54 protein-coding genes and 3 pseudogenes (1 of these 57 only partly in view) are annotated in these 54,609 nt (G+C 66.4%); 32 read left to right on the forward strand and 25 right to left on the reverse strand.

The genetic code is table 11. From position 1 onward, the window contains the following. A pseudogene (gene prpB / locus BG61_RS45045) lies at nucleotides 1-89 on the reverse strand (methylisocitrate lyase); the annotation flags it as partial. Nucleotides 90-280: 191 nt separating this feature from the next. Here prpB and prpR point away from each other — a divergent pair. Next, on the forward strand, nucleotides 281-2,179 hold the full coding sequence (gene prpR / locus BG61_RS24335; RefSeq protein ID WP_035940013.1) for a propionate catabolism operon regulatory protein PrpR: 1,899 nt from the start codon (nucleotides 281-283) through the stop codon (nucleotides 2,177-2,179). Between the two features lie 46 nt (nucleotides 2,180-2,225). Further along, nucleotides 2,226-3,335 carry a potassium channel family protein gene (locus tag BG61_RS24340; RefSeq protein WP_035940016.1) on the forward strand — a complete coding sequence of 370 codons (1,110 nt, stop codon included), beginning with the start codon at nucleotides 2,226-2,228 and terminating at the stop codon, nucleotides 3,333-3,335. Between the two features lie 8 nt (nucleotides 3,336-3,343). On the opposite strand, the gene BG61_RS24345 is transcribed toward BG61_RS24340, so the two are convergent. From BG61_RS24345 to pcaH, 3 genes are all read right to left on the reverse strand, one after another. After that, complete coding sequence (locus tag BG61_RS24345) at nucleotides 3,344-3,661, reverse strand: DUF2288 domain-containing protein (RefSeq protein ID WP_035940017.1); 318 nt, start codon at nucleotides 3,659-3,661, stop codon at nucleotides 3,344-3,346. Nucleotides 3,662-3,731: 70 nt separating this feature from the next. Further along, nucleotides 3,732-4,322 carry a protocatechuate 3,4-dioxygenase subunit alpha gene (gene pcaG / locus BG61_RS24350; protein ID WP_035940018.1) on the reverse strand — a complete coding sequence of 197 codons (591 nt, stop codon included), beginning with the start codon at nucleotides 4,320-4,322 and terminating at the stop codon, nucleotides 3,732-3,734. Nucleotides 4,323-4,324: 2 nt separating this feature from the next. Continuing rightward, complete coding sequence (gene pcaH / locus BG61_RS24355) at nucleotides 4,325-5,029, reverse strand: protocatechuate 3,4-dioxygenase subunit beta (RefSeq protein ID WP_035940020.1); 705 nt, start codon at nucleotides 5,027-5,029, stop codon at nucleotides 4,325-4,327. A gap of 113 nt (nucleotides 5,030-5,142) precedes the next feature. Here pcaH and pcaQ point away from each other — a divergent pair, with 113 nt between their 5' ends. Further along, nucleotides 5,143-6,081, forward strand: a complete 939-nt coding sequence (gene pcaQ, locus BG61_RS24360) for a pca operon transcription factor PcaQ (protein WP_035940021.1) — start codon at nucleotides 5,143-5,145, stop codon at nucleotides 6,079-6,081. A 170-nt stretch (nucleotides 6,082-6,251) separates the two neighbouring features. Continuing rightward, nucleotides 6,252-6,620, forward strand: coding sequence for a response regulator (locus BG61_RS24365; RefSeq protein ID WP_035940023.1), 369 nt, complete (start codon nucleotides 6,252-6,254; stop codon nucleotides 6,618-6,620). Between the two features lie 9 nt (nucleotides 6,621-6,629). On the opposite strand, the gene BG61_RS24370 is transcribed toward BG61_RS24365, so the two are convergent. Beyond that, complete coding sequence (locus BG61_RS24370; RefSeq protein ID WP_035940025.1) at nucleotides 6,630-7,343, reverse strand: lysophospholipid acyltransferase family protein; 714 nt, start codon at nucleotides 7,341-7,343, stop codon at nucleotides 6,630-6,632. 216 nt (nucleotides 7,344-7,559) lie between these two features. On the opposite strand from BG61_RS24370, the gene BG61_RS24375 reads away from it, so the two are divergent. Next, nucleotides 7,560-8,564: an alpha/beta fold hydrolase gene (locus BG61_RS24375; RefSeq protein ID WP_035940027.1), complete on the forward strand. Its 1,005-nt coding sequence runs from the start codon at nucleotides 7,560-7,562 to the stop codon at nucleotides 8,562-8,564. A 22-nt stretch (nucleotides 8,565-8,586) separates the two neighbouring features. Here BG61_RS24375 and BG61_RS24380 read toward each other — a convergent pair whose 3' ends face one another. Beyond that, on the reverse strand, nucleotides 8,587-9,837 hold the full coding sequence (locus BG61_RS24380) for an EAL domain-containing protein (protein WP_232256442.1): 1,251 nt from the start codon (nucleotides 9,835-9,837) through the stop codon (nucleotides 8,587-8,589). Between the two features lie 393 nt (nucleotides 9,838-10,230). On the opposite strand from BG61_RS24380, the gene BG61_RS24385 reads away from it, so the two are divergent. The 3 genes from BG61_RS24385 to BG61_RS24395 all read left to right on the forward strand — a co-directional run bounded on the left by BG61_RS24385 (nucleotide 10,231) and on the right by BG61_RS24395 (nucleotide 15,077). After that, nucleotides 10,231-10,653: a hypothetical protein gene (locus tag BG61_RS24385; RefSeq protein WP_035940031.1), complete on the forward strand. Its 423-nt coding sequence runs from the start codon at nucleotides 10,231-10,233 to the stop codon at nucleotides 10,651-10,653. A 623-nt stretch (nucleotides 10,654-11,276) separates the two neighbouring features. Beyond that, nucleotides 11,277-11,993, forward strand: a complete 717-nt coding sequence (locus BG61_RS24390) for an N-acyl amino acid synthase FeeM domain-containing protein (RefSeq protein ID WP_370818106.1) — start codon at nucleotides 11,277-11,279, stop codon at nucleotides 11,991-11,993. A gap of 117 nt (nucleotides 11,994-12,110) precedes the next feature. Further along, on the forward strand, nucleotides 12,111-15,077 hold the full coding sequence (locus BG61_RS24395) for an EAL domain-containing protein (protein ID WP_035940035.1): 2,967 nt from the start codon (nucleotides 12,111-12,113) through the stop codon (nucleotides 15,075-15,077). Nucleotides 15,078-15,134: 57 nt separating this feature from the next. Here BG61_RS24395 and BG61_RS24400 read toward each other — a convergent pair whose 3' ends face one another. Next, nucleotides 15,135-15,344, reverse strand: a complete 210-nt coding sequence (locus BG61_RS24400) for a hypothetical protein (RefSeq protein ID WP_035940037.1) — start codon at nucleotides 15,342-15,344, stop codon at nucleotides 15,135-15,137. Between the two features lie 201 nt (nucleotides 15,345-15,545). On the opposite strand from BG61_RS24400, the gene BG61_RS24405 reads away from it, so the two are divergent. After that, nucleotides 15,546-16,718, forward strand: a complete 1,173-nt coding sequence (locus tag BG61_RS24405) for an acyltransferase family protein (RefSeq protein ID WP_035940039.1) — start codon at nucleotides 15,546-15,548, stop codon at nucleotides 16,716-16,718. Between the two features lie 158 nt (nucleotides 16,719-16,876). On the opposite strand, the gene BG61_RS24410 is transcribed toward BG61_RS24405, so the two are convergent. Continuing rightward, nucleotides 16,877-17,074 carry a hypothetical protein gene (locus BG61_RS24410; RefSeq protein WP_035940041.1) on the reverse strand — a complete coding sequence of 66 codons (198 nt, stop codon included), beginning with the start codon at nucleotides 17,072-17,074 and terminating at the stop codon, nucleotides 16,877-16,879. 444 nt (nucleotides 17,075-17,518) lie between these two features. Between BG61_RS24410 and BG61_RS24415 the strand changes: the two genes are divergently transcribed. Next, nucleotides 17,519-18,133: an NAD(P)-dependent oxidoreductase gene (locus tag BG61_RS24415; protein WP_035940152.1), complete on the forward strand. Its 615-nt coding sequence runs from the start codon at nucleotides 17,519-17,521 to the stop codon at nucleotides 18,131-18,133. Nucleotides 18,134-18,234: 101 nt separating this feature from the next. On the opposite strand, the gene BG61_RS24420 is transcribed toward BG61_RS24415, so the two are convergent. From BG61_RS24420 to BG61_RS24440, 5 genes are all read right to left on the reverse strand, one after another. Continuing rightward, nucleotides 18,235-18,699: a DUF3331 domain-containing protein gene (locus BG61_RS24420; protein ID WP_035940043.1), complete on the reverse strand. Its 465-nt coding sequence runs from the start codon at nucleotides 18,697-18,699 to the stop codon at nucleotides 18,235-18,237. A gap of 140 nt (nucleotides 18,700-18,839) precedes the next feature. Then, entirely contained in the window at nucleotides 18,840-19,679 is an 840-nt protein-coding gene (locus BG61_RS24425) for an ABC transporter permease (protein WP_035940045.1), read from the reverse strand. A 7-nt stretch (nucleotides 19,680-19,686) separates the two neighbouring features. After that, on the reverse strand, nucleotides 19,687-20,958 hold the full coding sequence (locus BG61_RS24430; protein WP_035940047.1) for an ABC transporter permease: 1,272 nt from the start codon (nucleotides 20,956-20,958) through the stop codon (nucleotides 19,687-19,689). Between the two features lie 63 nt (nucleotides 20,959-21,021). Continuing rightward, nucleotides 21,022-22,059 carry an ABC transporter substrate-binding protein gene (locus BG61_RS24435; RefSeq protein ID WP_035940049.1) on the reverse strand — a complete coding sequence of 346 codons (1,038 nt, stop codon included), beginning with the start codon at nucleotides 22,057-22,059 and terminating at the stop codon, nucleotides 21,022-21,024. Nucleotides 22,060-22,117: 58 nt separating this feature from the next. After that, nucleotides 22,118-23,209, reverse strand: coding sequence for an ABC transporter ATP-binding protein (locus BG61_RS24440; protein WP_035940051.1), 1,092 nt, complete (start codon nucleotides 23,207-23,209; stop codon nucleotides 22,118-22,120). A 171-nt stretch (nucleotides 23,210-23,380) separates the two neighbouring features. On the opposite strand from BG61_RS24440, the pseudogene pdxR reads away from it, so the two are divergent. Next, nucleotides 23,381-24,868: pseudogene (gene pdxR / locus BG61_RS24445) on the forward strand (MocR-like pyridoxine biosynthesis transcription factor PdxR). A gap of 164 nt (nucleotides 24,869-25,032) precedes the next feature. Then, entirely contained in the window at nucleotides 25,033-25,461 is a 429-nt protein-coding gene (locus BG61_RS24450) for an RcnB family protein (protein WP_035940053.1), read from the forward strand. Nucleotides 25,462-25,639: 178 nt separating this feature from the next. On the opposite strand, the gene BG61_RS24455 is transcribed toward BG61_RS24450, so the two are convergent. Further along, a complete protein-coding gene (locus BG61_RS24455; protein WP_035940054.1) occupies nucleotides 25,640-26,209 on the reverse strand; it encodes a TetR/AcrR family transcriptional regulator in 570 nt (189 codons plus the stop codon). 122 nt (nucleotides 26,210-26,331) lie between these two features. On the opposite strand from BG61_RS24455, the gene BG61_RS24460 reads away from it, so the two are divergent. Next, nucleotides 26,332-26,799, forward strand: a complete 468-nt coding sequence (locus BG61_RS24460) for a nuclear transport factor 2 family protein (RefSeq protein WP_035940056.1) — start codon at nucleotides 26,332-26,334, stop codon at nucleotides 26,797-26,799. A gap of 45 nt (nucleotides 26,800-26,844) precedes the next feature. On the opposite strand, the gene BG61_RS24465 is transcribed toward BG61_RS24460, so the two are convergent. Both BG61_RS24465 and BG61_RS24470 read right to left on the reverse strand, forming a co-directional pair. Then, nucleotides 26,845-27,027 carry a CsbD family protein gene (locus BG61_RS24465; RefSeq protein WP_035940058.1) on the reverse strand — a complete coding sequence of 61 codons (183 nt, stop codon included), beginning with the start codon at nucleotides 27,025-27,027 and terminating at the stop codon, nucleotides 26,845-26,847. A gap of 61 nt (nucleotides 27,028-27,088) precedes the next feature. After that, nucleotides 27,089-28,111 carry a transporter gene (locus BG61_RS24470; RefSeq protein ID WP_035940153.1) on the reverse strand — a complete coding sequence of 341 codons (1,023 nt, stop codon included), beginning with the start codon at nucleotides 28,109-28,111 and terminating at the stop codon, nucleotides 27,089-27,091. Between the two features lie 149 nt (nucleotides 28,112-28,260). Between BG61_RS24470 and BG61_RS24475 the strand changes: the two genes are divergently transcribed. The 3 genes from BG61_RS24475 (at nucleotide 28,261) to BG61_RS24485 (ending at nucleotide 29,784) form a co-directional block, all read left to right on the forward strand. Then, on the forward strand, nucleotides 28,261-28,698 hold the full coding sequence (locus tag BG61_RS24475) for a hypothetical protein (RefSeq protein WP_232256443.1): 438 nt from the start codon (nucleotides 28,261-28,263) through the stop codon (nucleotides 28,696-28,698). A gap of 81 nt (nucleotides 28,699-28,779) precedes the next feature. Continuing rightward, nucleotides 28,780-29,211, forward strand: a complete 432-nt coding sequence (locus BG61_RS24480; RefSeq protein ID WP_035940059.1) for a response regulator — start codon at nucleotides 28,780-28,782, stop codon at nucleotides 29,209-29,211. Between the two features lie 297 nt (nucleotides 29,212-29,508). Continuing rightward, a complete protein-coding gene (locus BG61_RS24485) occupies nucleotides 29,509-29,784 on the forward strand; it encodes a hypothetical protein (RefSeq protein ID WP_035940060.1) in 276 nt (91 codons plus the stop codon). A gap of 127 nt (nucleotides 29,785-29,911) precedes the next feature. On the opposite strand, the gene BG61_RS24490 is transcribed toward BG61_RS24485, so the two are convergent. Further along, nucleotides 29,912-30,871 carry a chemotaxis protein gene (locus BG61_RS24490; protein ID WP_035940159.1) on the reverse strand — a complete coding sequence of 320 codons (960 nt, stop codon included), beginning with the start codon at nucleotides 30,869-30,871 and terminating at the stop codon, nucleotides 29,912-29,914. 337 nt (nucleotides 30,872-31,208) lie between these two features. On the opposite strand from BG61_RS24490, the gene BG61_RS24495 reads away from it, so the two are divergent. Further along, complete coding sequence (locus tag BG61_RS24495; RefSeq protein ID WP_035940061.1) at nucleotides 31,209-31,649, forward strand: CBS domain-containing protein; 441 nt, start codon at nucleotides 31,209-31,211, stop codon at nucleotides 31,647-31,649. A 16-nt stretch (nucleotides 31,650-31,665) separates the two neighbouring features. Here the strand turns inward: BG61_RS24495 and BG61_RS24500 are convergent, their stop codons facing one another. Continuing rightward, the gene (locus tag BG61_RS24500; protein WP_035940067.1) at nucleotides 31,666-32,256 is read right to left on the reverse strand and encodes a LysE family translocator; all 591 of its coding nucleotides are present in this window, start codon (nucleotides 32,254-32,256) and stop codon (nucleotides 31,666-31,668) included. A 253-nt stretch (nucleotides 32,257-32,509) separates the two neighbouring features. On the opposite strand from BG61_RS24500, the gene BG61_RS24505 reads away from it, so the two are divergent. From BG61_RS24505 to BG61_RS24515, 3 genes are read left to right on the forward strand one after another with little or no spacing between them, the layout of a single operon-like run. After that, nucleotides 32,510-33,520 (forward strand): diacylglycerol/lipid kinase family protein, encoded by a 1,011-nt coding sequence (locus BG61_RS24505; protein ID WP_081868172.1) that lies wholly within the window; start codon nucleotides 32,510-32,512, stop codon nucleotides 33,518-33,520. Then, nucleotides 33,517-34,353, forward strand: a complete 837-nt coding sequence (locus BG61_RS24510; RefSeq protein WP_035940068.1) for a metallophosphoesterase family protein — start codon at nucleotides 33,517-33,519, stop codon at nucleotides 34,351-34,353. Before BG61_RS24505 ends, BG61_RS24510 begins: the two co-directional genes overlap by 4 nt. Further along, complete coding sequence (locus tag BG61_RS24515; protein WP_035940070.1) at nucleotides 34,350-35,171, forward strand: phosphatase PAP2 family protein; 822 nt, start codon at nucleotides 34,350-34,352, stop codon at nucleotides 35,169-35,171. Before BG61_RS24510 ends, BG61_RS24515 begins: the two co-directional genes overlap by 4 nt. On the opposite strand, the gene BG61_RS24520 is transcribed toward BG61_RS24515, so the two are convergent. Continuing rightward, nucleotides 35,168-35,563 carry a PPC domain-containing DNA-binding protein gene (locus tag BG61_RS24520; protein ID WP_035940072.1) on the reverse strand — a complete coding sequence of 132 codons (396 nt, stop codon included), beginning with the start codon at nucleotides 35,561-35,563 and terminating at the stop codon, nucleotides 35,168-35,170. The genes BG61_RS24515 and BG61_RS24520 overlap by 4 nt on opposite strands. A 131-nt stretch (nucleotides 35,564-35,694) precedes the next feature. Here BG61_RS24520 and BG61_RS24525 point away from each other — a divergent pair, with 131 nt between their 5' ends. Beyond that, nucleotides 35,695-36,084, forward strand: a complete 390-nt coding sequence (locus BG61_RS24525; RefSeq protein WP_035940073.1) for an MAPEG family protein — start codon at nucleotides 35,695-35,697, stop codon at nucleotides 36,082-36,084. Nucleotides 36,085-36,103: 19 nt separating this feature from the next. Next, entirely contained in the window at nucleotides 36,104-36,784 is a 681-nt protein-coding gene (locus tag BG61_RS24530) for an alpha/beta hydrolase (RefSeq protein ID WP_035940075.1), read from the forward strand. A 13-nt stretch (nucleotides 36,785-36,797) separates the two neighbouring features. On the opposite strand, the gene BG61_RS24535 is transcribed toward BG61_RS24530, so the two are convergent. Next, on the reverse strand, nucleotides 36,798-37,766 hold the full coding sequence (locus BG61_RS24535; RefSeq protein ID WP_035940077.1) for a nucleoside hydrolase: 969 nt from the start codon (nucleotides 37,764-37,766) through the stop codon (nucleotides 36,798-36,800). Further along, on the reverse strand, nucleotides 37,763-38,152 hold the full coding sequence (locus BG61_RS24540; protein ID WP_035940162.1) for a cytidine deaminase: 390 nt from the start codon (nucleotides 38,150-38,152) through the stop codon (nucleotides 37,763-37,765). Before BG61_RS24540 ends, BG61_RS24535 begins: the two co-directional genes overlap by 4 nt. Nucleotides 38,153-38,403: 251 nt before the next feature. Here BG61_RS24540 and BG61_RS24545 point away from each other — a divergent pair, with 251 nt between their 5' ends. Continuing rightward, nucleotides 38,404-40,077: a Na/Pi cotransporter family protein gene (locus BG61_RS24545; RefSeq protein ID WP_035940078.1), complete on the forward strand. Its 1,674-nt coding sequence runs from the start codon at nucleotides 38,404-38,406 to the stop codon at nucleotides 40,075-40,077. 47 nt (nucleotides 40,078-40,124) lie between these two features. Here BG61_RS24545 and BG61_RS24550 read toward each other — a convergent pair whose 3' ends face one another. Then, nucleotides 40,125-40,895, reverse strand: coding sequence for a DeoR/GlpR family DNA-binding transcription regulator (locus tag BG61_RS24550; RefSeq protein ID WP_035940080.1), 771 nt, complete (start codon nucleotides 40,893-40,895; stop codon nucleotides 40,125-40,127). A 446-nt stretch (nucleotides 40,896-41,341) separates the two neighbouring features. Here BG61_RS24550 and BG61_RS24555 point away from each other — a divergent pair, with 446 nt between their 5' ends. The 5 genes from BG61_RS24555 to BG61_RS24575 all read left to right on the forward strand — a co-directional run bounded on the left by BG61_RS24555 (nucleotide 41,342) and on the right by BG61_RS24575 (nucleotide 46,339). Then, complete coding sequence (locus BG61_RS24555) at nucleotides 41,342-42,451, forward strand: ABC transporter substrate-binding protein (RefSeq protein WP_035940164.1); 1,110 nt, start codon at nucleotides 41,342-41,344, stop codon at nucleotides 42,449-42,451. A gap of 108 nt (nucleotides 42,452-42,559) precedes the next feature. After that, nucleotides 42,560-43,498 carry an ABC transporter permease gene (locus BG61_RS24560; RefSeq protein WP_035940081.1) on the forward strand — a complete coding sequence of 313 codons (939 nt, stop codon included), beginning with the start codon at nucleotides 42,560-42,562 and terminating at the stop codon, nucleotides 43,496-43,498. Beyond that, complete coding sequence (locus tag BG61_RS24565) at nucleotides 43,495-44,304, forward strand: ABC transporter permease (protein WP_035940083.1); 810 nt, start codon at nucleotides 43,495-43,497, stop codon at nucleotides 44,302-44,304. The genes BG61_RS24560 and BG61_RS24565 overlap by 4 nt, the downstream gene beginning before the upstream one ends. A 347-nt stretch (nucleotides 44,305-44,651) precedes the next feature. Next, nucleotides 44,652-45,731, forward strand: a complete 1,080-nt coding sequence (locus BG61_RS24570) for an ABC transporter ATP-binding protein (RefSeq protein ID WP_035940084.1) — start codon at nucleotides 44,652-44,654, stop codon at nucleotides 45,729-45,731. Between the two features lie 110 nt (nucleotides 45,732-45,841). Further along, nucleotides 45,842-46,339, forward strand: coding sequence for a hypothetical protein (locus BG61_RS24575; protein WP_232256444.1), 498 nt, complete (start codon nucleotides 45,842-45,844; stop codon nucleotides 46,337-46,339). A 16-nt stretch (nucleotides 46,340-46,355) separates the two neighbouring features. Here the strand turns inward: BG61_RS24575 and BG61_RS24580 are convergent, their stop codons facing one another. Then, entirely contained in the window at nucleotides 46,356-46,709 is a 354-nt protein-coding gene (locus BG61_RS24580) for a hypothetical protein (RefSeq protein WP_035940087.1), read from the reverse strand. Nucleotides 46,710-47,006: 297 nt separating this feature from the next. Between BG61_RS24580 and BG61_RS24585 the strand changes: the two genes are divergently transcribed. The 3 genes from BG61_RS24585 to BG61_RS24595 all read left to right on the forward strand — a co-directional run bounded on the left by BG61_RS24585 (nucleotide 47,007) and on the right by BG61_RS24595 (nucleotide 51,948). After that, entirely contained in the window at nucleotides 47,007-47,855 is an 849-nt protein-coding gene (locus BG61_RS24585; protein ID WP_035940090.1) for a polysaccharide deacetylase family protein, read from the forward strand. 245 nt (nucleotides 47,856-48,100) lie between these two features. After that, nucleotides 48,101-50,695, forward strand: coding sequence for a bifunctional lysylphosphatidylglycerol flippase/synthetase MprF (mprF, locus tag BG61_RS24590; RefSeq protein WP_081868174.1), 2,595 nt, complete (start codon nucleotides 48,101-48,103; stop codon nucleotides 50,693-50,695). Then, complete coding sequence (locus tag BG61_RS24595; protein WP_035940094.1) at nucleotides 50,692-51,948, forward strand: virulence factor family protein; 1,257 nt, start codon at nucleotides 50,692-50,694, stop codon at nucleotides 51,946-51,948. The genes mprF and BG61_RS24595 overlap by 4 nt, the downstream gene beginning before the upstream one ends. A gap of 91 nt (nucleotides 51,949-52,039) precedes the next feature. Here BG61_RS24595 and BG61_RS24600 read toward each other — a convergent pair whose 3' ends face one another. Together BG61_RS24600 and BG61_RS24605 are read right to left on the reverse strand one after the other, a co-directional pair. Then, the gene (locus BG61_RS24600; RefSeq protein ID WP_035940095.1) at nucleotides 52,040-52,549 is read right to left on the reverse strand and encodes a DUF1993 domain-containing protein; all 510 of its coding nucleotides are present in this window, start codon (nucleotides 52,547-52,549) and stop codon (nucleotides 52,040-52,042) included. A gap of 311 nt (nucleotides 52,550-52,860) precedes the next feature. Then, nucleotides 52,861-53,103, reverse strand: coding sequence for an oxidoreductase-like domain-containing protein (locus BG61_RS24605; protein ID WP_051672765.1), 243 nt, complete (start codon nucleotides 53,101-53,103; stop codon nucleotides 52,861-52,863). A 187-nt stretch (nucleotides 53,104-53,290) separates the two neighbouring features. Between BG61_RS24605 and BG61_RS24610 the strand changes: the two are divergent. Further along, nucleotides 53,291-54,609 (forward strand): annotated as a pseudogene (locus BG61_RS24610) (penicillin acylase family protein); its annotated part runs 1,084 nt beyond the window's last position; the annotation flags it as partial.

A 54,609-nucleotide genomic window follows, 5' to 3' on the forward strand; every position in this document is an offset into this window, starting at 1 on the left:
GTGATCGCACCGACCACCTGCAGCGGCGCTTCGTTTGCGACTGCCGCGCGGAACCGGGCGCCTGCACTCGCGGATTGGTCTGTGTTCATCGTATGTCTCCCAAGAGCGCTTCTACTAGGCAAGTTGCAGGCCACTTCGGGGTGCGTCGATAAATCCTTGATTCGAAAGGGTTCGAGCCGCAGGCCGCCCTTTTCATTGATTTCAGAAATGAAATTTCGGATTTCATCTTCGAATAACGGGCTAAGATGGCTGCATTGTTTTTCGCCAGCCGAGCCGCGCCATGGACCGCTCCCTCACCCCCGCTTCCCGCCCGCGCATCTGGGCGATCGGTATCAGCAAGCTGCGCGACCTGTATCGCGATATCGCGGCCGAGTACGATCCGCTCGCCGAACTGCGGATCGTCGCGCGCGGCTACGACGATGCGCTGCAGGACATCGAGAACGCGGGCCCCGAGCGGCCGGACGTGATCGTGGCGGCGGGATCGAACGGCAGCTATCTGAAGGCACGCAGCGGCGTGCCGGTCGTGCTCGTCACGCCGACCGGCTTCGACGTGATGCATGCGCTCGCCCGCGCGCGGCGCGAAGCGCAGGCGGTGGCGCTCGTGATGCACGGCGAGGCGCCGTCCGAACTCCGGCGCTTCTTTGCGGCGTTCGGCGTGAGCGTGGAGACGTCGTCGTATCTCGCGGCGCAGGACGCGGAAGCCTGCGTGCTCGACTTGCGCGACCGCGGTGTCGAGGCGATCGTCGGGCCGGGCCTCGTCACGGAGCTCGCGGAGAAGGCCGGGCTGAAGTCGGTGTTTCTGTATTCGCGCGCGTCGGTGCAGGCGGCTTTCGATACCGCCCTCGAAGTCGCGCGCGCGACGCTCGCCGAAACGCTGCGGCGCCGCCGCCTGGACCAGGTGCTGCAGAACCTGCGCGACGGCGTGATCGCGCTGAGCGCTGACGGCCGCATCGAAGCGCTCTCGGGGAAGATGGCCGAGTTGCTGCGCGCGACGCCGTCTCAGGCGGTTGGCCGGCGCCTCGCCGAGATCGCGCCGGACGTCGCCGCGGCGGTGCCAAAGGACGAGGGCGAGTCGCTCGAGACGGTGCGCGGCGCGAGCTACGTGATTCATCGGAGCGAACTGGGCGAGGGGCGCGCGTCGGGGGCGATCGTCACGTTCCAGGAGTCGGTCGCGCTGCAGCGCATGGACCGCTCGGTGCGCGCCCGGCAACGCGCGCCGCAACTCGTCGCGCGCTACGTGGTGGGCGACATGATCGGCGAGTGCGACGCCATCGAACAGGTGCGCCGGCGCATGCTGCGCTACGCGCGTTCGGACGCCACCGTGCTGATTCGCGGTGAAAGCGGCACGGGCAAGGAACTCGTCGCGCAGGGCATCCACAACGCGAGCGCGCGGCGCGAGTTTGCGTTCGTCGCGCTCAACTGCGGCGCATTTCCCGATACGCTGCTCGAAAGCGAGCTCTTCGGCTACGAGGAAGGCGCGTTCACCGGCGCGCGGCGCGGCGGCAAGGCGGGACTGATCGAGACGGCGCATCGCGGCACGCTCTTTCTCGACGAAATCGGCGAGATGCCGCTGCCGCTGCAAAGCCGCCTGCTGCGCGTGCTGCAGGAGCGCGAAGTCGTGCGGCTCGGCTCGACGGAGCCGCTGCAGGTCGATGTGCGCATCATCGCCGCGACGCACCGCGCGCTGACCGAGCGCGTCGAATCGGGCGAATTCCGCGCGGATCTGTATTACCGGCTCAACATCCTGAATCTCGCGCTGCCGCCGCTGCGCGAGCGCGCCGCGGATGTTGCGATGCTCGCCGCGCACCTGCTGAAAGAGACGCGCCGCATGCAGAGCGATGCCGCCGCGCGCGCCGTGCTGGAACCCGTGCTTCCGATGCTCGCCGCGTATCAGTGGCCGGGCAACGTGCGCGAACTGCAGAACGTGATCGAGCGTATTGCCGTGGAACTGGACGACGCCGGGCCGGAGGCGCTCACGCCGTCGCTTTTGCGCGCCATCGCGCCGGAACTGTCCGCGGCGGCGGCCGGGGCCCCCACGCTCAGGGAACGCGCGCAACGGGCGCAGGCCGACGAGGTCCGCGCCGCCCTCGACGCTTTCGACGGCGATCGCGACAAGGCTTGCGCGGCGCTCGGCATCAGCAAGACGACGCTGTGGCGCAAATTGAACGCATCGCGGTAGGCAACCGGTAGAATTGCCCGATACCGAATCCTTCGAGTCCCTTACTTTGTTCAGCCGACGCCGATCGCCAAAGCCCTTGCGCCTGCCGCGCGGCACGCGCGCGTCGTGGCGCAGCGTGCACAAGCGCACGCTGTTCACGCGGCCCGGCATATCGCCGCAGCGCATGCTGCTGCGGCGCCTGTACATCGTGTTCGCGCTGTGCGTGCTCGCGTTCACGATCCTCTATCTGGACCGCGACGGCCTGCGCGACTCCACCAAGTCGCCGGGCGAGGGGATGGGTTTCGCCGACCTCATCTACTTCACGATGGTGACGGTCGCGACCGTCGGCTACGGCGACATCGTTCCGGTGACGGCGCGCGCGCGTCTCACCGACGCGCTCCTCATCATGCCGATCCGCGTGATGATCTGGTTCATCTTTCTGGGCACGGCCTATCAGCTGGTGGTCCAGCGAATTGTCGAGGAATATCGCATGAAGCGCCTGCAGCGGAACCTGCGTCAGCACATTCTCGTGTGCGGTTACGGACTGAGCGGCTCGATCGCCGTGCGCGAGCTGCTGGAGAGCGGCACCGATCCGCGCAGCATCATCGTGATCGACCGCGAGCAGGCGGCGCTCGAATCCGCGACGTCGCTCGGCGTGACGGGGCTGCTCGGCGATCCCTCGCGCGAGGACATCCTCCAGCAGGCGCAGGTCGCGCAGGCGCACGCGGTGATCGTCGCCGTCACCGACGATCCCACGGCAATCCTCGTCACGCTCTCCGTGCGCAGCTTCGCGCCGAAGGTGAAGATCGTCGTGCGGATTCAGGAACACGTGTTCCAGCGGCAGTTGCGGCAGGCGGGCGCGGACGTGATCGTGTCGTCGACGAAGATCGGCGGCCTCCTGCTCGCGGATGCGGTCGAGAGCCGCTATCTCGTGCCGTTCGTCTCCGACATGCTCTCGTCGCGCGGGCGCGTCACGCTGGTCGAGAGAAAAGCCCTGCCGCAGGAAGTGGGGCGCATGACGAATGCGGTCGACGGAGCGATCATCATCGGGCTCGCGCGCGGCGCAGAGGTGATGCAATTCTACGAAGACCCGCATTGCCCGATCGAAGCGGGCGACACGCTCGTGATGATCAAGTCGACCCGCGAGGAACGGGGGAGCCGGGAGAGCGGGGAATAGCGCGAAGGCTAGGCGGCCGGCGCCGCGCGTTCCTGCATGCACACCCACGGCGACACCACCACGGCCCAGAGCTCGGGGTCGCGGGCGGCGTAGTCGGCGGCGGTTTCGGCCTGAACGCGCTCGATCAGCCCCGCCGCGAGCCATTCGCTGATCTGCTTCGTGTCGTCGTTGGCGACGCACTCCGCGACGCTCACGAGGTCGAGGTCGCGCGCCACTTTGAGCAGCACGCCGCGCGCGAAGAAACGTTCGAGTTCGGACCAGCCGATCTGCGCGGTTTCGGCGAGGAGCTTGACGTAGAGCGGGGAGGGGGAATGTGCTTCGGTCATGGGGAAAAGCGGGCGGTGAATGCGTCCGACACTATAAACCATCGTGCCGGACGCGCCCGCCTTGAGGGCATCAGAGATCGAAGAAGACGGTCTCGTTCGGGCCCTGCAGGTAGATGTCGAAGCGATAGATCGTGCTTGCCGTGTCCGGCTCGCGCTTCGCGACGAGCGTCGCGCGGCGCTCCTCGGGCACGCTCGCGAGCACCGCGTCCTTCGCGTTCGCCTGCGCTTCGTCGTCGAAATAGATGCGCGTGTACGCATGCAGCAGCATGCCGCGCATCAGCACGATGACGTCGATGTGCGGCGCGGCGTCGTCGCCGGTGCCCCCGGGCTTCACCGTGTCCACCACGTAGCGCAGCTTCGGGTCCGTACCCGTGCCCACGCGCGCGAAGCCGCGAAAGCCGGTCTTGCGCGCCTCCTCGACGGTCTGCACGTAGTGGCCGGTCGAATCCGCCTGGGCCATTTCGACGACCGCGTCGCCGACGACCTTGCCCTCTCCGTCGTACACGTTGCCGACAATCGAAATGTGCTCGCCCGCCGCTTCGCGGTCGGCGACCGACGGCGTGAACAGGCTCTTCAGGTCGAAGTTGTACTGCTCCGGGCACAGGCCGTAGGCGAAGTACGGTCCGACGGTTTGCGACGGGGTCTGTTTCAGTGCGGTCATGTTCAAGCCTCCGTCGGGGTCTGTTGCGGGCCGCGCAGCACGATGTCGAACTCGTAGCCGAGCGCGTAGCCTTCCTGCGTGGTGTCGATGGAAAAGCGCGAGACCAGGCGCTCGCGGGCGCTTTCGGGTATGCCCTGATAGATCGGGTCGAGCGCGAGCAGCGGGTCGCCGGGGAAGTACATCTGCGTGACGAGCCGCGAGCCGAAATATTCGCCGAAGAGCGAAAAGTGAATGTGGTTCGGCCGCCATGCGTTCGGATGGTTGCCCCACGGATACGCACCCGGCTTGATGGTCAGGAACCGGTAGCGGCCCTCGTTGTCGGTCACGCAACGGCCCGCGCCGAGGAAGTTCGGGTCGAGCGGCGCGTCGTGCTGGTCGGCCTTGTGGACGTAGCGCCCGGCGGCGTTCGCCTGCCAGATCTCGACGAGCGTGTTGCGCACGGGCCGGCCGCCTTCGTCGAGCACGCGGCCCGTCACGATGATGCGCTCACCGAGCGGCTCGCCGTTCTTCGCGGCATTCTTCGTGAGGTCGCTGTCGAGCGCGCCCAGGTCTTCGGCGCCGTACACGGGCACGCGGCGGTCGCGCAGGTTTTCCCTGAGCGGAATCAGCGGGCGCGACGGGCTGCGCAGCACCGAGGACTTGTAACCGGAGGAGCGGTAGGGCGGATGGGACTCCCAGTCGCGCGGCGTGAGGATGGGGGATGTCATTCGGCTGTCTCCTTTTATTGGATCGGGGAATGGGATATTTCTGAAGACTACTTTAACGAACGGCAGAAGTTATGGAAAATGATGTTTTGTGCACTCTGCCATAACGATCCGTCATGGATAACGACTTCACCAACACGCGCGTCAAGTTCCGGCATCTCCAGTGTTTTCTGGCCGTGACGCAGCTGGGCAGCGTCCAGCGCGCCGCCGACAGCCTGTCGATCACGCAGCCGGCGGTATCGAAGACGATTGGAGAGCTTGAGTCCATTCTAGGCGTCAGGCTATTCGAGCGTGGCCGCCGGGGCGCCGTGCCCACGCGCGAGGGGCGCCTCTTCGCGCCGCACGCGAGCGCATGCGTGGCGGCGTTGCGCGAGGGCGTCGACGTGTTGCTGCGCGAGAGCGGCGAGGTGCCCGGGTCGCTGTCGATCGGCGTGCTGCCGACGGCCGCTACCGCGCTCCTGCCGCCCGCTTTCGCGGCGTTCAGGCGGCAGTGGCCGGCGGTGTCGGTGAGCGTGTGGACCGATTCCAACACGCAGCTCCTCGCGCGCCTGAAGGAGGGCGAGGTGGATTTCGTGGTGGGCCGCGTGTCCGATCCGGAGGGAATGCACGGACTGTCATTCGAGCAGATCTATCGCGAGCCGCTCGCCGTTGCGGTGCGCCGCGATCATCCGCTTTCCTTCGAGACGCCGCTCACGCCCGCGATGCTCGTGCGCTTTCTGGTGGTCGTGCCGCCGTTCGGCACGCTCATCCGGCAGTCGGCGGAAAGCGTCCTGACGGCCTTCGGCGCGCATGCGCTCACGGCGCTGGTGGAGACGCTTTCGGTGTCGCTCGGGCGCGCGCTCGCACTGCACAACGACGCCGTGTGGTTCGTGCCGGCGGGCGCCGTCGAGCACGACATCGCGCTCGGCCTCATCGTGCCGCTCGCGATGCCGTTCGCCGGCACCGACGAGCCGATCGGCCTCATCCGCCGCAACGACGCGCCGCGCACGCCGGTGGAAGACAGCCTGATGGATGCGATCCGCGAGGCGGGGCGCGCGCGCATCGGTACGAAGTAGCGGCTGCTGCTGCGGCCGTCCGGGCACAACTTACCGGGCACGTGTAATGTTACGAGGATAACGGCAAATCGCCCGAAACCGGTGCAACAAACGCGGCTTCGCGCGGTCACATCCCTCATTGCGCGCCGCCGGCGTCGCCGGCCCAGCGCCTTGCCAACACGCTTGCGAAAATGAAGACCGTACTGCTCGTCGACGACGACCCAGCCACCATCGAAGCCTGGACGATCTGCATGAAGGATGCGGAGTGCGCGGTGCTGTCCGCTTTCGACGGCAACGCCGCGCTGGCGATTCTCGGCGAGACGCGGGTCGATATCGTTGTGTCCGACTGGGTGATGCCGGGCCTCGGCGGCGCGCTGCTGTGCCAGACCATGAAGAACGACGCCGCGCTCGCGCACATTCCTTTCCTGATGATTTCGGGGCATCCGCATCCGCCGGCTTTCGTCAGCTACGACGGCTATCTGCAAAAGCCCGTCGACGTGAACACGCTGCTCGCCGCCGTGAACCGCCTGTGCGCCGCGAAGCAGCGCCCGCTCTACTGACCCGGCACTTCAGCGCAGTTGCGCGAGTCCCGCGTCCATCTGCTCCTGCGCGAGCTTGTTCAATTCCTGCGGAATCGTGCAGTCGAGCGGCAGCGTCGGCGTGACGATGACCCGGATGTGTCCCGGCCGGTCCGGCCAGCCCTTCGCGGGCCAGACCTTGCCGGCATCGTGCACGACGGGCACGACCGGCACCTTCGTCGCGCAGGCGAGGCGCACGCCGCCCGAGGCGAGCTTGAGCGGCGCGTCGTGCGGCACGCGCGTGCCTTCGGGGAAAATCACCACGGCGTCGCCCAGCGCAAGCTTCTGCGCGCATTCCCGCGTGACCGCCTGGTGCGCCTGGCGAATCGAGCCGCGATCGAGGCTCACCATGTCGAGGCCGACGAGCACCCAGCCGAAGAACGGAATGCGCTCGAGCTCGCGCTTGAACACGAAACTGATGCGGCGCGGAAAAAGCGCCATGAACGCGAGCGTTTCCCACGTCGATTCGTGGCGGCACAGCATGATGAAAGGCCCCTCGGGCAGCTGCTCGAGTCCTTCAACCGAACACGTGACGCCCGTGATGACGCGCATCATCACGACCATCGCGCGGCACCACAGCCTCGCAAGCCTGTAGCGGCCGTTGCGGCCGACGAACGGGAACAGGGGCAGAATCAGGATCGACCAGACGATGCCGCTGCCGAGAAGATAGGTGGCGAAGAGCCACTTGACGAGGGTTCGTCGCATTGAAACGTTTTTGATGGTGAAGGGCGGGTGGCGCGTGAACGGCGTACTGCAGGCTGACGACGCGGGCTGACGACGCGGGCTTGAGCGAAACCGGAAGGATAGCGTGTCGGGCGCCCGGTGTCCGCTAGTGCCCCGATTTCGCGAGCCGGACCGCGATCGTTCCCGGCAACTGAAACCAAACCGAAAGGCTCATGCCTTCGATATCCAGGAGTTCAAATGGAAGCTGAAGCGGCAGCAGCCGGATTCGAGGACGGCATGCTCGACGTGGGCGACGGCCACGCCATCTACTGGCGCGCGCAGGGCCCGCGCGACGCGCCCGTGATGCTCGTCGTGCACGGCGGGCCGGGCGGCGCGATGAACCTCAAGTGGGCGGAAGTGCTCGATGCGTCGAAGTGGCGGATCGTTTTCTTCGACCAGCGCGGCTGCGGCAAGTCGACGCCGTTCGGCAGGCTCGAACACAACGGCATCGATGCGCTCGTCGGCGACATGGACAAGCTGCGCGTGGCGCTCGGCATCGAGAAGTGGGCGCTTTTCGGCGGCTCGTGGGGCACGACGCTCGGACTCGCGTATGGCGTGACGCACCCCGGGCGCTGCCTCGGTTTCCTCCTGCGCGGCGTGTTCCTTGCGCGCCGCGACGACATCGACTGGTTCCTGTGGGACGTGCGGCGCGTCTTCCCCGAGGCGCATCGTGCCTTTCTCGACGCGATCGAAGCGGCCTCCGGCCAGCGGCCGCGCAATGGCACGGAGATCCTGGCGCTGACCGAGACGCCGCTCGCGCGCTTCGACGAAGCGGGCACGCGGCTCGCGCGCGCATGGACGGCGTATGAGACGACGCTGTCGGTGGTGAACAAGCCCGCGCCCGAGAAAAAGGAGGAGCCGAAGGCCGGGGACCCGACGTCCGGCGAGACCCGCGGGGAGACCCGCGAGGCGAATGCGGCGGCCATTTCCATGGCGCTGCTCGAGCGCCACTACATGGCAACTGAACTGCCGCCCGAGCCGCTTTTGCCGCGCATCGGGCGCATCGCGCATCTGCCGTGCCAGATCGTGCATGGCCGCTTCGACATGGTCTGCACGGCCGATCAGGCGTTCGATCTCGCGGGCTGCTGGCCGGGCGCGCAGCTCGCCATCGTCGATGCCGCCGGCCACTGGACCTTCGAGCCCGGCAACGTCGCGGCGCTGCGCGCGGGGGCAAACGCGCTCGCGAAGGCGCTGGCGGGCTAGGGAAGCAGGCTCGAGCAGCAGGCTAGAGGATGGCCGACGCCGCCGCGGACAACTGCAGCCAGTCGATGTCCGCGCCGACGACCACCGACGCGCCGCGACGTTTTATCGCGATCGTGAGCGTCACGCAGAGCGACGTTCCGGTCACGGACAGATAGGGCGCGCTTTCGATCACGCGCTGCGGGCTGGCGAGCGCATCGGCGAAATAGGCGCGATTGTCCCAGCGGCCCGAGGACGGATCGGCGATCGGCGCAAAGCGCACGCTCGGCGTCTTTGCGCCGGCGCCGGGCAGGGAGGGCGTGAACTCGCGTCCGCGTATGTCGAGGAAAAAGCAGCTGAGCGTGCACGGGAGCTTCAGCAGCGCCGCGCACGCGGCTTCGGTCGAGGCGCCCGCCGCGAACCGCGCCGCGGCTTCCGTGAGCCGCGAGCGGTACGGCATCAGCAGCATGTCGCTCGCGAGCCGCTCGGCGCGGCGCAAGTGTGAGAGCGTATCGAAGACGCTCTCGAACAGCCGCGTGGCCGCGGTGTCGGGAGCGGGCTCGGGCTCGGGCGCCGGCTGGCCGAACAAGTAGCCCTGCACGAAATCCACGTCCGAGCGGGCCGCGAGCAGCAGATCCTCCTCGGTCTCGATGCCCTCCGCCACGACGAACATGCCCGACTCGTGCAGGAGCCCGACGAGCTTGGGCATCAGCGCGTCGCGCATGTGCGCGCTTTTCGCGCGCACGAGGCTGCGGTCCAGCTTGACGATGTCCGGGCGCAGCGTGAGCAGGCGGTCGATGTTGGAATGACCGGCGCCGAAATCGTCGACGGCGACGAGAAAGCCCTGCGCGCGAAAGGCGCGCGTCGCCTGCGCGATCTCGCTCACTTCAGTGCCGCCCGATTCCAGCACCTCGAAGACGATCTGCTCCGGCGCGAGGCCGCACGCGCGCACGAGCCCGGCGACGTGCGGCGCATAGCCCGGAGCGGTGAAGGTGCCCGGACTGATGTTGAGGAAGAGCCAGGTCGCCTCGGGCAGCCGCGACGCCGCGTGGCGCAGGTGCGCGGCATGGCTCATGCGGTCGAGCGTGGACACCGAGCCCTCGACGATCGCCTTCGCGAACAGCTCGAACGGCGCGATGAGCGCGCCCGAGCCTGTCGCGCCGCGAAGGAGCGCCTCATAGCCGATCTCGCGCTGATGCGGCAGGCTGTAGATCGGCTGCAGGTGGGTGTGCAGCGCGATGCCGTCGAACGTACGCTGCGCGCTCTCCATCACCGCGCCACGGTCTGCGGCCGGCATCCGGGGCACGGCGCCGGCGTGACCGGGCGCGCGCGGGCGGGATGGCGGCGCGGCGCGCCGTTCGCATCGCGCGGCCGGCCGCGAAGAAAAAGGAGCTCGAACATGATGACTGGCTCGGCGTGCACGCCGCACAACCGCATGCGGCGAGTGGGGATTCGATAGACACGTTATCGGTCCCGCGCGCCGGGACTTGAGTCCGCTTTTGCACGCGCGGGCTTCGGCGGCCGCCGGGAACACGTTTTCGACCTTGCCAGGGCTCGCGGGAAGCCGCACAAAAAATTGCTGCGGGGCGCGTCGCGACCTATCTTTGAGACAGCAATGGTACGATCGCGCCTGCAACCTTTGGCGGGCGAGGCCCGTCGAACGGCGAATCGAAGACAAAGAGGCGAGTCGATGGCGCAACAAAAAACCAACCCGAAGCTCGAGCAGGCACTGACGCGCGGCGATCTCGCGATCCGGCAGGCCAACTCGGGCCGCGCGACGGCGGTGCTTCGTGCGCTCGGCAAGATGATCGTGGAGGCCTCGGCGACCATCGGCGTGGAAGCGTTCGTCGTCATTCACGACGGCGACAAGATCTACGATCCCGCCGACGGGATGTGGCCGCAGCAGCTCCTGGTGTCGCTCGACGGCCCCGTGGAGGACTCCGATCCCGATGAGCTGCGTACGATCACGCTGCTCGCGGACACGCCGGCCACCGTGTTCCGCTGCGAATGGCAGCGCGCGGACGGCAAGATCGGCCGCCAGGAGGGCAGGCCGCTCGCGATGGTTGCGTTCATTACCGACGTCGACATACCCTGGCTCGACGACGAGGACTGATCCTCGGCACACAACGGCTCCCTTCGCGGAGCCGTATTTATTTGTGCGGCCCGATCGGGCAAATTACGCCGGCGTAAATCGGCCGGTTTAACGTTTGCGCGCTTTCGAAAACCCTCGCTATTAATCATCCATTCGCCACGCGGCGCTGATACCGCGCGCGGCGAATTATCTTTTGCGATTGCGCGTTTCGGGCGCCGTGGTTTCTATCTGAACTCGGGATTTCGAATCGAAACCACTGTTCGAATTCGATTCCAATGCCGATGCACCGAAATCGTGCCATTTCTCTTTCAAATTCCTGTCGATTATCAGGCGCATACGGCTCGCCGATTCGCGAATGAGCCGATCGCACCCGTATTACCGCTCGTTATGACCATATGCGCTCGGCGCATCGGTTTAGAACGAATTTTCCACGCGTTTACACCACAAATTAGCGAGAAACATTTGGCAGCGCGCACCCCGAAATTTGACTTCATGCGAGTCTAAAACCGCCGCGCAAAAAATTGATTTTTTTTTGCTTGACGCGCGGCATTTTCCAATCGCTAAGAAAATGGGGTTACACAATGGAACGTCGTCTGAACCTGGCCACGCAAGCCGCCGAAATCCGCCTTCAACAAGCCAACCGCATGGAGGGTCCGGCAGGACGTGCGCTCCAGAAATCCGAACGCCTGCCGTTTACTATTCGTATCGTCGGCGATGAGCGCGGGCTTCAGAAGGCCGTGGACATCCGCCGTTCGGCCTACGGGCGGCATCTGCCCGAATTCGCCGAAAAGATGGTGGTGGAGCGCTCCGATCTCGATCCCGGCACGGTGGTTCTGCTCGCCGAGTCGAAGCTCGACGGCGCGCCGCTCGGCACGATGCGGATTCAGACGAACCAGTTCGCGCCGCTCGGGATGGAGCAGTCCGTCCAGTTGCCGGACTGGCTCGCGCATGACCGGCTGGCGGAAGCGACACGGCTCGGCGTCGCGGGAGGCATGGTGGGCCGCGTGGTGAAAGTCGCGCTTTGCAAGGCCCTCTTTTTGTATTGCGAGCAGCAGCAAATCGACTGGATGGTGATTACGGCGCGTTCGCCGCTGGACAGGGAGTATGAAGCGATGCTTTTCAAGGATGTTTTCGGCGCCGGAGAATACATCCCGATGGCACATGTGGGCGGCCTGCCGCATCGCGTTCTCGCGAAGGAGGTCGGCGTCGCGCGCCAGCGCTGGGAAGAAGCACGGCATCCGCTATTCAATTACATGGTGCATACGCATCACCCGGATATCGATTTGCGTGTGTCCGATTTATCTTTCGAGCGGGAAACGGTACGATGCCCGGAGGTTTCGCTCGCTGCCTACGGCAGGTAAAAGATAATAAACGGACCGCCCAGCGGTCTGCGTAACAGGAAGTGGCGATGGCGGACATTTTCCCGGTCCGCCATTGTCTGCGCGGCGCATGCCGTGCAAACGGGGGATATTCCAGGTATGGCGTCGGTAACTCTATTTTCCCTTTCGAGATTCAGGCGCACTGGCTCGTGGATCGACCATGCGCTTTACGCCGTCGCCGTTTATGCCGTACCGCTCCTGATCGCGATTGGCACGATCGCGGCATTATTCGTGCTGCCGCGCCAGTACGAATCGCGCGGCGCGCTGCCGCTTGGCCTGCGTGTCGTGAGCGACGCCCATGATGCGATGCAGCCCGCCGATGCGCTCGAAGCGCTCCGCCACGCGCCCGAAACGAGCCGCTACAGCACGAAACTCTCCGAAGCGCCCGTCTGGTTCACGTTCACCGTCCCCAGCATGAACCCGGTGCACGCGACGGTCGCGGAATTGCCGTCGCGCCACGCGCAGACGCTCGCGTGCTGGAACGCATCGACCTTGCAGCCGTTCGGCGAAGCCGACCGTGAAGCCACGAGCGGCGAAATGCGCTCGGTCAAGGCGGGCTTTTCCATCCAGCTCGGCCGTCTCGCGGCGCCCGTGCCGGTGCTTTGCCGCGGCACCTATTCGGGCCCGGCGCAACTGAACGTGCTCGCCTGGGACTGGCAGGGCCTGCGCAACTCGGCCCTCGACTTTCAGGAAAGCTCCGGCCTGATCGCGGGCGGGCTTCTCACGCTTGCCGTGTTCGTGTTCGTGACCGCGCTGATCAATCGCGAATGGACGTATGTGATCTTCGCGGTCTGGCTGGTCGGCAACATGCGGCTGTGCGCGAACGCGATGGGCTGGGACATGCAATGGCTCGGCCGCGTGATTCCGCCCGACTTCATGCAGCCGCTGCGCCAGATCACGTTCGCCGCGTATTACCTGCTGACCGCCGCGCTGTTCACGCAGTTGTTCCGGCGCGAATTGCGGGTGGTGGGCTACCGGTGGATCTTGACCATCGTTCAGTACGTCGGCCTGGCGCTTCTCGCCGCCGCGTTCGCGCTGCCGTATTCGCAGTTCATCCCCACGCTCTGGGTGATCACCGGATTCGGCATCGCCGTGCTGATCTTCCTGCTCGTGCGTCTCGTGTGGCTCGCGCGCTCGCGCACGGTGCTCTGGTATGTCGCGTCGCTCGGCATCGTGCTGTTCGCAACCTTCTCCGAAGTGCTCGGCGCCGCGTTCGGCGTGAAGCTGCTGTTCGGCGGCGTGAACACGGTGATGGCGGCGCTTTCCTCGAGCATGATGGCGGCCTTCGCGATCGCCGAGCAGATGCGCGCCGAGCGCGAGCACCGGCGGCAGGCGCAGACCGAATTGCGCAACACCTACGACGTCACGCCGATCGGCCTTTTCACGCTCGATTCCGCAGGCCACTTCGTGCGGGCCAATCCCGCGCTGCGCGCAATGCTCGATCTGCAGCGGGCCGAATACAAGACGCGCCACTGGAACGAGTATTTCGAAGCGGGCGCGTGGGGCGCGCTGCAGGCGCTCGCGTCGAAGGGAAGCGAGGGCGAGCTCGAAATGGGCGGGGCAGCGGCGCGCGGCACTGCCGAGCGCCGCTATCTGCTGAAGGCGATCCGCTCGAACAACTGGATCGAGGGCTCGCTTCAGGACGTGACGGAGCGCTCGAAGGCGATCGAGCGCCTGCGCTTTCTTGCGGAGCACGATTCGCTCACGGGTTCGCTCAACCGGCGCGGCGTTGAGAAGGCGATCGCCGCCGAAAGCGAGGAAACGCTGCCGTGGGCGCTCGCCTACGTGGACCTCGACCGCTTCAAGCTCGTCAACGACCTGTTCGGCCACCGCGCCGGCGACGAAGTGCTCAAGCAGGTCGCGGGCCGCACCCGGGCGCTGTTCAAGCGCGACTATGCGGTCGGGCGCATCGGCGGCGACGAGTTCGTGTGCGTGATGAGCGACACGCAGATCGACGACGCGATCGCGCAGTGTCACGAGCTGATCGCGGTCCTGAGCGACGCGCCGTACCAGGTCGGCAACCGCTCGTTTCAGGTGAAGGCGTCGATCGGGCTCGTCGAGTGCTCGCGCGGCGTGCGCGTGCAGGATGCGCTTTCGCACGCGGACCGTGCGTGCCGCGAGGCGAAGAAGGTCGCGCACACGCGCCTCGTCACGTATCGCAAGGGCGCGGCCGCGTTCGAGGAACGCGCGGAGGAGTTGCGCCTCGTCGAAACGCTCGGGCGCAACCGGCTGCCGGAAGGGCTCTTTCTCGTGATGCAGCCGATCATGTCGCTCTCCGCGCCGACCGAGTCACTGAATTTCGAGGTGCTGCTGCGCATGCGCGCCCCGGACGGCGCGACGCTTCCCGCGGCCAAGGTGATCGTGGCGGCGGAGGAGTCGGGCAACATCGCGGCCATCGACCGGTGGGTCATCACCACGCTGCTGGAGTGGATAGAAAGGCATCAGGCGGCGCTGCCGAACACTCAGTTCATCTGCGTGAACCTGAGCGGCGGATCGCTCAACGACGAGCAGTTCATGGAGGACATCTTCGCGCTCTTCGCGCGCTACCGGTCGATCGTCCACTACCTGTGCCTCGAGATCACCGAGAGCGTCGCGCTGCATGACCTCGAGAACACGCAGCGCTTCATTTCGCGCGTGCACGACATGGGCGGCAAGATCGCGCTCGACGACTTCGGCGCGGGCTATTCGTCGTTCAAGTATCTGAAGGCGCTGTCGGCGGATGCGCTGAAGATCGACGGCGAGTTCGTGCGCACCATGTGCGCGCATCCCGCCGACATCGCGATCGTCGAGGCGATCGTCGCGCTTGCGCGCAACCTCGGCATGCGCAGCGTGGCGGAATGGGTCGAGGACACCGATACCCTGCGCGCATTGCAGGAAATCGGCGTGGACTACGTGCAGGGCTTTCTGGTCGCGCGTCCGCAGGAAAGCACGGCGATCCTGGCCGCGAGTTCCGCCGCGGCATTCGTGAAGGACCCGGAGGCGGCGCGTTTCATCGAGAGCCTTTCCGAACCCGAACCCGCGGTCACGTACGGCTACGACTGGCAGGCACGCATGGGCTCGCACTGACGCGTCCGCTTGGCGCGCCGGTCATTCATCCGGGGCCCGGGGCGCAACGCCCCGCTCTTAAGCGAGCTTGATCTCGCCGAGAATCTTCGCGGCCGCGATCGGAATGCGCGTGTCGTTCCATTGCGCGAGCCACTGCACTTCCTTCGTCGTGAAATAGCCGGGGTAGTTGCGCAGCGCGAACTGCAGCGAATCGACGACGTGATCGCGAATGATCTGTGGGGCGCCTTCGTCGGTGACGATCGCGTGTAGGGCTTCGAGTGTGCTCATTGCCTGAAGTGGATAAGGGGACGCCGCTCACATTAGCCGAAGAAAATTGCGAAAAACAATTCGCCGCATCCGGTTGAAGCGCCGATGCGCGCTCGGGCCCCCAAAATCCATTCAGAAAAAGCGGAACTTCAGCGGAACGCACGCTGTCAACGGGCCTCGCTGCCGATTCGAAGGCGGCCTGCAATGCGAGGAGGAGTATTGATGGAGAAAGGGCGCGTAGCCGCGCTCGACGCCGGTCGAGCCATCGCGATCGTAGGTGTCGTTGCCGTTCACTTGTCGTTCCAGTTTCCCAATCTGCCGAAGACCGTCGCGCTGGTCGCGCGCATGGGCCAATACGGCGTGCAGCTGTTCTTCGTGATCAGCGCGATCACGATCTTCATGACGCTCGAAGCCGACCGTGCACGTTTTCCGGAGGCGCGGCACATCACATTGCGCTTCTATATCAAGCGCTTCTTTCGCATTGCGCCGCTGTACTACGCGGCCATCGCGATCTACGGGCTCATCAGCTGGGGCGCGCTGCATTGGGGTTACGACCGCGCGTGGGTGCTCGGCGCCCACGGTCCCGCCGACATCCTGCTGAACATGCTGTTCCTGCACGCGCTGTCGCCCTCCGCGATCAACAATGTCGTGCCGGGCGGATGGTCGATCGGGGTCGAAATGCTGTTCTACCTGCTCGCGCCGCTGATCTTCTTCTTCACGATGAACCGCGCGCGGCTCGTGTTCGCATCGGTTGCGGTGCTGGCCGTGTCGGCGGGCGTGATGTGGCTCGTCGGCTGCAACGGCGCTGCCGATTGCAGCGTGGAGAACAACACGTTCCTCTATTTCTGGCCGCCGGTGCAGGTGCCGTGCTTCATCGTCGGGATGTGGGCGTGGTTCATCTTCCGGCCGTACCTCGCGGGCACGTCGAGCATCACGCGCGGCGGCGCCTGGCTCTCGGTCGCAATGGCGCTTGCGTTCGCGCTCGTCACCGCGGCGCTCGGCGTGTGGCTCGCGAAGGGCCACGAGTTCGCGCCGTTCTTCGCGGCGTGCGGGGCGGTCGGGTTCCTGCTGTTCGCGTGCTCGCGCGGCGGACGCGGCGCGGGGCAGCTCGGGCGGCGGCTTCTCAGGCCCTTCGCGATGGCGATCGGGCGCGAGAGCTACGGCATCTATCTCTGGCACTTCATCTGTACCTATGCGACGTTCCACTTCCTCGCGCGCGCGTTCGGGCGCACGAACGAGGAGATGTCGCTCGCGCTTTTCATCGTGACGACGGCCGCGACGCTCGTTGTCTCGTATGCGCTCTCGCGGGTTTCCGACCGGCTGATCCAGGCATGGGCCGCGCGCTGTTCACGCCGGCTCCTTGCCCGTCTCGATGCGCGCTTCCCGGCTCGCTAGCGTCACGGCCGTGTGAAACGGCATGCCGGGAAATGCCGATCCGGCACGAACTTCTGGCGGCTTTCTGCCACGCGCCCGGCCGACTGGCGGGAAACGACACGCCGCAGGCAAAAAAAAGCGCCCCCTCGGGGGCGCTGCGTGCGTGATATCGAGACGGGTTACAGATTCGCCCGTACAGCGTCTCTGACGGCCTCCATCACGATGCCGTAATCGAGCGGGATGTCTAGCGAATCACAGTAGCCGGAATCGTCGGAAGACGCTTCGGGCATCGTGCGGACCGGAGCGGGCTCATAGGGAGCTTCGCCAGCCCGGTTCGTGCCTCGTTCGATAACACCCTGCACTTGCGGATTCTTCACGATTTACTCCTTGCGGTAATGGAGCGGCGAGAGAGTGCAATATAAATCAAAGGGATGACAAAATTACGACTTTCGTTTCACCCGATTGCAAGTTTCCGCGCCTCACAGTGCGCTGAAAATTCGCGGTGTCCGCGATCTGCAACGAGTGTGCGGCTCTACAGTTTAATAGCGCCGGGCGCGGGCGAACATACGGATGGATTATGACAGCGCGTCACCAGTATAGCGTCGTGGCGCGAAAACCGGCGCGAAACTTGCGTTTGCGCGCCATTTGTATATCGTTTAATAAATGCTTTATGACAAGAATCTGCCAGAATTATTCTATAGCTATGAGAAAGAAACTGAGTTGAAAGTCCGGGTTTATCGCAGCTTTATTCGCAACTAACATCGTTTCGTTCGAAGGGCGTTTTTGCCCGTTTGAACAGCAACCAGGAGAAAAAAACTGCCATGAGCGAGATTGCGATTATCGGCGCGACGGGGAACGTCGGGCGTCATCTGATGAACGAGGCGTTGCGCCGGGGGCACAGGGTGACGGCCATCGCCCGGAACGCCGCCACGGTTCCGGCGCAGGCCGGCGTGACCGCGCAGAGCGCCGATCTGCATGACGCCGCGGCGCTCGCGGCCGCGCTGGCCGGGCACGACGCCGTGTTCTGCACCGTGCGTTTCGCCGGAATGACCGCGGGCGACATCGGCGAGCCGGTCAAGCGGGCGGGCGTGAAGCGCCTCATGGTGGTGGGCGGCGCGGGCAGCCTCTTCGCCGCGCCCGGTATGCGGGTGATCGACTCGCCGGGATTTCCCGCGGCGTACAGGACCGAGGCCACGGCGGGCGCCGCGTTTCTCGAAGCGCTGCGCGACGAAAGGGGCCTCGACTGGACGTTCGTGTCGCCGTCGGCGGAATTCGTCGACGGCAAGCGCACCCAGAACTTCCGGCTGGGGCTGGACGAATTGCTCGTCGACGGCACGGGCCGAAGCTGGATCTCGTTTCAGGACTTCGCGGTTGCCTTCCTCGACGAGTTCGAAAAGCCCGCTCATATCCGCCAGCGCTTCACGGTAGGCTACTAAGCCCGCCACGCCGCGCGCCGCCACCGTGCCCGCCGGAACGCAAGACAGTCCCTGCCGTCGGAACACCGGCGGCAGGGACTGTCTTCATTGGACTGGCGGCGTCAGCCGTGCAGATCGGCTTCCATTTCCTCGTCGGCGGGCATCGCGGCCGCGAGGATCATCGCCGACGCGTTCTGCGGCTTCGGGTCCCGCTGCGACGGCCGATAGATCGCGTCTCCGCGGTGAATCGGCGTGCCTGACAGCGAGCAGACGCCTTCGCCCGTCGCCGTCGTCACGCGCCAACCCTGATAGCCGTAGTGGCAGGTGCCGGGGTCCGACCAGTAGACCAGCGCGGTCGCGCTGCTCGGCCGCTCGATCACCCGTACCACCGCCTGCGGAAACGGGCGGCGGTCGTTCGACTGGCGGGGATGGTCACGGTGCCAGTCGCGTGTGAGTTGCTCGACGAACTTGCTTTCGGCGCGTGCTGCCTTCTGCGAGGCGTTCGCTTCGGCGCTTTCTGTCGGAAGCGCCTTCAGTTGGTGGACCGTCTGCATCCACGGGTCCGCTCTTTTGAATAATGCTGTCATGGCATTCTGGTCCAGGCGTTGCTTGACCTAGAACGTACGTCAATAAGCATATTCCGATAAATACCGCATCAGTGAAAACACTGTCCCGCTGATGCGAACAATCCCGTGGAATAAATCAAACGGGCTTCCGGCGCACCGCCTCAGGGCGCGACGGCCCGCGCCGCGGCCCGCCCGCGCAGCCATTCCAGCGCGAGCAGGAGACTGGTGGAGAACACGATCAGGATCGTCGCGAGCGCGGCGATCGTGGGGCTGATGTTCTCGCGGATGCCGGTAAACATCTGGCGCGGGAGCGTCGTCTGGTCGGCGCCGGCGAGGAACAGCGTGACGACGACCTCGTCGAACGAGGTCGCGAACGCGAACAGTGCGCCCGAGATCACGCCCGGGGCGATCACCGGCAGCGTGATGCGGAAGAACGTGGTGAGCGGGTTCGCGCCGAGCGACTGGCTTGCCCTGACGAGGTTGTAGTTGAAGTTCTGCAGCGTCGCGGCCACCGTCGTCACGACGAACGGCACGCCGAGCGCCGCGTGCGCCAGGATCAGGCCGAAATACGTGTTCGCGATGCCAAGCGGTGCGAAAAACAGGTACATCCCGACGCCGACCACGATCACCGGCACGATCATCGGGGAAATCAGCACGGCCATCAGCAGGCCCTTGCCGAGGAAATTGGCCTTCGTCAGGCCCACGGCGGCGAGCGTGCCGAGGATCGTCGCGACGATGGTGGCCGACGGCGCCACGATGAAGCTGTTCTTGGCGGCCATCCGCCATTCGTCTGACATGACGAGGTTCTCGTACCAGCGCATCGAGAAACCGGGGATCGGGTAGACGAGGAATGTGCTCGACGAAAACGAAAGGGGCACGATCGCGAGCACGGGCAGGATCAGGTACAGCAGCGTCAGCACGCAGATGATGCGCAGCGCGAAGTACCAGATGCGCTCGATGGCCGATGTATGAGGCGCGAACAGCGGTTTGGCGAGTTTCATGATGGCTTTATCCGAGGCTCACGTTCGAGCGCGTGAAGCGTCCGTAGATCACGTACAGCACGAGCGTGGCGGCGAGCAGCAGGGCGCCGAGCGCGCAGGCCATGCCCCAGTTGATCGTCACGTTCGTGAAATAGGCGATGTAGTAGCTGACCATCTGGTCGTTCGGCCCGCCGAGCAGCGCCGGCGTGATGTAGTAGCCGATCGCGAGAATGAACACGAGCAGCACGCCCGCGCCGATGCCCGGATACGTCTGCGGCACATACACCCGCCAGAACGCGGCGAACGGATGGCTGCCGAGCGACACGGCCGCGCGCTGGTAGGTCGGAGGAACCGACTTCATCACGCTGTAGAGCGGCAGGATCATGAAGGGCAGCAGGATGTGCGTCATCGAGATGTAGACGCCCACGCGGTTGAAAAGTAGCGCGAACGGCTGATCGATGAGACCCGCGCCGATCAGCGCCTTGTTGACGAGCCCCTCGCTTTGCAGCAGCACGATCCACGCGGCGACGCGCACCAGCACCGAAGTCCAGAACGGAATCAGCACGAGCACCATGACGAGGTTGGCCTTCCGGGCGGGCAGCGTCGAAATCCAGTAGGCGAGCGGGTAGCCGAGCAGGAGCGCGAAGAACGTCACGGCCACGCCGATCACGAACGTGCGCGCGAAAATGTTCAGATAAATGGACTGGTCCGGGCCGGCGTGCTCGATATTGCCGAAACCGTCCTGCCGGTGATCGAGCGAAGCCAGCAGATAGAACGGCGAATAGCGGCTCGCGTTCTTGGCAATGGCCTGCCAGTAGTTCACGTCGCCCCAGCGCTCGTCGATTTCCAGAATCTTCGCGCGGATCTGCGGCGCGGCGAGCGGCTTGCCGTCGTCGCCCGTGAGCGGCATCGCGCGCGCCGTCTTCGCGACGAGCGAGCGATAGCCGGGAATTTCGGTGTTCAGGCGCCGCGCGAGCGCACCCATCGATTCGCCGTCCTGGATCGCGGTCAGGTCCTGGGCGAGCGCGGCGTAGGCCGCGTCGGGCGGCGGCGACTTGCGGTCCCACTGGCCGAGCGCCACGCCCGTATGCGGGAGAGCGGTCGCCACTTCGGGGTTTTCCGCCGCGCGCGTCAGGAGCGCGCCGATCGGCACCACGAAGATCAGAAACAGGAAGATCGCGAGCGGCGCGATCAAGAGCAGCGCCATCGCGCGCTTTTTCGCGTCGGCGATCTTCAGCTCGCGCTTCAGGCGCGCCGTGGATTCCTGTGTCGAATCGGCGGCAATCGTTATTGTGTTCACGCAAAGTCTCCTTTCATGCGGCCGCCGTCGCCGCTCGAAGCCGACGGCGGCCGTGCGACTGCCTTACTTCGACGCCCACGCCGTGAAGCGCTGTTCCAGTTCGTCACCGTGATCGGTCCAGAACGCCATGTCCTGCAGCACCGCGTTCTTCGCGTTGGCCGGGGAGTTCGGCATGTCGGCCTGCGTTTTCGCGTCGAGCGCCTTGATCGCGGCCTTGTTCACCGGACCGTACGCGATGTTCTTCGCGTACACCTGCTGCGGCTTGTCGGACACCGAATAGGCGATGAATTTCGTCGCCAGGTCCTTGTTCGGCGAACCCTTCGGGATGGCCCAGTAGTCGAGGTCGTAGATGCTGCCGTTCCACACGACCTTCAGGTTCTTGCCTTCCTTCTGCGCAGCGTCGATGCGGCCGTTATACGCGGTCGACATCACCACGTCGCCCGCCACCAGGAACTGCGGCGGCTGCGCGCCCGCTTCCCACCACTGGATATTCGGCTTCAGCTCGTCGAGCTTCTTGAACGCGCGGTCGGCGCCGGCTTTCGTGCCGAGCACCTTGTAGACGTCCTTCGGCGCGACGCCGTCGGCCATCAGCGCGAATTCGAGGTTGTAGCGCGCGCCCTTTCTCATGCCGCGCTTGCCCGGGTACTTCTTGACGTCCCAGAAATCGGCCCAGCCGGCGGGCGCCGACTTCAGCTTGTCGGCGTTGTACGCGAGCGCCGTCGACCACACGAAGAAGCCGACGCCGCACGTGGCCGGCGCTTCGGGCACGAGGTCGGATTTCTTCGCGATCTTCGACCAGTCGAGCTTTTCGTAGAGACCTTCGTCGCAGCCGCGGCCGAGATCGCCCGATTCGACTTCGACGACGTCCCAGTTCACGTGCTTGGCTTCGACCATCGCCTTGACCTTGGCCTGCTCGCCGTTGTACTCGACGGCGGTCACCTTCGCGCCCGACTCCTTCTCGAACGGCTGGTTGAACGCCACTTTCTGCGCGTTGCCGTTCGCGCCGCCGAAATTAACGACGGTCAGCTCGGCCGCCATCGCGCCGGATGCGCACGCGAGCGCAGCCGCAGCCGCGATGGAACACATAGTGAACTTCTTCATGATCTGGTTTCCTCTGTCTGCTTGCTGTTATGAGTTGGACTGCTGGTGGGAACCGTTCTTACGCGAACACGCGCAGATGCTCGGGGGCGAACTCGAGCGCAACCGGCGCGCCGGGCGTGAAGCCGTTGAGCGCCTCGGTGCCGAGCGGCACCTTGACGAAGCATTCTTCCTGCTCGCGCACGCCGCAGCGCATGCGCACGTGGTCGCCGAAATAGATCAGGCTTCTCGCCTCTCCCGGCAGGGCGTTCGCGCCGGGGCGCTGGGCGCCGGCGGAGAGCTTCATGCGCTCGGGCCGGATGCACGCGATGGCGGGCGCCCCCGGCTGTGCCTGCGCGACGTTCAGTCCCGAGACGCGCGTGCCGTCGGCCAGGCGGATGTCGCAGAAATCGCCTTGCGTTTCCTCGATCGTGCCGCGCAGCTTGTTGCTGTCGCCGATGAAGTTCGCCACGAACTCGTTGCACGGCGCTTCGTAGAGGTGATCGACGGTGTCGAGCTGCTGGACGATGCCCTTGTCGAACACCGCGACGCGGTCCGACATCGTGAGCGCCTCGCCCTGATCGTGCGTCACGTAGACGAACGTCACGCCGAGCTTCTCGTGCAGCGACTTGAGCTCGTATTGCATGTGCTCGCGCAACTGCTTGTCGAGCGCGCCGAGCGGCTCGTCCATCAGCACGAGCTTCGGCTCGAATACGAGCGCGCGTGCGAGCGCGATGCGCTGCTGCTGGCCGCCGGAGAGCTGCGCCGGATAACGCTTCGCGAAACTCTCCATGCGCACCATCTTGAGCGCAGTGTTCACGCGCTCGGCGCGCTCCGCCGCGGACATCTTGCGCACCGTCAGCGGATATTCCACGTTCTGCTGCACCGACAGATGCGGAAAGAGCGCGTAGTTCTGGAACACCATGCCGATGTCGCGCTTGTGCGGCGGCACCTTGTTGAGCAGCTTGCCGTCGAGCCAGATCTCGCCGCCGGTCGGGAATTCGAAGCCCGCCAGCATCATGAGGCACGTGGTCTTGCCCGAACCCGACGGCCCGAGCAGCGTGAGAAATTCGCCTTGATAGATGTCGAGATCGAGTCCCTTCACGACGAGCGTCTCGCCGTCATAGGTCTTTCGCACCCCCCGAAAACTGACGATTACCTGATCGGATTTCATCGTCCGCGTCTCCTTTGATTTTTCGATGTGTCCGGGCGGCCCGTCGTACCCGGGACATTTATTCCACTGATCCGAATAACTATAGCCCGCCACGGTTCTACAATGTGGAGCCATTTCAATATTCGTAATAGAACCACTTGAAGGGACTTTCAAGGTGGCGCGGGGAATTACTTGGACACGATCATTCTTTCCGACTGGCTGAGCGCCCGGCTCGATCGCGCACATGCCGAACCGATGTACCGGCAGGTGCTCGACCTGATGCAGCAGGCCATCCTGACGGGCCAGCTCGCCCCCGGCACCAAGCTGCCGAGCTCGCGCACGCTTGCCGCCGACCTCGAGATCGCGCGCAACACGGTGCTGCACGTCTACGACCAGCTCACCGCCGAGGGCTACGTGATTTCGTCGACGGGAAGCGGCACCTATGTCGCCGACACGCGCCCGCAGGAAGCCGCCCCCGCCGGGCAGGCCGGGGCGCGCAAGCCATGCGCGATCTCGCGGCGCGGCGCGCGGCTCATCGCGCAGGCGGGGGTGTCGCCGAAACAGTGGGGCGCGTTCATGCCGGGCGTGCCGGACGTCTCCGAGTTTCCCGCGCGCACGTGGAGCCGCCTGCAGGCGCGGCTCTGGAAACGCGCCAATCCCGATCTGCTGACCTACGCACCCGGCGGCGGCTACCGGCCGCTGCGGCGGGCGCTGTCGGATTACCTGCGCGTCGCGCGCTCGGTGAAATGCTCGCCGGACCAGATCGTCATCACGACCGGCATTCATCAGTCGATCGATCTCGCCGTGCGTCTTCTGACCGATTTCGGCGACCGCGCGTGGGTCGAGGAGCCGTGCTATTGGGGCGCGCGCAGCGTGCTGCAGTCCTAGGGCCTCGTGCTCGTGCCGATTCCCGTCGACAGCGAAGGGCTCAATCCGCTCGAGCCCGACATGCAGGAGCCGCCGCGGCTCGCGCTCGTCACGCCGTCACATCAGTATCCGCTCGGCATGGTGATGAGCCTCGCGCGCCGCCGCACGCTGCTCGAATTCGCGCGCCAGCACGACGTGTGGATCATCGAGGACGACTACGACAGCGAGTTCCGCTACGGCAGCCGGCCGCTCGCCTCGCTGCAGGGGCTCGACGAGGCGGGGCAGGTGATCTATGTCCGCAGTCTGGGGAAGATGCTGTATCCCGGCCTGCGCATGGGGTACATGGTGGTGCCGGAGCCTCTCGTCGATACGTTTCGCACCGGCATTGCCGAGCTGTATCGCGAAGGGCAGCTGATGCAGCAGGCCGTGCTGACCGAGTTCATCATGGACGGCTATCTGACCTCGCACGTGCGCCGCATGCGCACGCTGTACGGCGAGCGGCGCCAGTTGCTGATCGACGCAATCACGGCGCATTTCGGCGACACGCTCGAAGTGATGGGAGACGAGGCCGGGCTGCACCTCGTGCTCGGCCTGCCCGAGGGTACCGACGACCGCGCGGTTGCCGCGGCTGCGCTCGAAGCCGGCGTGGTCACGCGGCCGCTCGCGAATTACTACGTCGAACAGGCATCGGCGCGGCCGGGTCTCATGCTGGGATATGCCTGCGTGCCCAACGAGCAGATCGAGCCCGCGTTTCGCACGCTCGCCCGTGTGATCGAGGCGTCGATGACGAAGCGCGAGCGTGCTTACACCTAACCGACATTCACCATACGGTAAGACTCGGTAAGCGTTGCTTACACAATGAAACGGCGCCGCGTGCATCGGGCGCGTAGAGTCACCCCTTCCGATTCGTCCAGCATGAAAGCATTGCCGGACGATTTTTTTTATCGGCCCGTTCCGGGATCGTTGAAGAGGTGCATATGAAGAAGAGTCGAATCGTTGCTGCGCTGCTCTGTGCGAGCGTGAGTCTTTCAACCGCCGCGGCCTTTGCCCAGGGCAGGCCTGGCGGCCCCGGCGACGAGCATCACGAAGCCCACGGTCCGGACAATGGACACCACGCAAACGGTCCCGCCGACAATCGCCACGACAACGGGCATGCAAGCGGGCATGAAAACGTCCGCCCGCCGATGCACGCGCAGGGCGGCCCCGACGGCCCCGGCCATGGCGAATGGCATAAGGGCGACCGCCTCGCGCACGACTACCGCGACCGCCAGTACGTCGTCGACGACTGGCGCGGCTACGGCCTGCACCAGCCGCCGCGCGGCTATCAGTGGGTGGGCGTGGGCGGCGACTATCTGCTCGTCGCGGTGGCGTCGGGGATCATCGCGCAAATCGTCGCGAGTCAGTAAGGTCTGTAAGCGGCGCACTAAGACGCGCGAGCAGCGTGTGGCAAAGGCTATCGCCGCGATCGAAACTAACGATTGTTCACGCGCGGCGCGTTGCGTTACCGTGCAATTTCTCTCAGGTTGAGTCACGTCCCTCGGACCAACCTTTCCTGCACCGGCCCCGCGCCGGTGTTTTTTTGCCCTACGCTTCGCTACCGATCGCGCGCACGAGCCGTGCGAGCGACTTCAGCGCCGCTGCGGGCGACGCCTCGAACTGCGCGGCGACGATCGCGCCGTCCACCGCGACCGCGAGCGCCAGCGCGTCGGCCTTCGTGGTCCGCGACGGCGGCAGCAGCTTCCTGATCGACGCGGCCATGTCCGCCTTGTGGCGGCGCGATATCTCGACGGCTTCCGGCTGCGTGCCGCCCACCTCCACCACCGAATTGATGAACGCGCAGCCGCGGTACGCATCGCTTTCGAACCATTCGGCGAGCGCGGGCACGAGCGCCGACAGGTTCCCGCCATGGCGCTCGAGGGCGCTGTCGAACCACTTCATCCAGTTGTCGTGCCGGTATTCGAGGAACGCGACGATCAGATCGTTCTTGCTTGGAAAGTAGCGATAGAACGTTTTCTTCGCGACGCCCGATTCCGCGATCACGCGGTCGATGCCGGTCGCGCGAATGCCGTCGCGATAGAAGAGGTCGTGCGCGGTGAGGAGGATGCGCTCCGCCGGCGCGAGGTCGGGAGCGTCCATCAGATCAGTGGGGTTCATGACAATCGATTGTAGACAGGTCTGTCTCCCTGCGCTAGAGTGCGCGGGTAGACAATCCTGTCTACCCGATTTTTTTCTACGCTTTGTCTTGTTCTCGCCACTTAACCTCACGAGGATGCACCATGGAAACCAGGCCGCCGTTACCGCCGTTCGATCTCGAGTCCGCCAAGCTGAAGGTCCGCCTAGCCGAAGACGGCTGGAACACCCGCGACCCGAAGCGCGTCGCGCTTGCCTATAGCGAAGACACGCGCTGGCGCAACCGCGCGGAATTCGCGAACGGCCGCGCTGAAGTGGAAGCTTTCCTGACGCGCAAATGGACGCGCGAACTGGATTACCGCCTGATCAAGGAGCTGTGGGCGTTCACCGGCCCGCGGATCGCCGTGCGCTTCGCTTACGAATGGCACGACGATTCGGGCCAGTGGTATCGCAGCTATGGCAACGAGAACTGGGAGTTCAACGAAGCGGGCCTCATGACGCATCGGCATGCATGCATCAACGACCTGCCGATCAAGGAAGCCGACCGCAAATACCACTGGCCGCTCGGCCGCCGCCCGGACGATCATCCGGGCCTGAGCGACCTGGGGTTCTAAGCAGACGTAAAAAAGGGGGGCCGCGAATCGCGGTCCCCCGTCGAGCTATTTCTTCAGGCGAGCGCGCACGGTGTCGGCGGCGATGCCGGCTTTCGACTGAACCTTGCCGCTCATCCTTTCGACGGTGCCGCGCAGTTGCGCCGTGCGGCTGCCGGTGACTTTGCCGACGGCCTGCCGGATGGTGCCCTTGACCTGCTTCGCCGCGCCTTCGATCCGGTTCCTGTCCATGACTTTCTCCCGACGGGGTTGCATGCAGGAGACTGCGCATCAAGCGTGCCAGCGCGGAGCGCTAGCGGTCGCGGCGTCTGCGGAATACCCACCATCCCGCCAGCACGGTGAAGCTCGCGACGATCAGCACCAGAAGCCAGAAGCCGTGATGATTCTCGGAGAACGGAATGCCGCCGACGTTCATTCCGAAGAAGCCCGCCACGATATTGATCGGCAGCGCGAGCACGGTGACGAGCGTCAGCGTGAAGAGCGTGCGGTTGCTCTGCTCGTCCATGCGGGTCGCGATTTCTTCCTGCAGGAGCTTGATGCGCTCGACGAGCCCCGCAAGATCGCCGAGCACGAGCGAGAACTCTTCCGTCGCGTCGCGCAGGTCCTGCACGTCGTGCAGATGCAGCCAGCGCGGCGGCCGCGCGAGCAGGCGAAATACCGAGCCGGGTTCCGGCGCGAGCAGCCGCTGCAGGCGCACGAGCACGCGCCGCATCGCGCCGAGTTCGGAGCGGCTCGCGGGCGTGCGCATCGAGAGAAAGCGGTCCTCGACCAGATCGACTTCGACGTTCGTGCGCCGCACGATCTGCACGAGCAGGTCCGCCTGGTCGCGCAGCAGGTGCGTGAGCAATTCGGCCGGCGAGCGGAACACCTCGCCGCGGCGCACCGATTCGCGCAGCGTATCGACCGAGCGCAGCGGCTTAAGGCGTGCCGTCACGAGCAGTTTCTGGTGCGTGTAGACCCACAGCGTCGCGATTTCAGAGGGCGTCAGTTCGAAGTTGAAGATGACGTCGTTGATGACCGCGATCAGCGCGCCTTCCTGATGCTCGATGCGCGTGGAGTGCGAGCCGTCGCGCAGCGTGTCGAAGAAGGCATCGGGCAGGTCGAGGCGGGAGCGTATCCAGCGTTCGCTCGAACTGTTCGCGAGATCGAAGTGCAGCCAGAGAAATTCCTTGGCGGTGTCTTCGCGCGCCAGCCATTCGAGCGTGCCGTTCGAGTCGATCGGCACGCCGGGCCCGTCGGCCGTGAACCGGAAGCCGCAGACGAGGCCGGAAAAATCGGAGCCGTAGGGGGCGGCCTGAATGGTGGGGGATTTCATGCGAAGCTTCGGGGTGCGGGTCGTAGTGCAGTTCTCGGGGCGCACCGGGTACATCCGGCGCGTCGGGTCAATAGTGTGCCATCGGCCCGTCTTCGTTTTTCCATCGATTGCGAAGATGTTGGCCGCAGGCGGCATATTGAATCGCAAATATGACTGTCATATTTACCGGTTACGATGGTGCGACGCAAGGCGTCAGCCGCGCCGGCATGGTGCCGCGCCTGTGCGACACGAGGAGAATCAAGGTGGAAAACAACGACGAACTGGATGAATCCACGCAGACGACCGCGGCCGGCCTGACACGCCTTGCGTCGGCGATCAGCGAGTTGCTGCGCGAACAGGCCGTCGACAGCCGCCTGGGGGCGAAGCTCCTCAAGCGGCTCGAAAAGGAGGCGAAGCGCGTCGCCGAGCATGGCCCGGCGACGCTCTCGGTGGCCGAGGGGGCGGCGTTGCGCAGCGCGATGGAACAGTTGCAGCACGCGCTGCATCAGCGCGGCGCCGATCTGCTCGTGCAGGCGAATGCGCGGCTCCGCGCGACCGAAGAAGCGGCCGGCAAGCGTCGCAAGGCAAAAAAGGAAGAGAGCGCCTGACTGCCGGAAATTTTTTCGTGCTGTCCCGCCTGCGGGCGTGAAACATGCTGCATGTAGCTCGGACATATTGAAAGAGCAGGCATGCATTCAGTACCTCAAACCCCGAAATGCGCGCTGTGGACCGATCGCAGCGTCGACGTGCATCTGCAAGGCTGGCGCATCCTCGTCGTGGACGATAACGAGGCGAGCGCCGAGGCTCTGGCGATGGCACTCGCCTCCGACGGCATCGACGCCCGCTACGTGCTGAGCGGTGTGGATGCGCTGCATGCGATCGACGGGTGGGTGCCGCACGTGGTTGTCCTCGACATCAGCATGCCGGAGCACGACGGCTTCGCGACCGCGCGCGTGCTCAGGCGCATCGCGCCGACGCGCAATGCGGGCATCATCGCGTTCACGGCGCTCGGCGAAGATTACGTGCGTGCGCAGGGCATGCGCTCCGGTTTCGACGGCTATTGTCAAAAGGGCAACACGCCGCGCGACCTGGTGCGGCTGATCAGCCGCATCGTCCACTGAACGGCACTCGATCCGTAAGCGGGGACGACGAGTTCCTCGCTTTTTCATTGTTCCGTCCCTGAAAAATCCCAGATAGTGCGACGCCGTACGCGCGTTGCGTGGCGCGCGTTCGCGCCCGATTGGCTCCCGGTGCGTGCCAGAGATTGTTGGTCTTTCACGAAAAGTGAATTGAAACTTATTGGGATAAAAAATCGATAGTAGGGGTATACACTCCTTTCCCATCGACGTAGCACACAGATTTCAGAAACGACTGCTGCGGCGCCATATGAGTCAATTCAACGCCTATTGGAGCAAGTCATGAAACGCAATCTTCTCGCAGCACTTCTCGTCGCAGTTTCCGCAAGCCTTGCAGCGCCCGCCTTCGCGAGCGGCTACGGCCCGGCACCGTTCTATCGTCCGGCGACCGGCGCCCCGGCTTCGCAACAAGGCCCGAGCGCTCAGACGCTGGCCGCCGAGCAGGCCGCGATCAATGCCGATTCGAGCGCATACGGCGGCTCGCGCGATTCGCTGAGCCAGACCGGCAACCGCGCGCAAAGCGGCAGCGACACGCGCTCGGTCTACTTCGGTCACTGATCGAAACGGCGCGCAGCCGGGTATTCGCCGGCCGCGACAGCCCGTAGGAACGCGCCGACGCCCGGTGTGACGGACTCACGAGGTCCGTTTCACCGGGCGTCGGCGCATCTGCGCGTGTCCGTCTCTCTCAGCATGTGCCGTGCAACGCCTCGCGCATGACCGACGCCAGTTCCGCCGCCACGAATTTCGACACGTAGGCGTTCGCGCCGACCTTGCGCACGTGCTGCTCGTTCGCAGCACCCGACAGCGACGAGTGGATCACAACCGGGATCGACTGCAGGCCCGCGTCGGCCTTGATGCGCCGAGTGAGCGTGAAGCCGTCCATTTCGGGCATTTCGAGGTCGGTGAGCACGAGCGCGATCTGGTCGGCGACCTGCGTGCCGTCGGCCAGCGCCTTTTTCTGCGCGGCTTCCAGCACGTTCCACGCTTCCTGGCCGCTTTTCGTCATCACGAACGGCACGCCCATCGCGGTAAGGCTCTGCTCGATCAGGCTGCGCGCGACCCCCGAGTCGTCCGCGGCCAGCACCTTCGCGCCCGGCCTGAGCTTCACGCGGCCGGTGGCGGCCTCCGTGATGTCGGCGCCCGTCGCGGGCAGCACGTCGCGCACGATGCGCTCCACGTCCAGCACCTGTGCGAGCCGCGAGCCGTCGACGTTGCCGTCGAGCCGCGCGAAGCTCGTCACGGTGCGGCCGCTCGCGTGCGCTTCCGCCGACAGCACCTGATTCCACTCCAGCCGCACGATATCGTCCACTTCCTCGACGGCGAAGCCTTGCGTCGTGCGCGCGAACTCGGTGACGAGCAGGATCTTCAGGCCGTTTCGCGGCCGGCAGCCGGTGACTTTCGCCAGATCGATGACCGGAATGATCTGGCCGCGGATATCCGCGACGCCGAGAATCTCCGCGCCCGCGCCGGCAACCGCCGTGACAGCGGGCATCGCCAGGATTTCGCGCACCTTGAACACGTTGATGCCGTACAGCTCCCGCCGCTCCGAGTCCGGGGCTTCGCCGAGCCGGAACAGCAGCAACTCGAACATGTTGTTTCCGGCGAGCCTGACGCGCTGCTCGATGTCCTGCTGTGAACTGTTCACGTTCTTTCCCCGATCGTCGCGGATCGCCGCGCGTGGCCGTTGCGTTCGATGCGTCCGATGTGCAACCAATGGTTGATTAGCGGCAAAGTTCTGCGAAACTGAAGGCGTTTTCATGGCGCGCCGCCGCGCGCGGCGTTCCGCGCAAGCGGGCGGTGGCGCACATCCGGGGCGCAACCGGGGCGCACATCCGGGCGTGTCTCTGAACTATACTTTTCGAATGGTCGGGGTAATCGGGGCGTAATTCCCGCAAGAATGCCGCGACGAGAGGCGGCGATCCCGAAAAGAAAGAAGGCGCGCATCGGCCGATGCACGCCGTGCGGTCAAACGGAGGCGCTCGATGGCAACTGTCGCACAGGTTCTGAATTCAAAGCCCGACCAGACGGTTTATACGATTGCCGAGACGGCGTCGGTGTACGACGCGATCAAGCTGATGGCGGAGAAGCACATCGGCGCGGTGGTGGTGACCGAGGGCGACGAGATCGTCGGCATCATGACGGAGCGCGACTATGCGCGCAAGGTCGTGCTGATGGACCGCGCGTCGAAGCAGACGCCGGTGCGCGACATCATGACCTCGCAGGTGCGCTACGTGCGCCTCGACCAGACCACCGACGACTGCATGGCGCTCATGACCGACAGGCGCATGCGGCATCTGCCGGTCATCGACGCCGGCAAGCTGGTCGGCATGATTTCGATCGGCGACCTCGTGAAGAACATCATCTCCGAGCAGCAGTTCACCATCCAGCAGCTCGAGTTCTATATCCGCGGCGAGCACACCTGAGCCGCCTCGCCCGCATCTAGCGGAACGCCGCCCAGGCGAGCGACAGCGAGAATGCGCCCAGTACGAGCGAGGCGCCGCGCTGCACCTTCACCGGATCGATCCAGGTGAGCCTGCCATTGCCCATGCCCGCACCGAACGCGATCCACGCGAGCGCGATCGGGACGAGCAGCGCGGCGAATTCGGCCATCGCGCGCGCGTAGTGGGCCGCGTCGGTGAACGCGTTCGCCGGGAAGACCGTGCTCGCGAAGAGCAGGCCCTTCGGGTTGAGCAGCGTCGCGAGAAAGAGGGCGCGCAGGGTGATCGCCGGCTCGCCGGTGTCGGTGAGGGCAATGGCCGCGCGCCACATGTGAACCGCCAGATAGCCGATGTAGATTCCGCTCGCGATGCGAAGCGCCGGGCCGAGCCACGGCATCCCGCGCGATGCCGTGATCAGGAAGAATCCCCAGAGCGAGATCGAGATCAGATAGCCGGCGAGCTCGGCGCCGATCAGCGGGATCGCGCGCGCGACGCCCTGCCTGAGGCCGGCGGCGGCAAGCAGCGTGTTGGTCGGACCGGGCGTGATGAGCACGATCACGATGGCGGTGGCGAGAAACGTGGTGGATTGCATGAATGAGGCAGCAGTGGGACGCGCCGTGTTTTTACCACAACGCGCGGCGAAGGCGTGTTCGTCCGATATCGGCCAGGCGGCATAGGCCCGGCGCGCTCCGCGCGACGCAACCGGCCGGCTGCAAGCCAATCGCTATAATTCCCGCGATACCCGCTGCGCTTTGCCGGCGCCCGGGCCGACCCGTCGTGCGGGGTTGCCGTACCGGCCGTACCAGCGGGACCTTGCCGTCCCGATCCCCAAGGAGCGCCAGCCGATGATTCCCTTCGAAACGCCCGCTCCGCCCGCGAGCGCGTCGCCAGATGCCGCCCCGGTCCTCACCGTGCCCGCCGATGCGCCGTTCTTCATCGTGATGAACGCAGGATCTGGCCGCATGCAGACCGACGAGACGCGCGCCATCCTCGATCGGGAACTCGGCGGCAACGGACGCCGCTACGAACTGCGCCTCGTCGAGAATCCCGCGCTGCTCGGCGACGTCGCCCGCGAGGCCGTCGAGGACGCGATCGCGCAAGGCGGCGTCGTGGTCGGCGCGGGCGGCGACGGCACGCTGTGCGCGGTCGCGCAGGCGACGCTCGGCAGCGGCTGCCCGTTCGCGGTGCTGCCGCGCGGCACGTTCAACTACTTCAGCCGCGACCACGGCATCCCGTCCGGTCTCGAAGCATCGACCCGGCTCCTGCTCACGGCGCGCGCGTTTCCGGTGCAGGTCGGCGTGGTCAACGGGCGCATGTTTCTCGTCAACGCGAGCCTCGGCCTCTATCCGAAGCTGCTCGAAGACCGCGAAGCCTACAAGCGGCAGTTCGGCCGCAGCCGCGTGATCGCGCTGTGGTCGGCGGCGGTCACGCTGTTGCGGCCTCACCGCCACTTGCGCCTCCATATCGAGCACGAAGGCAGCACGCGCGAGATCCGCACTTCCACGCTCTTCGTCGGCAACAACCGGCTGCAGCTCGAGCAGATCGGCATGAAGGAGGCGCCGCTGCTGGAACAGGGCTTGCTGGTCGCCATCGCGCCGCGCGCGATCGGGCGGCTCGCGCAGATCCTGCTGTCGTTGCGCGGCGCGGCGGGCAGGATGAGCGACGCCGGCAACGTCATGAGCTTCGCGTTCAGGAGCATCACGGTGACGCGGCCGGGCAGGCGCCGCCGCCCGGTGAAGATCGCAACGGATGGCGAAGTGACCCGGCTCGACATGCCGCTCGAATTCCATGTCGCGCCCGAACCGCTCTTCCTGCTCAAGCCGGAGCCCGAAGTGGCCCTTGCCAATCGCTCATGACGCTGCTGCTCCAGATCTCCGATCCGCATTTCGGCACCGAGCGCGCGGCTGTCGTCGAGGCGCTCCTGCGTTTCGCAGACGCAATGGCGCCAGACCTCGTCGTGATGTCCGGCGACCTGACGCAGCGCGCGCGCCGCGGCCAGTTCCGTGCGGCGCGCGCGTTCGTCGACCGGCTCGGCAGGACGCCCACGCTCGTCATCCCCGGCAATCACGACATCCCGCTTTTCAATCCGTTCGCGCGGCTCGTCGATCCGTACGCGAACCATCGGCGCGCGTTCGGCCCGGATCTCGAACCCGTGTTCGAGTCGCCCGAACTGCTCGTGATCGGGATCAACACGACGCGGCCGTATCGCCACAAGGACGGCGAGGTATCGATGCAGCAGGTGAAGCGCGTGGCCGAGCGGCTCGAACGCGCGAGCCCCGCGCAGTTGCGCGTGGTGGTCGCGCATCAGCCGGTGGCCGTGACGCGCGCGCAGGACGAAGCCAACCTGCTGCACGGACACGCGCGCGCGGTGCAGCGCTGGGCCCGCGCGGGCGCGGACCTCATCGCGGGCGGCCACATCCATCTGCCGTACGTGCTGCCGCTGCACGACACGTTCGCCAACCTGCCGCGCCGCATGTGGGCGGTGCAGGCGGGCACGGCGCTCTCGACGCGCCTGCGCGGCGAGATCAACAACTCCGTGAACCTGATCCGCTACGAGGCCGGCATGCCGGGGCCGCGGCGGGCCGTCGTGGAGCGCTGGGACTATTCGGAGACGAGCGCGGCGTTCGGGCGCGTGACGCATCACGAGCTCGTTTTCGAAGCGGCGCAGCCAGTGTGCGCCACGCCATGAGCGCCGCCGATCCCTACGCGATCGCGCGTTTCGCGGGCGAATACGCGCTCGCCGGCTTCTTCATGCTGCTCTTCGCGCTGCTGCTGATCGTGCCGGCCGCATGGCGGTTCGCGCAGCGGCACGGCGTGCCGCGCGAGGAAAGCGGCCTGTCCCCGGACACGCTGCTCCTCGTGCACCTCGTACTGAGTTTCGCGCTGATCGCAGGGGCGGGCGCGCTCTTCGCCGCGATCGCCGACGAACTCGGCGCGGAAGAAGAGCTTGGCGCGATCGATCAGGCTTTCTCCGACGCGCTCGCGCGGTCGGTTCCGCCCGGCGTGATCCGCGCGTTCGCGTGGCTCACCCATCTCGGCGATCCGTGGCTGCTCGCGGTGTGGTGCGTCGGCGGCGCGCTGGTGCTGTGGGGCCGGGGCCGGCGCCTGCTCGCGTTCGGGCTCGTGCTCGCGATCGCGGGCAACGGCATGCTCAACACGACGCTTAAAGCGATCTTCGAGCGCGTGCGCCCGGTCCACGACCAGGCCATCGCCACCGCCGCCGGCTGGAGCTTTCCGAGCGGCCACACGTCGGGTTCGCTCGTGACCTACGGGATGATCGCGTATGTGCTGGTGCGCACGCTTCCCGCGCGCTGGCATCTGCCGGCCGTGCTCGCGGCGACGGCCGTCGCGTTCACGACCGCATGCAGCCGCGTGTTCCTGCGCGTGCATTTCGCAAGCGACGTGCTGGCCGGGTTCGCATCGGGCACCGCGTGGCTGGTCGCGTGCATCCTGAGCATCGAACTCACGCGCTATTACCGGCACCGGCGCCGTCACCGGCAGGCCTAGCGCGGCCGCACGACGAGTTCGGGAAAGCCCGAGCGCGGATCGGTCTCGCGCGAGAACCGGAATCCGGGCAGGCTCGCGATCAGGACCTCGGCCGTCGTGCGCACGATGCAGCCCTTCGCGACATGGCCGCCGAAGACGCGCCCGTCGCGATCGGAGACGCTCATGTGCAGGTGCGCGCCGTCGGCCGAGAGCGAGCCCGCGAGCGTCAGGATTTCGAGGTCGCCGCGCAGCTCGGCGGGTCGATCGACGCCCGCGTAGCGCAACTGCGCGACGCTCAGGCTGCCGATGCCCTGAAGCACGAAAGCGGCCGGCAGCGCGTGTGCGCGGACGGCGTCTTCGAGCGCCGCGCGCAGGTCGTCGCCGGGAATGAGGCGCAGGGGTAGCGTTTGCATGGCGTGGTTCGGGTCAGCGCGGCTCGGGTGCCGCTTGGCGCAAGACTACACGCATGGAGGGCGCAATGGCATGATGTGCGCGCACGCGGCGTCCCCGCCGCGCCGACTCAACCCGCTTCCCCGGAGACGCCATGAGCTTCGAACTGACGGTTCTTGCCTGGACGCTGGTGCTTGCCCTCGTGCAGGTGCTCCTGCCCGCGGTGCTGCGCGACGCCGAAACGGGGATCGGCTACAACGCCGGCCCGCGCGACGAACCCGCGCCGCCGCCCGGGAAGCTCACGGGCCGCCTGATGCGCGCGCAGAGCAACCTCTTCGAGACGCTGCCGGTATTCGCCGCTGCGGTGCTGATCGCGCATGTCGCGGGCCGCGAGGGTACGCTCACGCACTGGGGCGTGCTGCTCTATTTCGCCGCACGCCTGATCTACGTGCCGCTCTACGCGGCGGGCGTGCCGTTCATCCGCTCGCTCGTCTGGCTGGTGTCGCTGGCGGGCATCATCCTCGTGCTGATTCCAATCGTCTGAAAACCACGGAGCTTCAAACATGACCGATCAAGAGCCGGCGATCGAAATCGAAACCGCCCCCGATCCCGAGTTCGCCGTGATCCTGATGCACGGCCTCGGCGCCGATGCCAACGACTTCGTGCCGCTCGTGCCGGAGTTGCGCCTGCAGGATGGGCCCGCCGTGCGCTTCGTGTTTCCGAACGCGTCGGCCATTCCCGTCACGGCCAACAACGGCTACGTGATGCGCGCGTGGTACGACATCCTGTCGTTCGAAGGCATCAACCGGCGCGTCGACGAAGCGGGAATCGAGGCGTCGTGCGCGGCGATCCGGCGCCTGATCGCGCAGCAGAACGAGCGTGGCATTCCGTCCGAACGCGTGTTTCTCGCAGGCTTTTCGCAGGGCGGAGCGATGACGTACACCGCGGGTTTCACTCATCCCGACCGGCTCGCGGGGCTGATCGTGCTGTCGGGCTACGTGCCGTCGCAGGGCCTGATCGACGCGGGCTTCAGCGAGGCGAACCGCGACACGCCGGTCTTCGCCGCGCACGGCACGTTCGACGACGTCCTGCCGATCCGCCTCGGCGAAGAGGCGCGCGACTTCGCGCGGAGCAAGGGAAGTCCGCTCGACTGGAGCACGTACCCGATGCCGCATTCGGTGTGCATCGAAGAGATCGAGGCGTTGCGCGCCTGGCTCTCCGCGCGGCTGGCCGAGGCTTCCTGAGGTTCCGCGGCGCCTAGGCGGCTGCTCCGCACAGGGTCTTGTCGAACAGTTCGAGCACCGCGGGCGCATCGACGCCGATGCACGCGCGGCACGCCGGACGGCCGTCCCAGTCAGGCGCGGGCGCCGACATGCCGAGCGGCTTCTGGATGGTCTGGCCTGCCGCGATGCCGCCCGTCACGACCCGCACGGGGCCGCTGCGCGTTCTGTAGAGGTGCGGCGCGAGCAGATACGCCGCGGCCGAATAGTCGTGCACGTAGATGCCGCCACGCCGTCCGGTCTGCTCGTGAAATGCTTCGTAGTGACGCGACACGTCCCACACGAAACGCCCCGCGACGCCTGCGCGATCACGGATCGAGGCGAGGAATTCCGTCGTCATGACCGTGTCGTGCGTGACGTCGAGCCCGACGATCGAGAGCGTCCACGGCGCGCCGAACACGATGTCGGCGGCGTCGGGGTCGCAATGGATGTTCGCCTCGGCGGCGGGCGTCACGTTGCCGAGCACGCCGTTGAAGCCGAACGCGCCGCCCATGACCACCACCTCCCTGACGAGGCCGGCGATGCCGGGATCGTCGGCGAGCGCGAGGGCCAGATTGGTCAGCGGGCCGACGGCGAGCAGCGTCACTTCGCCGGGATGCGCGCGCACGGTGTCGATGATGAAGCGATGCGCGGGGCGCGGGTCGGGCACGGCGTGCGCCGGCCGTTCCGGCGCGACGTTGCCGAGGCCGTCGTCGCCGTGGATCCAGCCGGCCGGCACGGGCACGGCGCGCCTGAGCGGCGCGGCGGCACCGCGCGCCACCGGCACGCCGGGCGCGAAGCGCGAGGCCAGATAGAGCGCGTTGTCCGTGGTGGTATCGATCGTCGCGTTGCCGAACACGCTCGTGATGCCGAGCAGTTCGATGTCCGGATGGAGCGCCTGGAAGACGAGTGCGATGGCGTCGTCGATGCCGGGGTCTGTGTCGTAGATGACTTTGTGAAGGCTCATAGCTGGAATGCGTCGGGGAGCTGCGCTGCCGCCGTCGTGTCGCGCGTGGCGCCGCGCAGGTTGCCGAGGCGAATGCGCAACCCGGGCCCGCCGAGTTCCAGTATCACCTGACGGCACGCGCCGCACGGCGAGATGGGGCCGTCCGTGTCGCCGACCACTGCGAGCGCGGCGAAATCGCCGCGTTTGCAGCCCGCCGCGATCGCGCTGAAGAACGCGGTGCGCTCGGCGCAATTGCACAGGCCGTAGGAGGCGTTCTCGACATTGCAGCCGGGAAAGACGCGCCCGTCGTTCGTCAGCAGCGCGGCTCCGACCCTGAAGTTCGAATAGGGCGCGTAGGCTGGCTCGCGTGCGGCTTTCGCGCGCTCGAAGAGATCGTCGAGTGTCATGAAGTGCGGGGTCGCCAACATTGGGCTCCGGCGGGGAAGGTCTCGCCACTCGCGCCGCGATGACGAGCGCCACGCGGCGACTGGCGGGGCGCGAGGCCGGCCTTCAGGCGGGCCTTGTGTGGGCGAGCGATCGCTTCATCGTATCTTCAACTACACAGAACTACAACAACGCAAATTTATGCAACACTTTGACGTGACATTTTGATGAAGATGGCGCTACAGTTGACGCAGAATAAGAAGGAAGCGGCGCCATGTTGATCCTGTTGAACATCCTGTCGGGCGTGGCATTGCTCGTGTGGGGCACCCACATTGTGCGAACCGGCATCCTGCGCGTGTTCGGCGCGGAGTTGCGGCGCGTGCTCGGGCGCAGCGCGAACAGCCGGTTGCGGGCCTTCGGGGCAGGCCTGTGCGTGACGAGCCTCGTGCAAAGCAGCAACGCGACCGCGGTGCTGGCGTCGTCGTTCGCGGCGCAAGGTCTGCTGCTGCTCGCGCCGGGGCTGGCCATCATGCTCGGTGCCGACGTCGGCACGGCGCTCATGGCGCGCGTGCTGACATTCGATCTGTCCTGGCTCTCGCCCATCCTGCTGCTCGGCGGCGTGGTCCTCTTTCTCACCTGCAAGCAGAACCGCGCGGGGCAGATCGGGCGCGCGGTGATCGGCCTCGGCCTCATCCTGCTCGCGCTGCATTTGATCGTCGAGGCGGCGCAGCCGGTGATGCAGGGCGAGGGCATCAAGGTCCTGTTCGGCACGCTGACCGGCGACTCGATGCTCGACACGCTCGTGGGCGCCGCTTTCGCGATGCTCTCGTACTCGAGCCTCGCCGCCATCCTGCTGACGGCCACGCTCGCCGCTTCGGGCGTGATCTCACTGAAGGTGGCCGTGTGCCTCGTGGTCGGCGCGAATCTCGGCAGCGGCTTTCTCGCGGCGATCGGCACGCTCGGGCAGAACGCGGCGGGCCGGCGGCTCGCGCTCGGCAGCCTCTTTTTCAAGCTCGCGGGCGCGCTGCTCGTGCTGCCGTTCGCGCCGTACATCGCGCGCGGGCTTTCGTTTCTGATCGCGAATCCGCGCGAGTCGGTGGTCACGTTTCACCTGCTCTACAACACGCTGCGCTGCCTCGCCTCCATGCCGCTCATCGATGCGGTCGCGCGCCTGTGCCATCGCATGCTGCCCGATCGCGCCGACGCGAATCCCGAACTGCGCCCGCTCTATCTCGACCCGGGCGCGCTGTCCACGCCCACGCTGGCGCTTGCGAACGCGGCGCGCGAAGCGCTCAGGATCGGCGACATCATCCGCACGATGCTCGACAACGTGCTCGAACTGATGCGCACGAACAACGCGGAGCAGGCGCGCGCGACGATTCGCCTGGACGACGACGTCGATCAGCTCTACACGGCGGTGAAGATCTATCTGGCGCGCATCTCGCGCGAGCAGCTCGACGAAGCCGACAGCCGCCGCTGGACCGACATCATCACGCTCACCATCAACCTCGAACATGCGGGGGATATCGTCGAGCGCGTGGTGACCAACATTCAGGAGAAGAAGATCCTGCACCGGCTGCAGTTCTCGCCGGCGGGCCTTGGCGAACTGGAGGACCTGCACGCGCGCGTGGTCGCGAATCTGCAGCTCGGCCTGAGCGTGTTCCTCAACAGCGACCTGAAGAGCGCCGAGCGGCTGCTCGCGGAGAAGGAGCGTTTTCGCGATCTCGAACGCAGCTATTCGTACCTGCATCTCGACCGGCTTGCGGGCCAGAGCCAGCGCAGCCTCGAAACCAGCGCGCTGCATCTCGACATCATCAGCGACCTGAAGCGGCTCAACTCGCTGTTCTGCTCGACCGCGTATCCGGTTCTCGACGCCGCGGGCGCCCTGCGCGACACGCGCCTGCGCCGTCGCGTGCTGGATGCGACCTACGGCAAGGATGCGGCTTAGGGCGCAGGCGGGAACCAACGGGAGTCAGGCGGGAACCAGGCGGGGAGTCAGGCGAGAATTACCTTCGGCAGCTTCTTCCTGAGTGCCCGCAAGGCGGCAGTCTCGGCGCCGTTCCTGTTCGTGACGAGCGTATCCACGCGGTTCACCGGGCAGAACGCGATCCGGCTGCACTGTCCGAGCTTGCTGTAGTCCGCGAGAATCACCACGCGCTCCGCGTTGGTCACCATCGCGCGCGCGACTTCGGTTTCGGCGTGATCGAAGCTGGTCGCGCCGTGCCGGTGATCGATCGCCACCGGCGAAAGCAGCGCGAGGTCGGCGTGATAGCGCTGGATCTCCGCGACCGTCGTGCCGCCGACCGTGGCGAGCGCACGGTCGCTCACCGATCCGCCGAGGAGGATCACTTCGTTCGATGCCTCGCCCTTGTCCGATGCCGCGCGCATCTTTTGCGCGACGTCGATGGAGTTGGTGATGACCGTGAGATTGCCGAGCCTCGCGAGTTCTTCCGCGAGGATGGAGGTGGTGGTGCCGGCGTCGATGAAAATGATCTGGCCGCTTTTCACGAGCGCGGTGGCCGCGCGCGCGATCGAGCGTTTCGCCTTCACGCGTGTATGGCTGCGCTCCGTGATCGGCGCTTCGTCCGCGGGGTGGGTTGCGCCCCCATGCACGCGCCGCAGTTCACCGAGCGCTTCCAGATCCACCAGATCGCGCCGCACCGTCTCGCGCGAGACGCCGAGTTCCGCCATGATGCGCTCCGTCGACACGCGGCCGAGCGTGGCGAGTATCGCGCGAATCCTCTGATGACGGTCTTCCTGCCACATGCGGTGAGTCCGGTGAGGATGGGGGTGCAAGGGGCGGTGTGTCATCGATGTGTCATGTTTCTGCACGAGCATCGCGCGTCACGCCGCTCGAAAAGCTTAGCAAGACCCGCCGCGCGGATGTTGTAATTTTTTGGATACTTGCGAATTTGAGTATTTGAACTTAGTCTGCGTGGCAGCGAACGGGCAGTTCCTCCGGCGCTGCCCGCCGGCATGTCGGGCGCGCCGCATTTCCACGGATGCCCGCCGTTCACGTTCAACGCTTTCTCTTCGCTTTACTGAAGCTTTCCATACCGATGAAAGCTTCGTTGCCGTCGTCATTGTTCGTAAGTATTCGGCTGGTATGGTCGTGTGCGGCGCGCCTCCGGGCGGTGCCGGACCGCTGCGCCGCAAGCAGTGCAGTGCGCATTTCCCCCAAAACGCAGGCACGTCAGGCAAGGATGAAAACCATGAAGCGAAACGGTTTGCGGTTGATCTCGACGCTCGGCATCACGGTGGCAGCGGCCTCGGCTGCGGGAGGCGCGTTCGCGGCGCCGCCCGACGCGCTCGTTGCCGCGGCGAAACAGGAAGGGCAGCTCACGGTGATCGCGCTGCCGCACGACTGGTGCAACTACGGCGCGCTGATCGCGGGCTTCAAGGCGAAGTACGGTATCAAGGTGAACGAGCTCAATCCCGACGCCGGCTCCGGCGACGAGATCGAGGCGATCAAGGCGAACAAGGGCAACAAGGGCCCGCAGGCGCCGGACGTGATCGACGTCGGGCTGTCCTTCGGTCCGGCGGCGAAGGCCGAGGGGCTGCTGCAGCCGTACAAGGTGTCGACGTGGGCGTCGATCCCGGCATCGTCGAAGGATGCCGACGGCTACTGGTACGGCGACTACTACGGCGTGCTCGCGTTCGAGGTGAACACCGACATGATCGACAAGGTCCCCGCCGACTGGCCCGATCTGCTCAAGCCCGAATACAAGAACGCGGTCGCGCTCGCCGGCGATCCGCGCTCGGCGAACCAGGCGATCCAGAGTGTCTACGCGGCGGGGTTGTCGCAGGCCAAGGGCGATGCATCGAAGGCGGATGCCGAAGGTCTCAAGTTCTTCGCCGCGCTCAACAAGAGCGGCAATTTCGTGCCGGTGATCGGCAAGGCGGCGTCGCTTGCGCAGGGCACGACGCCGATCGTCGTGCGCTGGGACTACAACGCGCTCGCCGATCGCGACACGCTCAAGGGCAATCCGAAGGTCGCCGTGGTCGTGCCGAAGACGGGCGTGGTGGCGGGCGTCTACGCGCAGGCGATCAGCGCCTACGCGCCGCATCCGAACGCCGCCAAGCTGTGGATGGAGTACCTGTACTCCGACGAAGGACAGCTCGGCTGGCTGAGCGGCTATTGCCACCCGATGCGCTACGACGAACTGCAGGCCGCGAAGAAGATCCCGGCCGCGCTGAACGCGAAGCTGCCGCCGGCATCGTCGTACAAGAACGTCGTGTTTCCGACGCTCGAGCAGCAGAACGCCACCAAGGCAGCGGTCACGAAGCAATGGGACCAGGTGGTCGGCGCGAACGTGAAATGAGCGAGCGGCCGGAGCGTGCGCATGCGACGGCGCATTTCGCGTGCCCAGCATGCCTAACGTGCTTCACCCCCGGCCGATACGCCTTGCAAGCAGTCCCGTGACGACACCATGACGACTCCATCGAAGGGCGCGGTTGTGCTGACGGAAGGCGATTCGCGTCCGGGTCCTTCGCACGGTCCGCGTGCGAAGGATGCGCGCCGCGCGTCGGCTGCGTGGACCTGGCTCGGCGTGCTGCCGTTCTTCCTGTTCGCCGTGCTGTTCCTGCTCTTGCCGACCGCGTATCTGATGATCGGCGCCTTCCAGGATGCGCAAGGCCATTTCACGCTCGTCAATTTCCGCGATCTGCTTCAGGAGACCGTGCTCGAAGCGTACTGGATCAGCTTCAAGGTGAGCGCGGCGTCGGCGGCCGGCGGCGCCGCGCTCGGGCTGCTGCTCGCATGGGCGGCGGTGATGGGAAGGCTGCCGGGCTGGATCAGGCCGACGCTCATGACGTTTTCCGGCGTGGCGTCGAACTTCGCGGGCGTGCCGCTTGCGTTCGCATTCATCTGCACGCTCGGGCGCATCGGTCTCGTGACCGTGCTGCTGAAGAAGTATCTCGACATCAATCTGTATTCGACGGGCTTCAGCATCCTGAGCTTCAGCGGCCTCACGCTGACCTACCTGTACTTCCAGATCCCCCTGATGGTGCTGATCGTGACGCCCGCGCTCGACGGCCTCAAGCGCGAGTGGCGCGAGGCCTGCGACTGCCTGGGCGGCACGGCCTACCACTACTGGCGCTATGTCGCGTTGCCGGTGCTGTGGCCGAGCGTGCTCGGCGCCACGCTGCTGCTCTTCGCCAATGCGTTCGGCGCCGTCGCGACGGCGTACGCGCTGACCGGCAGTTCGCTGAACATCGTGCCGATCGTGCTGTATGCGCAGATCCGGGGCGACGTGCTGCACAACCAGAATCTCGGCTACGCGCTCGCGCTCGGCATGGTGCTCGTGACGGGGCTTTCCAACGGCGGTTATATCTGGCTGCGCTCGCGCGCCGAAAGGGGACGCCGATGAGCACCGCCGCCGTGCACAAGGCACGCGCGCAGACACGGGCTGGCGCGTGGATCGCGATGATCGTCGGCGCGCTGTATTTTCTGCTGCCGCTGATCGCGACCGTCGAGTTCAGCATGCGGATGCGCCGCGGCACCTACAGCTTCGATGCTTACCGCATCGTGCTCGCCGACCCGCGCTTTCAGGCGTCGTTTGGCTACTCGATCCTTATGGGCGTGTGCGCGATCGTCGTCGGGGTGCTGCTTGTCGTGCCGACTGCTTACTGGGTCGAACTGAAGCTGCCGAAGCTGCGGCCGGTCATCGAGTTCATCACGCTGCTGCCGCTCGTGATTCCCGCGATCGTGATCGTGTTCGGCTACCTGCGCATTTACAACAGCAGTTCGATCCTGCCGCTCACGAGCAGCGAGCGCGCAACCGATGTGCTGCTGGTGTTCGGCTATGTGACGCTGTGTCTGCCGTACATGTACCGTTCGGTGGATTCGGCGTTGCGTGCCGTGGATGTCCGTTCTTTGACGGAAGCCGCTGAATGCCTCGGCGCGGGATGGCCTACCATTCTCTTCAGGGTGATTTTTCCCAATGTGCGCTCGGGCATTCTGTCGGGGGCGTTTCTCACGTTTGCCGTGGTCATCGGCGAGTTCACGATCGCCAGCCTGCTCGATCGGCCCGCCTTTGGCCCATACCTACAGTTGATCGGCGCGAATCGCGCGTATGAGCCTTCTGCGCTCGCGATCATCGCGTTTGTCATTACGTGGGCCTCGATGGGGCTGATTCAGGTTTTTGGCTCCGGGCGGGCCGTTGCACGGAAGTGATGCCGCTGGCGCTTGGTCTGGTGATGCCGCTGGCGCTTGGGTTGGGCGGTTGTTTGTTGAACCGTCTGATGCGCCTGCGCTCCTGTGAAACTTGCTTTGATATTGGTTTATTAGCTTCGCCCCGCACAGGGGCGAGCTAATAGACCGCGAAGAAATCAAGTTCACAAGAAGCGCAAAAACATCAAACGGTGTAGAAGCCCGAACCCAGTACCCGGCGGCCACACAGCGGGAGCTGATAGACCGTAAGCCTGACGAGTCAAACGGAAGCGAAAGCACATCAAGCGGTGCAAGCCGCGAACACGGAACCTCGTACACCGAACCCCAACCCAAGCGCCAGCGACCTCCCCATGCCATTGCTAGAAATCGAAAACCTGCAAAAGACGTTCGGCGCGCACACGGCGCTGCATCACTTCGCGATGCAGGTGGAACGCGGCGAGTTCATCACGTTCCTCGGCCCGTCGGGCTGCGGCAAGACCACCGTCCTGCGCATGATCGCAGGCTTCGAAACGCCGACGCGCGGCACCATCCGCCTCGCCGGCCGCGACGTCACGCATCTGCGCACGCGCCAGCGCAAGGTCGGCATGGTGTTCCAGTCGTATGCGCTCTTTCCGAACATGACCGTCGCGGAAAACATCGGCTTCGGCCTGAAGGTGCTGCGCCGGCCGCAGGCCGAGATCCGCGCTCGAGTCGATGAAATGCTGGCGCTCATCAAGCTCCCGACGCTCGGCGAGCGCTATCCGTGGCAGCTGTCGGGCGGCCAGCAGCAACGCGTCGCGCTCGCCCGCGCGATCGCGGGCAAGCCGCAAGTGCTCCTGCTCGACGAGCCGCTCTCCGCACTCGACGCCAAAATCCGCGTCTCGCTGCGCGAAGACATTCGCGCGCTGCAGCGCGAACTCGGCATCACGTCGATTTTCGTCACCCACGACCAGGAAGAGGCGCTGTCGATCTCGGACCGCATCGTCGTGATGAACGAGGGACGCATCGAGCAGGTCGGCACGCCCTCGGAGATCTACAACTTTCCGCGCACGCGTTTCGTGGCGTCGTTCGTCGGCACGCTCAACGTGCTCGCCGGGCAGGTGCTCGACCCGGCGACAGGCAGGATCGCCGTCGAGGGCCAGGAACTCGTGACCGCGCACGCGCTCGCATCCGGCGACGCGGGCAAAAAGCGGCTCCTCGCGGTGCGCCCGGAGGCCATCGTGCTGGAAGCGCCCGCAGCAGGCCGCAACTCGCTCGCGGCCACCGTCGAAGAGGTCAGTTTTCTCGGCTCCGTCGTGCGGATCCGGGCCCGGGTGCGCGACTCGGTCCTCTCGCTCGACATCTTCAACGACCCGAACCGCCGCCTCCCCGAGCGAGGCCAGCCCGTCACGCTCGGCTTTTCGCATGAGAATCTTCTCGTACTGGAGGAGAGTGCTACGGCGTCGTCTTAATAGACTGTTACCAAATATCTAGATGAGGGGGATTTGTCTGAGGTGGTAATGTGTCGGTCGGATTATTTTGAGATTAAACGCAGGTGAATTTCCTCCGACGATTGAAAGGCTTGAGCGCGGCGCTCGGTGCGTCGATGGCGGTCCTGAGCGCGTGCGCGCCCATTCCGAAAGACAATGCCGGCGCGAGCCTGCCTCCCGCGCCGAATCCGGCGTCCGCCGCGCAGGCGACGGTAGGGCCACCCGCGCCGCCCGCCCCGCCGGGCGAGCAGCGCATCACGGTCGGCGGCGCAAACACGTACCACGTGACGATCAAGGTGACGCCGCCGTCGCAAGTCTGCGACGACGCCGCCTTCGCCGACGGCGTGCGCTACGGCTACGCGCTGACGTGGAACCGGCTCCAGATGGAGCATGCGCGCGACACCGGCGCCAGGACGCCGCCGAAGCGCCGCTTCGACCCGGCGGACATCCACTCGCAGGACGACCAGTACAAGATCCAGTGGAACGGCGACGAGCGCGTCAACGCGTGCGCGTCGGACGGCTATCTGATCGGCCGGATCGTCGGTACGCACCGCGCGGGCGTCGACATGCGCGGCGGCAAGCCGTCGTGACCAGCGCCGCGCGGCGCTAGTCGCAGGAGTGGGCGAGGGCGACGTAGCGGCTTGCCGCGACGACGTCGCCGTAGATGGTGTAGCCGGTGCCGTTCGCAGACGGCTCGGCGAGGATCAGCACCGAGTCGCTCGCGCCCTTGCCGTGCACCGACAGGATCTGGCCGTCGGAATCGGGCGCGTACTGACGCACCTTTGCTGCGAGCGACGTCCACTTCGGCTTCACGCATTCGACGAACGGATAGATCGCGAGGTGCGACGTGCCTGAACCGACCGGCACGGTCTGCATCAGATTGTTGTCGGTCTGCGAGGCGCAGGCGGAAAGGACCAGCGTGCAAGCCGCGGCGAGCGTGACGAGGGCAGGATATTTCATTCGTTCTGTGCCTTGTGTTCGTGCGATGTGTTTGTGCATTGTGCGTCGGACGGCCGACCCTGCACCGGCTTGCGCCCGCTCCGGTCCCCGATCCTACCCGTTTGCCTGACAAATCGTAAAGCGGGGCGCGATCGGCAACGGCCTTCACGCGGGCCGCAGCAATACCGCTGACGGGACTGGTCTGATGCGGTCCCGTCTATTTAGAGACGGATGGCCGCCCTTGATTTCGGGGCGGTATCGCCCGATGCCGGGCGCAATGGGCATCGAAGAACTGAAATGACTGGAATACATCGGCGAATGGCTGCCGACACCCGGGCGCCCGCGCGCCGCTGGCCCGCCGGGCGGTATCCGGCGGCGCTCACCGTGTCGGCCGCGTGGCACGCGGTGGCGCTGGCGGGCGTCGCGGCGGCGCCGTCGAGCTGGCCGTGGTGGCTCGCCGGCACCGCGCTCAATCATGCGACCGTCACCGCGGCCGGCCTCTGGCCGCGCTCGTCGCTGCTCGGGCCGAACTGGACGCGCCTGCCCGAAGCCGGGCGCACGGCAGAGTCGATCGCGCTCACGATCGACGACGGCCCCGACCCCGTCGTCACGCCGCAGGTGCTCGACCTGCTCGACGCCCACGGCGTGCGCGCGACCTTCTTCTGCATCGGCTCGCGGGCGCGCCGCCATCCGGCGCTTACGCGCGAGATCGTGGCGCGCGGGCACGCGGTGGAGAACCATTCGCAGGCTCACGTGCACACGTTCTCGGTCACGCCGATGCGCCTGCTGGAGCGCGAGATCGCGGCGGCGCAACACACGCTCGCGGATCTGACGGGGACCCTTCCGTCGTTTTTCCGGGCGCCCGCGGGCTTGCGCAACCTGTTCCTGGAGCCGGTGCTGCAAAAGCTCGACCTGCGGCTCGCGGCGTGGACGCGGCGCGGCTTCGACACCCGCGAGCGCGATCCGGACGTGGTGACGGCGCGCCTCCTCGACGGCCTCGCCGCCCGCGACATCCTGCTCTTGCACGACGCGAACGCCGCCACCGACCACGCGGGCCGGCCGGTGCTGCTGTCCGTGCTGCCGCGCGTCGTCGATGCCGCCCGGCGCGAGGGTCTTTCCTTCGTCACGCTGGAGGACGCGCGCCGGGCCGTCGTTCAGCCCGTGTGAGCGCTGCCTTACAGTCTTTTCTTAAGTCCGGGTCAACCTGCGCCGTTATACAGACGTTTCTTAAAGTCAGGTGTTTGGCATGACGCGGAATGCGTCTGTCAGGGTTCGCGCGGACCGGCCGGTTGGCCGGCCATGCGGCGCACGGGGTCGGAGCACCTTGAAGTCAAAATAACTATTCATGCCGCCGGGGGCGCCGCAAGGCGATCGGGTGCCCTGTGGCGGTATTGGCAAGTCTGGTTGAACGCATGTCTCGCAGAAAGTTGGTCAATCCCGTCCACGCGGCCGCGGCACTGAGCCGCTGGTCGAAAGCGTGGAATTTGCAGCGTTTCGCGGCGCCCGTCCTGACGGTCGTGGTGTGCGGGCTGCTTCTCGTCGTGTTCCAGCATTTGTCGCAGGCCGTCGACTACAAGTCGGTGATGCGCCATTTGCGTCATCTCACGTTCGAGGCCTGGGCCGGTGCGCTTTTCGCCACCGCGCTCAGTTTTGTCGCGCTGGTCGGGCGCGACGCCGTCGGGCTGCGCCACATCCAGACGACCGTGCCGCGCTCGCTGCTGTGGGTGGGCGCGACGGTCGGCTCGGCGCTCGGCAACGCGACCGGTTTCGGCGCGCTCACGGGCGGCGCCGTGCGCTGCCGCGTGTACGGCGCGGCGGGCGTGACGCCCGCGCAGGTCGGGCGGCTGACGGTGTTCACCAGCGTCACGCTCGCGCTCTCCCTCGTGCTGATGACGGCCGCCGGCATGGTCTGTGCCGCCGACACGCTCGCCGGCGTGATGCATCTGGCGCCCGGCGCGCTGCGCTGGACGGGCGCCGCGCTCCTCGCCGTGCTTGCGGCGATGGTGGCGTGCTGCGGCCCGGCGCCGCGCACCTTGCGCCTTCGCTTCGACTGGCTCGCCTTCAGCATTCCGGCGCGGCGTGATTTCGTCGCGCAGATCGCGCTCGCCGTCGTCGACGTGATCGCCGCTGGCCTCGCGCTCTGGGCGCTCCTGCCGCATGCGCAGGTGGGCTTCGGCAACTTCGTCACCGTATTTTCGGCCGCTATGCTGCTCGGCATGATCGGCCATACGCCGGGCGGGGTCGGCGTGTTCGAGGCGTCGATGGTCTTCGCGCTCGGCGGCAGCGTGAAGACGCCCGAAATGGTCGCGGCGCTGATCGCTTATCGCGCGATCTATTTCGGCTTGCCGCTGATCCTCTCGGCGGGCGTGATGGCGGCGTTCGAAGGCCGCGCGCTCAAGGGCCGCTTCGCGCTGCTGCGCCCGCGCCATGTCTCGCAGCTCGCGCCGCTCTTTCTGAGCATCGTGACGTTCGTCGCGGGCGGCATGCTGGTGATCTCCGGCGCCACGCCCGCCTTTGCCAAACGCATCGCGATGCTGCAGACCATGCTGCCGCTCTGGGTGCTGGAAAGCTCGCAACTGCTCGGCAGCGTGCTCGGCGTGCTGCTGCTGTTCGTCGCGCGCGGACTGCTGCGCCGGCTCGACGCCGCGTGGTGGCTCGCACTCATCCTCGCGGTGACGAACCTGGCGCTGTCGTTCGCGAAGGGCCTCGCCTTCATCGAGGCGGGCGTGCTCGGCTTTCTCATCGTGCTGCTCGTCGCGACGCGCGAGCGCTTCAACCGCCGCTCGTCGCTCTTTGCCGAGCGTTTCACGTCGACGTGGCTCGCGTCGGTGGGCGTCGTGCTGGTGCTCGCCGTGTGGATCATGTTCTTCGCCTTTCGCGACGTGCAGTACAGCCGCGACCTCTGGTGGCAGTTCGCCTTCGACGAACGCGCGCCCCGCGCGCTGCGCGCGACGCTCGCGGCCACGCTCTTCGCCGGCGCGTTCGCCGTGTGGCAGTTGCTGCGGCCCGCTGCCGGCCGCTTCGTGAAGCCCGCGCGCGAGGACCTGCTCGACGCCGCGCGCATCTTCCGCGCGCAGGAGCGCAGCGACGCCGGCCTCGCGATGATGGGCGACAAGAGCTTTCTCTTTTCCGAGTCGCGCGAGGCGTTCCTGATGTACGCCAAGCACGGCCGCACGTGGGCCGCGCTGCACGACCCGGTCGGGCCGCGCCGCGAATGGGCGGAGCTGATCCGCAAGTTCGTCGAGCTCGCGCATTCGCACAACGGCCGCGCGGCGTTCTACCAGGTGCGCGCCGACGCGCTGCCGCTCTATCTCGATGCCGGCCTCACGCTGAGAAAGCTCGGCGAGGAGGCGCACGTCGTGCTCTCCGACTTCGACCTGAAGGGCTCGCACCGCGCGCATCTGCGTTACGCGCTCAAGCGCGGCGAGCGCGACGGCTTCGACGTCGAGGTTCTCGAACCCGCGCGCGTGCCGGAAAACCTCGCGATGCTGCGCGAGATCTCCGATGCATGGCTCGACAGCCGCTTCGCGCGCGAAAAGAGCTTCTCGGTTGCGGCGTTCAACGAAGACTATCTCGCGGCGCAGTCGGTGCTGCTCGTGCGCCAGCAGGGCGCGCCGGTGGCGTTCGTCACGTTCATGACGACCGACCTGAACACGGAGGCGACCGTCGGCGTGATGCGCCATCTGCCGGAGGCCTCGCCGTACGCGATGGAGTATCTGTTCACCAAGCTCGCGCTGCACCTGAAGCAGGCCGGGTTCCAGTCGCTGTCGCTTGGCATTGCGCCGCTCTCGGGCATGCAGCCGACGCCGCTCGCGTCGCACTGGCACCGGTTTGCGGGCCTCGTCTGGCGCTTTGGCGGGCGTTTCTACAACTTCCGCGGCCTGCGCGGATTCAAGAGCAAGTTTCAGCCGCGCTGGGAGCCGCGTTATCTCGCGGCGTCCGGTTCGGTCGGCGTGTTTTTCACGCTGGCGGATCTCTCGTTGCTGGCGGGAGGCTGGCGTTCATGAAATTTTTGTTCAAGGTTGCGGCGCTCGCGCTCGCGACGCTGTCCACCGCGCACGCGGCGACGCTCGCGGGCGGCCGCTACGGCCAGGTCACGCTGACGAAGCCGGCGGGCGAGATGCGCGGCTTCGTCGTGCTGTTCTCGGAACAGGGCGGCTGGAGCGCCGCCGACCAGCAGGCCGCCGACGCGCTCGCGAAGAACGGCGCGATGGTCGTCGGCGTGGACACGGCGCGCTACGCGGCGCAGTTGCCGGCGCAGAAGGAGGCGTGCCACAACCTGGTCGGCGACGCGGAGGCCGTGAGCCATCAGCTCGAGCGCGGCGTGCAGTCGAGCCGCTACTTCTCGCCGATCGTCGCCGGGACCGGGCAGGGCGCGCTCCTCGCCGAGCGCATTCTGGCGCAGGCGCCGGAGAACACGATCGCGGGCGCGGTGTCGCTCGCCGCCGACAAGTCGCTCGACGCCCGCTTCGCGCCGTGCCCGCCCGATCCGACCATCACGCACGGCAAGGGGCTGCCCGGGTTCGTCGAGCGGGGGGCGATGCAGCCGGGCCGCTCGAAGGCGGATGCGCTCGTCGCGATGACGGCGCCGCATCTGAAGTCCGTCGCGGCGCGTGAAGAGGACGTGTCGGACCTGCCGCTCGTCGAGTTGCGCGCCGCGCGGCCGACGGATCTCCTCGCGATCGTCATCTCCGGCGACGGCGGCTGGCGCGATCTCGACAAGACGATCGCGGAGGCGTTGCAGAAGGACGGGGTGTCGGTGATAGGCATCGACGCGCTGCGCTACTTCTGGAACGAGAAGACGCCCGAGCAGACCGCGCACGACCTCGCCCGCGTGATCCAGACCTACAGCGCGCGCTGGCATGTGAGCCACGTGGCGCTGATCGGCTATTCGTTCGGCGCCGACGTGATGCCGTTCGCCTACAACCGCCTGCCCGAGGCGGCGCGGGCGAGGGTGTCGTATGTGTCGCTGATGGGCTTCGCGCCCGCCGCCGACTTCCAGATCCGCGTGACCGGCTGGCTCGGCATGCCCGCGAGCGACGAGGCGCGGCCGGTCGGGCCCGAGCTCGCGAAGCTGCCGCCCGCGATGGTCCAGTGCATCTACGGCGAGAAGGAAGAGGACACGCTGTGCCCGTCGCTGACGAAGACCGGGATCGAAGTGATCAGAACGCCCGGCGACCACCACTTTGGCGGCGATTACAACGCGCTCGCAAGGCGCATTCTGAGCGGGTGGCAGAAGCAGATCGCGGTGCGGGGCTAGGGTGTGCGGGGCCGGCTCCGGCCCGCTGCCATGACACGCTCCCCCAGCCGGCGGAGCCACCCGGATCTCGACCTCGTCGAAATCTCCTGGCTTATTCGAACGGGCCGAGATAATCGCGCTTGCCGACCGGCACGCCGAGATGACGCAGGATGTCGTGCGTCGTGACCACGTGGAAATAGAAGTTCGGCAGGCCGAACACGAAGAGATAGTCGACGCCGTCCAAGCGCGGCTCGATATCCTTGAACTTCAGCGTGACCGGAACCGTTTCGGCGTTGTCGAAGTGTTTTTCGTCGAGGCTCTTCAGATACGCATTCGTCCTCGCGATGCGGTCCTGCAATGCCGCGAAGCTGTCCTCGTTGTCGTCGAAGCGCGGCGCTTCCTCACCCGAAAGGCGCGCCGCCGACATCTTCGCCGTATCGCTCGCGCGCTGGATCTGCGCGGCGAGCGGCAGCATGTCGGGCGCGAGCCGCGCGCCGAGCACATCGGCATGCGCGATGCCCTTTTCGTCGGCGAAAGCGGCGGCCTTTTCCAGCAGCGTGGCGAGCACGTCGAATGCGCGAATGAACACGGGAATGGACGCGCGGTACATCGAAAGGGCCATGGTTGTCTCCGTTCGTTTCAGGGAAGGGGCTCAAGCATAGCGCCTCATTCGAACCGCTGCAGAAGCTGGCCGTCGATGGCACGCAAGCCCCCGTCTTTCCCGCGAACTTGCCGGGCCGCTCCCGCGCAGGCATGCGGACAAAGCGGCGCCGCGCCTTTTTGACACCCGGCTTCATCCGGCGCGCGGCACCGATCTGCCGATGCGGGCGGCGACCGGTCGACACGCGTATGAACCGCTGGCGGAGGATTGGCGCGATACGCCGTTCCGCTCGTCGAAAGTGAGCCGCGCGCGGAAAACGCGCACGCGGAGAACTACGGCCGCGGGGCCTTGCCGGCGGCGTGATCCTCGCGACGAGCGGCGCGGCGCACGCGAGCGCGTGCCGCGCGCTCTTCCCATGCGCGCAGGTCGGCTTCGTAGCGATCGAGCGCCTCTTCGTACAAATCGAACACGCAGGGATTGCAGCCGCTCTGGCAGCATTCGTCGGGCGCGGGGCGCTCGGGCGGGACGGGGCGGGGGTCGGATGCGGACATGTCCGGTCGCGGGGCGGCGCGCATCGCGCGTGGTTCACTCACGTTTCATTTTGCACCGAAGCGCGGCCGGACACAGGCAACTATGTTTTGGCGGCGCGCGAGGTGGCGCAGCGCGCATACTTGGCGGCAGCAGTCGCGAGCCGCCCGCGGCGCCCGGGCGTGCGCCCCGCCGGGAGCGGCTGTCACTCGAACGGATCGAAGGATTGTTTCGATGAACAAGACCGCCAGGCCCGCCGTGGCCGCGGCGCTCGCGGCTGGCGTGCTGGCCGGCTGCGCGCCGCTCCCGCCGATGCAGTCCGAGCGCTCGCAAGCCCCTTACAGCGCCGACATCCGCCGCACCCAGGCAGGTATCGCCCATGTGAAAGCCGCCGACTGGGGCAGCCTCGGCTATGGCTACGGGTACGTTCAGGCAGAGGACAACCTGTGCACGCTCGCCGACGGCTTCGTCACGTTTCGCGGCGAGCGCTCCGCCTGGTTCGGCGCCGACGCCCGGCCGCCCGCCGGCGCGTCATTCGGCCAGCCGCGCAATCTCGACGCCGACTTCTTCTTCCGCCTGCTCGCCGATGGCCCGGCCGTCGAGCGCTATCGCGCGGCGCAGCCGCCGCAGCTTCGCGAACTCGTCGAAGGCTTCGCGGCCGGCTACAACCGCTATGTCGGCGATCTCGACGCCGGCCGCGTCCCGAAGGCGCACGCCGCGTGCAGGGGCAAGCCGTGGGTCGAGAAGATCACGGCCGACGACGTGTATCAGCGGCTGATCGCGGCCAGTCTCGCGGGCGGCGCGGCGCTCTTTGTGCAGCCGGTCGCAGGCGCGCGGCCGCCGCGCAGTTCTTCGAAGCCGGGCGACGGCGCGGTGCAGGGCGCGCCCGATGCCGCGCCGCCGCAGACGGAAAGCGTCAGGACGCCCGGCGTCGGCAGCAACGCGCTCGCGTTCGGCGCGCCGATCACGCACGGCAACACGAGCCTGCTGTTCGGCAACCCGCACTGGTTCTGGCGCGGGCCCGACCGCTTCTATCAGGCGCAGCTGACCATTCCGGGGCAACTGAACGTGGCGGGCGTGTCGCTGCTCGGCGTGCCGCTGATCGTGCTCGGCTTCAACGAGGATGTCGCGTGGACGCACACGGTATCGGGCGCGCGGCGCTTCGGCATCTTCCAGCTGACGCTCGATCCCGCCGACCCGACGCGCTACCAGTACGACGGCCGCTCCGAGCCGATGACGCCCGTGAAGATCACCGTGCAGACGCGCCGCCCCGACGGCACCTTCGAGCCCGTCACGCGCACGCTGTACCGGTCGCGCTTCGGGCCGCTCGTCGATCTGTCGTCGATGGTGCCGGGGCTCGGCTGGAGCGCGCAGCGCGCGTTCGCCCTGCGCGACGCGAACGCGGACAACCCGCGCGCGTTCGAGAACTTCCTCGCGTGGAACCAGGCGCGCTCGCTCAACGACTTCATCTCGATCGAAAAGCGGCTCGCCGCGATGCCGTGGGCCAACACGATCGCGATCGGCCGCGGCGACGCGCGCGTGTGGTTCGCCGA

The organism is Caballeronia glathei, from assembly GCF_000698595.1.
GTDB lineage: Bacteria > Pseudomonadota > Gammaproteobacteria > Burkholderiales > Burkholderiaceae > Caballeronia > Caballeronia glathei.

Bases quoted from the DNA above. Each gene is read 5' to 3' on its own strand.
- BG61_RS24505 (WP_081868172.1), top strand. From the start codon at position 32,510: ATGATTCCCTTCGAAACGCCCGCTCCGCCCGCGAGCGCGTCGCCAGAT.
- BG61_RS24555 (WP_035940164.1), top strand. From the start codon at position 41,342: ATGAAGCGAAACGGTTTGCGGTTGATCTCGACGCTCGGCATCACGGTG.
- BG61_RS24565 (WP_035940083.1), top strand. From the start codon at position 43,495: ATGAGCACCGCCGCCGTGCACAAGGCACGCGCGCAGACACGGGCTGGC.
- BG61_RS24465 (WP_035940058.1), bottom strand. From the start codon at position 27,027: ATGGACAGGAACCGGATCGAAGGCGCGGCGAAGCAGGTCAAGGGCACC.
- BG61_RS24380 (WP_232256442.1), bottom strand. From the start codon at position 9,837: ATGCCGGCCGCAGACCGTGGCGCGGTGATGGAGAGCGCGCAGCGTACG.
- pcaQ (WP_035940021.1), top strand. From the start codon at position 5,143: ATGGATAACGACTTCACCAACACGCGCGTCAAGTTCCGGCATCTCCAG.
- BG61_RS24540 (WP_035940162.1), bottom strand. From the start codon at position 38,152: ATGACACTCGACGATCTCTTCGAGCGCGCGAAAGCCGCACGCGAGCCA.
- BG61_RS24420 (WP_035940043.1), bottom strand. From the start codon at position 18,699: ATGACAGCATTATTCAAAAGAGCGGACCCGTGGATGCAGACGGTCCAC.
- BG61_RS24460 (WP_035940056.1), top strand. From the start codon at position 26,332: ATGGAAACCAGGCCGCCGTTACCGCCGTTCGATCTCGAGTCCGCCAAG.
- BG61_RS24425 (WP_035940045.1), bottom strand. From the start codon at position 19,679: ATGAAACTCGCCAAACCGCTGTTCGCGCCTCATACATCGGCCATCGAG.
- BG61_RS24515 (WP_035940070.1), top strand. From the start codon at position 34,350: ATGAGCGCCGCCGATCCCTACGCGATCGCGCGTTTCGCGGGCGAATAC.
- pcaH (WP_035940020.1), bottom strand. From the start codon at position 5,029: ATGACATCCCCCATCCTCACGCCGCGCGACTGGGAGTCCCATCCGCCC.
- BG61_RS24595 (WP_035940094.1), top strand. From the start codon at position 50,692: ATGAAATTTTTGTTCAAGGTTGCGGCGCTCGCGCTCGCGACGCTGTCC.
- BG61_RS24475 (WP_232256443.1), top strand. From the start codon at position 28,261: ATGACTGTCATATTTACCGGTTACGATGGTGCGACGCAAGGCGTCAGC.
- BG61_RS24560 (WP_035940081.1), top strand. From the start codon at position 42,560: ATGACGACTCCATCGAAGGGCGCGGTTGTGCTGACGGAAGGCGATTCG.
- BG61_RS24415 (WP_035940152.1), top strand. From the start codon at position 17,519: ATGAGCGAGATTGCGATTATCGGCGCGACGGGGAACGTCGGGCGTCAT.
- BG61_RS24500 (WP_035940067.1), bottom strand. From the start codon at position 32,256: ATGCAATCCACCACGTTTCTCGCCACCGCCATCGTGATCGTGCTCATC.
- pcaG (WP_035940018.1), bottom strand. From the start codon at position 4,322: ATGACCGCACTGAAACAGACCCCGTCGCAAACCGTCGGACCGTACTTC.
- BG61_RS24535 (WP_035940077.1), bottom strand. From the start codon at position 37,766: ATGAGCCTTCACAAAGTCATCTACGACACAGACCCCGGCATCGACGAC.
- BG61_RS24510 (WP_035940068.1), top strand. From the start codon at position 33,517: ATGACGCTGCTGCTCCAGATCTCCGATCCGCATTTCGGCACCGAGCGC.
- prpR (WP_035940013.1), top strand. From the start codon at position 281: ATGGACCGCTCCCTCACCCCCGCTTCCCGCCCGCGCATCTGGGCGATC.
- BG61_RS24400 (WP_035940037.1), bottom strand. From the start codon at position 15,344: ATGAGCACACTCGAAGCCCTACACGCGATCGTCACCGACGAAGGCGCC.
- BG61_RS24525 (WP_035940073.1), top strand. From the start codon at position 35,695: ATGAGCTTCGAACTGACGGTTCTTGCCTGGACGCTGGTGCTTGCCCTC.
- BG61_RS24520 (WP_035940072.1), bottom strand. From the start codon at position 35,563: ATGCAAACGCTACCCCTGCGCCTCATTCCCGGCGACGACCTGCGCGCG.
- BG61_RS24345 (WP_035940017.1), bottom strand. From the start codon at position 3,661: ATGACCGAAGCACATTCCCCCTCCCCGCTCTACGTCAAGCTCCTCGCC.
- BG61_RS24395 (WP_035940035.1), top strand. From the start codon at position 12,111: ATGGCGTCGGTAACTCTATTTTCCCTTTCGAGATTCAGGCGCACTGGC.
- BG61_RS24545 (WP_035940078.1), top strand. From the start codon at position 38,404: ATGTTGATCCTGTTGAACATCCTGTCGGGCGTGGCATTGCTCGTGTGG.
- BG61_RS24455 (WP_035940054.1), bottom strand. From the start codon at position 26,209: ATGAACCCCACTGATCTGATGGACGCTCCCGACCTCGCGCCGGCGGAG.
- BG61_RS24580 (WP_035940087.1), bottom strand. From the start codon at position 46,709: ATGAAATATCCTGCCCTCGTCACGCTCGCCGCGGCTTGCACGCTGGTC.
- BG61_RS24450 (WP_035940053.1), top strand. From the start codon at position 25,033: ATGAAGAAGAGTCGAATCGTTGCTGCGCTGCTCTGTGCGAGCGTGAGT.
- BG61_RS24570 (WP_035940084.1), top strand. From the start codon at position 44,652: ATGCCATTGCTAGAAATCGAAAACCTGCAAAAGACGTTCGGCGCGCAC.
- BG61_RS24530 (WP_035940075.1), top strand. From the start codon at position 36,104: ATGACCGATCAAGAGCCGGCGATCGAAATCGAAACCGCCCCCGATCCC.
- BG61_RS24365 (WP_035940023.1), top strand. From the start codon at position 6,252: ATGAAGACCGTACTGCTCGTCGACGACGACCCAGCCACCATCGAAGCC.
- BG61_RS24480 (WP_035940059.1), top strand. From the start codon at position 28,780: ATGCATTCAGTACCTCAAACCCCGAAATGCGCGCTGTGGACCGATCGC.
- BG61_RS24370 (WP_035940025.1), bottom strand. From the start codon at position 7,343: ATGCGACGAACCCTCGTCAAGTGGCTCTTCGCCACCTATCTTCTCGGC.
- BG61_RS24585 (WP_035940090.1), top strand. From the start codon at position 47,007: ATGGCTGCCGACACCCGGGCGCCCGCGCGCCGCTGGCCCGCCGGGCGG.
- BG61_RS24435 (WP_035940049.1), bottom strand. From the start codon at position 22,059: ATGAAGAAGTTCACTATGTGTTCCATCGCGGCTGCGGCTGCGCTCGCG.
- BG61_RS24405 (WP_035940039.1), top strand. From the start codon at position 15,546: ATGGAGAAAGGGCGCGTAGCCGCGCTCGACGCCGGTCGAGCCATCGCG.
- BG61_RS24440 (WP_035940051.1), bottom strand. From the start codon at position 23,209: ATGAAATCCGATCAGGTAATCGTCAGTTTTCGGGGGGTGCGAAAGACC.
- BG61_RS24550 (WP_035940080.1), bottom strand. From the start codon at position 40,895: ATGTGGCAGGAAGACCGTCATCAGAGGATTCGCGCGATACTCGCCACG.
- BG61_RS24600 (WP_035940095.1), bottom strand. From the start codon at position 52,549: ATGGCCCTTTCGATGTACCGCGCGTCCATTCCCGTGTTCATTCGCGCA.
- BG61_RS24385 (WP_035940031.1), top strand. From the start codon at position 10,231: ATGGCGCAACAAAAAACCAACCCGAAGCTCGAGCAGGCACTGACGCGC.
- BG61_RS24495 (WP_035940061.1), top strand. From the start codon at position 31,209: ATGGCAACTGTCGCACAGGTTCTGAATTCAAAGCCCGACCAGACGGTT.
- BG61_RS24390 (WP_370818106.1), top strand. From the start codon at position 11,277: ATGGAGGGTCCGGCAGGACGTGCGCTCCAGAAATCCGAACGCCTGCCG.
- BG61_RS24605 (WP_051672765.1), bottom strand. From the start codon at position 53,103: ATGCGCGCCGCCCCGCGACCGGACATGTCCGCATCCGACCCCCGCCCC.
- BG61_RS24375 (WP_035940027.1), top strand. From the start codon at position 7,560: ATGGAAGCTGAAGCGGCAGCAGCCGGATTCGAGGACGGCATGCTCGAC.
- BG61_RS24485 (WP_035940060.1), top strand. From the start codon at position 29,509: ATGAAACGCAATCTTCTCGCAGCACTTCTCGTCGCAGTTTCCGCAAGC.
- mprF (WP_081868174.1), top strand. From the start codon at position 48,101: ATGTCTCGCAGAAAGTTGGTCAATCCCGTCCACGCGGCCGCGGCACTG.
- BG61_RS24470 (WP_035940153.1), bottom strand. From the start codon at position 28,111: ATGAAATCCCCCACCATTCAGGCCGCCCCCTACGGCTCCGATTTTTCC.